Below are 57,671 nucleotides of genomic sequence, written 5' to 3'. Positions count from 1 at the left end.
CGTCGGTGCTGATTCTGTTCATCCTCTTCGTCTCGGTCGCACCAGGCGTGTTCACGAACGAATCGCCCAACCAGGGGTGCCTGCTCGCGAACAGCGACGGCGCGCCCGTCTCGGGGCACCCGTTCGGCTTCACCCGCCAGGGCTGCGACGTGTTCGCCCGCGTGCTCTACGGCGCGCAGGCCTCGGTGATGGTCGGCTTCCTCGCGACGATCATCGTCGTCATCGCCGGCGTCATCATCGGCTCGCTCGCCGGCTACTACGGCGGCTGGCTCGACAGCGTCGTGTCGCGAATCGGCGACATCTTCTTCGCGATTCCGATCGTGCTCGGCTCGATCGTCATCATGTCGACCGTCGACAACCGCACGCCGCTGCTCGTCGCCCTCGTGATCGCGCTGTTCGCCTGGCCACAGATCGCCCGCATCATGCGCGGCGCGGTCATGACCGCGAAACAGGCCGACTACGTGACCGCCTCGATCGCCCTCGGGCTCTCGCGGTTCCGCATCCTGCTGCGCCACGTGCTGCCGAACGCGATCGCCCCGGTCATCGCGGTCGCGACCGTCTCGCTCGGCACGTACATCGTGGCCGAGTCGACGCTGTCGTTCCTCGGCATCGGCCTGCCACCGAGCACGATGTCGTGGGGCAACGACATCTCGCAGGCGCGCACGTCGCTCGCGACGAACCCGCTCGTGCTCGTGTTCCCCGCGGGAGCGCTGTCGATCACGGTGCTCTCGTTCCTCATGCTCGGTGACGTGGTCACCGACGCGCTCGACCCGAAGGAGCGTGCTCGCCGATGACCACCACAACGAACCCCGCCGCCGAGGCGTCGACCGCGACCTCGGCACAGCCGCTGCTCGACATCCGGAATCTCGAAGTGAACTTCGAGACGAAGGAGGGCTCGGTGCCCGCCGTGCGCGGCATCGACCTCACGATTTATCCCGGCCAGTCGGTCGCGATCGTCGGCGAGTCGGGCTCGGGCAAGTCGACGACCGCGCAGGCGATCATTGACCTCCTGCCCGGCTCGGGCCACGTGACGGGTGGCGAGATCCTCTTCGAGGGTCGCGACCTCTCGAAGCTCCCGGCCTCCGAGCTCACGAAGATCCGCGGCGAGCGCATCGGCTACGTGCCGCAAGACCCGATGTCGAACCTCAACCCCGTGTGGTCGATCGGCTTCCAGGTCGAAGAGGCGATCAAGTTCAACAACGTCGCGACCGGCACGCGGGCGATCCGCAAGCGCGCGATCGAGGTGCTCACCGAGGCGGGCCTGCCCGACGCGAGCAGCCGTCTGCGCCAGTACCCGCACGAGTTCTCGGGCGGGATGCGCCAGCGCGCGCTGATCGGTATCGGCATGTCGGCGCGGCCCAAGCTGCTCATCGCCGATGAGCCGACCTCGGCCCTCGACGTGACGGTGCAGCGGCAGATTCTCGACCACCTCGAGACGCTCACGAGCCAGTACGGCACGTCGGTGCTCTTCATCACGCACGACCTTGGCCTCGCCGCCGACCGTGCCGAGCACCTCGTCGTCATGTACCGCGGCAAGGTCGTCGAATCGGGGCCGTCGCGCGAGATTCTCACCGACCCGCAGCATCCGTACACGAAGCGCCTCGTGGGCGCTGCCCCGAGCCTCGCATCCAAGCGACTCGAGGTGCTGCGGCAAGACAACGACCTTCCGACCGAGCTCACGGGCGCGATCGAGCAGCAGATGCTCGAGCACGCCCAGGAGCGCGAGGAGGTCGCCGATGAGACGCCCGCGCACAGCGAAGCGCTGATCAACATCACCGACGCGCGCAAGGTGTACCGCCTGCGCACCCGCGGCTTCCAGAAGAAGGAGGTCGTCGCGGTCAACGACGTGAGCGTGCAGATTGAGCGCGGCACGACGACCGCGATCGTGGGGGAATCGGGCTCGGGCAAGTCGACGCTCGCGAAGCTGTTCCTGCAGCTCGAGCCGGCGACGAGCGGCAGCATCAAGTTCGACGGCGTCGAACTTGCGGGCCTCGGCAAGCGGGAGCTGCTCGCGTTCCGTCGCCGGGTGCAGCCGGTGTTCCAGGACCCGTACGGCACCCTTGACCCGCAGTACTCGGTGGGCAACACGATCGCCGAGCCGATGCAGATTCACGGCGTCGGCACGCCGGCCGAGCGCCGCAAGCGGGTCGAGGAGCTGCTCGACCAGGTGGCGCTGCCGAAGGGCCTGCGTGACCGCTACCCGAGTGAGCTCTCGGGCGGCCAGCGGCAGCGTGTTGCCGTCGCGCGTGCCCTCGCGCTGAAGCCCGAGGTGCTCGTGCTTGACGAGGCCGTTTCGGCGCTCGACGTGCTCGTGCAGGGGCAGATTCTGCAGTTGCTTACGCAGCTGCAGACCGACCTCGGCCTGACGTACATGTTCATCACGCACGACCTCGCGGTGGTGCGACTTGTCGCCGACAACGTCTGCGTGATGCGCAAGGGCGAGATTGTCGAGCGGGGCACGACCGATGCGCTGTTCGACAACCCGCGCGAGGAGTACACGCAGCAGCTGCTCGCGGCGATCCCGGGCGCGAACTTCGAGTTCGGAGCCTAGCCGCCGGCCCGCGCATCCCCCCTCTACCCCCCCCAGTTGAGTGGTCGATTTTTGCTGTTTTGAAGCTTCAAAACAGCAAAAATCGACCACTCAACTGGGGTTTTTTGGCGGCGGTGGGGTTAGGGGTGGCGCTGGAGGAACTCGAGCACCGCGACACGGTCGACGCCCGTGAACGTACCCGAGGGCATCGCGGCGAGCAGCGACGAGTTGAGCCGCGCCGAGGGCCACGCGTGATCGCCCCAGCGCTCGACGAGCTCGGGGTCGGGCTCGCGGCAGCAGGATGGGTCGGGGCAGTCAGAGCGCAGGCGCACGTCGGTGTCGCGGCCGCGGAACCACTTCGCCTCCGAAAACTTCGTGCCGACGCTGATCGAATACCCGCCGCCGGGGCCCGGCTCGACCTGTGACGTGCACCAGTAGCTGCCGGCCGGCTTGTCGGTGTACTGCGAGTACGTGCCGATGCGCTCGTCGGTCGTGAACACCTGGCGCGCGCTCCACCAGCGGCACACGATCTGCCCCTCGACGTTGCCGAGCGCATCCGTCGGAAACTGCACCGCGTCGTTCTCGTACGCCTTCAGCAGCGTGCCCGACGCGTGCGCCTTGAGGAAATGCACCGGAATTTCGAGGTGCTGCGTCGCGAGGTTGCTGAACCGGTGCGCCGCCGTCTCGTACGTCACGCCGTAGTGCCCGCGAAACTCCTCGATCGACAGGTCGCGCCGCTGCTTCGCCGCGCGCAGCAGCGGCACCGCCGACACCTCGGGCAGCAGAATCGCGCCCGCGAAGTAGTTCGTTTCAACGCGCTGCTGCAGCAGGTCGCCATAGTCGACCGGCTCGCGCTTGTCGAGCACGTACGCGGCGAGCGCCTGCAGCACGACCGAGCGCGATTCGTTCACGCCGCTCGCGGGCAGGTACACGCGCATCCGCTCGCTGTCGGTGATGCTCTTCGTCGTGTGCGGCAGGTCGTCGACGGCGTGCAGCGTGAACCCGAGGTGGCCGGCGATGCGCTTTACGGTGTCCATCGACACGGGCCCATCGCGGTAGCCGATCGCCGAGAGAATCGCCTGCGCCTCGTGCTCGAGCTCGGCGAAGTAGTTGCCGCGCTCGCGCTGTTCGGCGCGCAGCTTGAGGTTGGCGCGGCGGGCGACCTCGGGCGTCGCGGCCCGCGACGAGTGCAGCTGCGTGAGCTCGCCGAGCAGCTTCAGCTGCGTGCGCATGACGTCGTCGCTGAGGCTCTTGCGCACGGGAATCTCGGGCAGCCCGAGGCTCGCGTAGAGCGGAGTGCGCTGCGCCCGCAGAAACTCGACCTCGAGCGCATCCCGTTCGCTCAGCTCGCCGCGCTGATACAGCGCCTCGGGCGTCGTGCCGAGCGCCTCGGCGATGCGCTGCAGCTCACCGAGGCGCAGGTCGCGCTGTCCGTTCTCGATGACCGAGACGCGCGAGGGCGCCTTGCCGAGCCGGTCGGCGAATTCCTGCAGCGACATCCCGCGCTCGACGCGGCGGGCACGGATACGCCTGCCAAGGTCGAGCGGGTCGGGCGCGGCTGAGCGCTCGGGTCGGGTCGTGGTGGTCACGTCATCGGGAGCCATGGCGTAATCATGGCCGAGGTTCTGTCGCGCAGCAACGCGAGAAATTCTCGCCAGCGGAAAAACCGCGAAACTTCCGCCTCGGATTCGGGCTCGACCCGGCGCATCCACCCGCAGGCTGGATGCACAGGCCGCAGCACCGAAGCTCGGCACCGAACGAAGGACGACGCGATGACCTCGACCAACGCCGCATCGAACCACCCGCTGCCGGGTGACCAGACCCAGACCGCCGACGACCTGCGCCTCGACTGGGAGTCGAACCCGCGCTGGCACGACGTCGCCCGCGGCTACACGGCCGAGGACGTCGTTCGACTGCGCGGCCCTGTGCGCGAAGAGCACACGTTCGCCCGCCGCGGCGCCGACCGCCTCTGGAACCAGATTCAGCGCAACCACGACGACCCGACGGCGTGGACCTACGCGCTCGGCGCCCTCACCGGCAACCAGGCCGTGCAGCAGGTGCGCGCCGGCCTGCAGGCCGTGTACCTCTCGGGCTGGCAGGTCGCCGCCGACGCGAACCTCTCGGGCGAGACCTACCCCGACCAGTCGCTCTACCCGGCGAACTCGGTGCCGCAGGTGGTGCGCCGCGTGAACAACGCGCTGCAGCGCGCCGCTCAGATCGAGTTCGGCGAGACCGGCACGAACGAGCGCGACTGGTTCGCGCCCGTCGTCGCCGACGCCGAGGCCGGCTTCGGCGGCCCGCTCAACGCGTATGAGCTCATGCACCAGATGATCGCGGCCGGCGCCGCGGGCGTGCACTGGGAAGACCAGCTCGCGAGCGAGAAGAAGTGCGGCCACATGGGCGGCAAGGTGCTCGTGCCGACGAGCCAGCACATCCGCACCCTGAACGCGGCCCGCCTCGCCTCCGACGTCGCCGAGGTGCCGACGATCATCATCGCCCGCACCGACTCGCTCGCCGCCACCCTGCTCACGAGCGACGTCGACGAGCGCGACCGCCCCTTCGTAACGGGCGAGCGCACGGCCGAGGGCTTCTACGAGGTGCAAAACGGCATCGAGCCCGTCATCGCCCGCTGCCTCGAGTACGCGAAGTACGCCGACCTGCTCTGGGTCGAGACCGCCGTGCCCGACCTCGAGCACGCCCGCACAGTTGCCGAGCGCGTGCGCGCCGAGCATCCGAACCAGCTGCTCGCGTACAACTGCTCGCCGAGCTTCAACTGGCGTCGCCACCTCGACGACGACCAGATCGCCCGGTTCCAGCGCGAGCTTTCGGCGATGGGATACGCGTTCCAGTTCATCACGCTCGCCGGGTTCCACGCGCTCAACCACTCGATGTTCGAGCTTGCCCGCGGCTACGAGTCGCGGCAGATGGAGGCGTACGTCGAACTGCAGGAGGCGGAGTTCGCGTCGGAGGCCGACGGCTACACGGCGACGAAGCACCAGCGCGAGGTCGGCACCGGCTACTTCGACCTCATCTCGACCGCGCTCAACCCCGACTCGAAGACGCTCGCGCTCGTGGGCTCGACCGAGTCAGAGCAGTTCCACTAGGCCGGCACCCGGCTCAATGCAGTTCCGCTAGGCCGGCACCCGGCCCCATTGACGACGCCGCCACGCGGCATAAGCGCGAAGGAGCGCATCATGACCACGATCCTCACCACCGACCCGACCACGACGCAGACGACCGGCCGCATCGAGGTGCGCGGCGAACTGCATCCCCGCTTCGACGAGGTGCTCTCGCCCCGCGCGCTCGAGTTCCTCGCCCAGCTGCACGACCGTTTCGGCCACCGCCGATGCGAGCTGCTCTCGGCTCGCGACCGCCGTCGCCGCGAGATCTCCGAGGGCGCGAACCTCGACTTTCTCGACGAGACGCGGCACATTCGCGAGGATGCGCAGTGGCAGGTCGCCGGCACGGCGCCGGGCCTCGAAGACCGACGCGTCGAGATCACGGGCCCGACCGACCGCAAGATGACGATCAACGCGATGAACTCGGGCGCGAAGGTGTGGCTCGCCGACCACGAGGACTCGCTGAGCCCGACCTGGTTCAACGTCATCAACGGGCAGCTCAACCTCGCCGACGCGATTCGCCGCCGCATCGACTTCGTCGCCGAGAACGGCAAGGAGTACCGCCTCGGCGAGGAGGTGCCGACGATCGTGTTCCGCCCGCGCGGCTGGCACCTCACCGAGAACCACCTTCGCTACGTGGATGCGCAGGGTCGCGCCGGCGTCGTGTCGGCGTCGCTCGTCGACTTCGGGCTTTACTTCTTCCACAACGCGAAGCGGCTGCTCGCAACGGGCAGCGGGCCGTACTTCTACCTGCCGAAGCTCGAGAACCACCGCGAGGCGCGTCTGTGGAACGACGTGTTCACGTTCGCGGAGCGATTCGTCGACGTGCCGCACGGCTCGATTCGCGCGACCGTGCTGATCGAGACGATCACGGCGGCGTTCGAGATGGACGAGATTCTCTACGAGCTGCGCGACCACTGCGCGGGCCTCAACGCGGGCCGCTGGGACTACCTGTTCAGCATCATCAAGACGTTCCGCGACCGCTCGAAGCGCTGGGTGCTACCGAACCGCGGCCAGCTCACGATGACGCAGCCGTTTATGCAGGCGTACACCGACCTGCTCGTGCAGACCTGCCACAAGCGCGGGGCCTTCGCGATCGGCGGCATGGCGGCGTTCATCCCGAACAAGGCCGACCCGGCCGCGACCGAGGTCGCGCTCGAGAAGGTCGCCGCCGATAAGCGACGCGAGGCCGGCGCTGGCTTCGACGGGTCGTGGGTTGCGCATCCTGGCCTCGTGTCGACCGCGATGGCCGAGTTCGACGAGGTGCTCGGCGACGCGCCGAACCAGATCTCGCGGCAGCGGCCCGACGTGCACGTGACGGCGGCCGAACTGCTCGACCTGCGGGTGGAGGGCGGCGAGATCACGGTTGAGGAGGGCCTCAAGGTGAACATTCGCGTCGCCATGCTCTACATCGCGAGCTGGCTGCGCGGCAACGGTGCGGCGGCGATCTACGGCCTTATGGAGGATGCGGCGACGGCCGAGATTTCGCGCTCGCAGCTGTGGCAGTGGATTCACCAGGGCGTTGTGACGCAGGACGACGGGATTCCCGTGGTGCGGCACCGTATCGAGGGCTGCATCGAGCGGGTGCTGCGGGAGGATCTCGACCGGTTCGAGGGCGACCGGCTTGACGAGGCGGCGGCGCTGCTCGCCGAGATCGTGCTCACCGACGACTACCCGGCGTTCCTCACGACCTCGGCCTACAAGGTGCTCACCCGCGACACGGTTCGCTAATCTGCGCTATCAACCAACCCCAAAACCCCCAGTTGAGTGGCCAAAAGTTGCTGTTCTGAAGCTTCAAAACAGCAACTTTTGGCCACTCAACTGAGGGATGGAAGGGGGTTAGGCGAGGTGGGCGAGGATCTCGTTGTACGCCGAGTTCGGGCGCATCACCTGCGTCGCCTTCTCGTCGCTCGGGTGGTAGTAGCCGCCGATGTCGACCGGCTTGCCCTGCTCGGCGATGAGCGCCGCGGCGATCTCATCGATCTGCTCGGCAAACGCCTCGGCGACCGGCGCGAACGCCGCCGCGAGCTCGGCGTCGACCGTCTGCTTCGTGAGCTCCTCAGCCCAGAACTTCGCGATGAACAGGTGCGAGCCGCGGTTGTCGTGCTCGCCCGTCTTGCGGCTCGGCGAGAGGTCCTCGTCGAGCAGACGCTCGGTGGCGGCGTCGAGCGCGTCGCCAAGCACGGCGGCGCGGGCGTTCCCGCGGTCGGCCTCGTGGCGCAGCGACTCGGCGAGCGCGAGGAACTCGCCGAGCGAGTCCCAGCGCAGGTGGTTCTCGTTCACGAGCTGGTCGACGTGCTTCGGCGCCGAGCCACCCGCGCCGGTCTCGAACAGGCCGCCACCGTTCATGAGCGGCACGACCGAGAGCATCTTCGCCGAGGTGCCCACCTCGAGAATCGGGAACAGGTCGGTGAGGTAGTCGCGCAGCACGTTGCCCGACACCGAGATGGTGTCGAGGCCCTCGCGGATGCGGTCGACCGACACCTTCGTCGCCTCCTCGGGCGAGAGGATGCGCAGGTCAAGGCCCTCGGTGTCGTGGTCGGCAAGGTAGGTGCGCACCTTCTCGATGAGGTTGCGGTCGTGCGCGCGGGTCTCGTCGAGCCAGAAGATCGCGGGCGTCTGCGAGGCGCGAGCACGCGTCACCGCGAGCTTCACCCAGTCGCGGATCGGCGCATCCTTCGTCTGGCAGGCGCGCCAGATGTCGCCGGTCGCGACGTCGTTCGACAGCAGCACCTCGCCGGCCTGGTTGACGACCTCGATGCGGCCGTCGCCGGGCGCCTGGAAGGTCTTGTCGTGCGAGCCGTACTCTTCGGCCTTCTGCGCCATGAGGCCGACGTTCGACACCGAGCCCATCGTCGCGGGGTCGTAGGCACCGTTCGCCTTGCAGTCGTCGATGACGACCTGGTAGATGCCGGCGTACGACGAGTCGGGCAGCACCGCGAGGGTGTCGGCCTCGTTCCCGTCGGCGCCCCACATCTTGCCGCCGATGCGGATCATCGCGGGCATCGAGGCGTCAACGATGACGTCGCTCGGCACGTGAAGGTTCGTGATGCCCTTGTCGGAGTTCACCATCGCCAGGCTCGGGCCCGACTCGTAGCCCTTCGCGATCGCGTCGAGAATGCCGTCGCGCTGGGGGAGGTTGTCGGCGCCCTTGATGATCGCGGCGAGGCCGTCGTTCGGCGAGAGGCCCGCCTCGGCGAGCACGTCGCCGTAGGTGTCGAAGAGGTCGGGGAAGTAGGCGCGCACGACGCGTCCGAAGATGATCGGGTCGGAGACCTTCATCATCGTCGCCTTGAGGTGCGTCGAGAACAGCACGCCCGCATCCTTCGCCGCGGCGATCTGCTCGCGCAGGAACGCGTCGAGGTCGGCGAGGTGGAGCACGGTCGAGTCGACGACCTCGCCCTCGAGCACCTTCAGGCCCTCCTTGAGCGCGCGGCTCGTGCCGTCGGCGCCAACGAAGCGAATCTCGAGCGTGTCGTCGGCGGGCAGCACGACCGACTTCTCGTTGTGGCGGAAGTCGCCCTCGGTCATCGTCGCGACGCGGGTCTTGCTGTTGGCGCTCCAGGCACCCATCGAGTGCGGGTGCTTGCGCGCGTAGTTCTTCACGGCGGCGGGGGCGCGGCGGTCGGAGTTGCCTTCGCGCAGCACGGGGTTCACGGCCGAGCCCTTGATCTTGTCGTAGCGGGCGCGCACGTCGGCGGCGCTCGCGTCGTCGGACTCCTCGGGGTAGTCGGGGATGTCGAAGCCCTGCGCCTGCAGCTCGGCGATCGCGGCCTTGAGCTGCGGCACCGACGCCGAGATGTTCGGCAGCTTGATGATGTTCGCCTCGGGGGTCGTCGCGAGTTCGCCGAGCTCGGCGAGGGCGTCGCCGACGCGCTGCTCCTCGGTGAGCTTTTCGGGGAAGGCGGCGAGGATGCGCCCGGCGAGCGAGATGTCGCGGGTTTCGACGTCGACGCCAGCGGTCTTCGCGTAGGCCTGCACGATCGGCAGGAACGAGTACGTCGCGAGGAGCGGGGCCTCGTCGGTGTGCGTGTAGATAATCTTCGCCATGCGCGGCACTCCCTTGTAGTTCTCTCTACTTCAAGATTTCGTGCCCAGTCTACGTTGCGCGGGTGACCGCCCGCCGCGTGCCCCGGCGCATCCTGACCTGACTACTCCGACGAGACCTGACGGTATGCCATCAGGTTTCGTCGGCTAGGTCAGGGATTGGATGCGCGCGAGGCCGGTCGCGTGCGGCCACCCGTTCCGCGTGGCTCAGTCGAAGACGACGACGACCTTGTCGGCGGCGCCGGGCGTCTTCGCGAGCTCGAGGGCCTCGAGTGCGTCGGTAAAGGGGAAGGTGTGGCTGATGATCTTCGCGTACTTCTCGGGGCTCGTGATGATCGCGTCGGTGACCTCGAAAATCTCGGTCGGGTAGCCCATCGAGAGTCGAATATCGAGCTCCTGCTGAAGCAGCTCGCCGAGGTCGAACTCGACCGGGCGCTTGTGCACGGCGGGAATCGTCACGACCGCTCGGTGCTTCGCCGAGGCAAGGATGCTCGCTATCACCGGCGGCGCGCCCGCGGCATCGAGATACACGTCGGTGCCCGAATATCGACCCCGCCCGAGTCCGTTCCGCGCCTCGCCGTGGTGGGCGATGAGCGCATCCGTCACCGTCTGCCCGTCGGGGAGTTCGGCGGAGTTGATGACCGCGTCGGCGCCGACCTCGAGGGCCACCTCGAGCCGCTGTGGCTGAATGTCGACGACGACCACGTGTGCCACGCCCTTCGCCTTGAGGCTGAGCACCGCGCCGAGGCCGATCGGGCCGGCGCCAAACACGACCGCCTTGTCGCCCTCGCCCGCGCCCGAACGGTTCACCGCGTGGTGGGCGACGGCCATCGGCTCGTTGAGCGCCGCGACGTGCCAGGGGATCTCCTTCGGGATCACGCGAAGCTGCGTGTTCGGGGCGAAGTCGCGCACGACGACGATCGGCGTGAGCGCGCCCTGGGCGCCGCCCGATCCGAGCAGCCCGTCGGTGAACGCCATCGTGTCGATGACGACGTGGTCGCCGACCGCAATCGCGTCGGCCTCGACCTCGCTGCCGACCTCAATCACCTCGGCGGCCGGCTCGTGGCCGAGCGGCGTCGCGCCCTGGCGCGGTGGGATGCCGCCGACGGCCGAGTACATCGCATCCGAACCGCAGATGCCACAGGCGCGGATGCGCAGCAGCACATCGCGTGGCCCGCACTCGGGTTCGGCGATCTCGGTCCAGGAGTTTTCGTTGGGACCTGCGACGATGACGGATTTCATGGGAAGACCTTTCGGGAGGGGTGCCCGGCGACTGCGGCGGGATGCGCGCAATAATATCGGAACAAGGTTCGGAAATACCGTGACAGGGCATACTGGCACTCGACGCACGGCCATCACGACGAAAGCGAGCGGGCGAATGGGGCGAACGGCAGGACGGCCGCGCCACACGACGCACGCCGCGATTCGCGACACGGCGAGAGCGCTCTTCACCGAGCACGGCTTCGACAACGTCTCGCTCGCACGCATCGCCGCGGCGGCCGGCATCGGGCGCACGACCCTGTTCGCCTACTACCCGGCGAAAACCACCCTCATGAGCGAAGAACTCGAGGCGCACACGAACGCCGCGATCGCGTATCTCGACACCGACCCCGAAGGGTCGGCGCTCGACGTGGTTGCCGAGGCGATTCGCCGAGCGACCGACTACTCGATCGCCGAGCACGACGACTTCGCCCGGCGCCGGGCGATCGTGCGCGACTCGGCCGAACTGCAGGCCGCGGTCGCGCGTCACGCCGAGACGATCACGGCCGCGCTCGCGGCGGCCGCCGGGGAGCGGGTGCCCGAACCGAACCGGATGCTCGCCGGCGACCTAGCGCGCGCCCTGATGGCCGTGGCGTCGCGGGCGATCGATGACTGGTCGGCGCAGCCACCCGAGGTGGCGCTCGACGAGTACGTCGCGTTGCGCATCGCGCCGCTGCGCGCCGCGTTCGCTGCGCTGCTCCCTGCCTGACCAGCCCATCCTGGCGGCCAGCTACGCGAGGTCGAACGACCGCTCGACCGCGCGCCGCCACTCGCCGCGGAGCTGCTCGCGCGCATCCGCACCCATCGCCGGCTCGAAGCGCCGCTCCTCGCGCCAGAGCGCGGCGAGCTCGTCGCAGCCGCCCCAGAACCCCACCGCGAGGCCGGCCGCGAAGGCCGCGCCGAGCGCCGTCGTCTCGACGATCTCGGGCCGCACGACGGGCGTGCCGAGTAGGTCGGCCTGAAACTGCATGAGTGCGTCGTTCACCGACATGCCGCCGTCGACGCGCAGCTCGCGCAGCGGCTCGGGGGGCGTCGGCATTGCACGCCTCGAGCACGTCGCAGCTCTGGTACGCGGCGGCCTCGAGCGCGGCGCGGGCGATGTGCCCGGCCCGCACGTAGCCGGTGAGCCCCACGATGACGCCGCGCGCGTCGGGCCGCCACCACGGCGCGTAGAGCCCCGAGAACGCCGGCACGATGTAGCAGCCGCCGTTGTCGTCGACGGTCGCGGCGAGCGTCTCGATCTCGGTCGACGTGCGAATCATGCCGAGGTTGTCGCGCAGCCACTGCACGAGCGATCCGGTGACCGCGATCGAGCCCTCGAGCGCGTAGTGCGGCGCCTCGTCGCCGAGCCGGTACGCGACGGTCGTGAGCAGCCCGTGTTCGCTGTGCACGATGCGTTCGCCCGTGCCGTACACCAGGAACGAGCCCGTGCCGTACGTGTTCTTCGCCTGCCCCTCGCCGAACGCGGCCTGCCCGAACGTCGCGGCCTGCTGATCGCCGAGCATGCCGGCGACGGGCACGCCGGGCAGGGGAGTGCGCTCGGCGCACTCGCCGTACACCTCGCTCGACGAGCGGATCTCGGGCAGGCACGCCCGCGGGATGCCGAAGGCGCGCAGCAGCCCGTCGTCCCACTCGCACGTGTCGAGCCGCATGAGCAGCGAGCGCGAGGCGTTCGTCACGTCGGTGACGTGCACGCCGCCGCGCGGCCCGCCCGTGAGCTGCCAGGTGAGCCACGTGTCGATCGTGCCAAAGCAGAGCTCGCCCGCCTCGGCCCGCTCGCGGGCGCCCGGCACCTCGTCGAGCAGCCACGCGAGCTTTGTCGCCGAGAAGTACGGGTTCAGCGGCAGCCCGGTCGCCTCGCGGAACCGATCGACGCCGCCGTCGGCCGCGAGCCGGTCGACGATCGGCTGCGAACGCGTGTCTTGCCACACGATCGCCGGATGCACGGGTCGGCCGGTCGCGCGCTCCCAGAGCACGGTGGTCTCGCGCTGATTCGCGATGCCGACCGCGGCGATGTCGCCGGGCGCGAGCTGCGCCTCGGCGAGCGCCGTGCCGAGGCAGGCGCGGGTGTTGCGCCAGATCTCAACGGGGTCGTGTTCCACCCAGCCGGGCCGCGGAAAGTGCTGGGTGTGCTCGCGCTGCGCCGAGGCGACGATTCGCGCATCCGCGTCGAAGATGATCGCGCGCGTCGATGTCGTGCCCTGGTCGAGCGCGATGATGAATTCGGCCACGGTGCCTCCGTTCGTTGTGACTCCATTGTCACGCGCAATCGACCCGGCGTGGATGCACGCCCCGGTAGGCTTGGACGCGTGACTGAGATTGAGATTGGCGGCACGAAGCGCGCCCGGCACGTGTTCGGCCTCGACGACGTGGCGATCATCCCGTCGCGGCGCACCCGCGACCCCGAGGACGTCTCGACGACGTGGAAGATCGACGCGTTCACGTTCGATGTCCCGTTCCTCGCGGCGCCCATGGACTCGGTGATGAGCCCGGCGACGGCGATCGCGTTCGGCCAGCTCGGCGGCCTCGGGGTGCTCGACCTCGAGGGCCTGTGGACCCGCTACGAGAACCCCGAGCCCCTGCTCGCCGAGATCGCCGACCTGCCGCAGCGGCAGGCGACCGCGCGCATCCAGGAGATCTACCAGGAGCCGATCAAGGGCGAGCTCATCAAGGCGCGCCTGCAGGAGATTCGCGACGCCGGTGTCGTCGTCGCGGGTGCCCTGTCGCCGCAGCGCACGCAGGAGTACTACGAAGACGTGCTCGCGGCGGGCGCCGACGTGTTCGTGATTCGCGGCGCGACGGTCTCGGCCGAGCACGTCTCGCAGAACCGCGAGCCGCTCAACCTGAAGAAGTTCATCTACGAGCTCGACACCCCGGTGATCGTCGGGGGAGCGGCGTCGTACTCGTCGGCCCTGCACCTCATGCGCACGGGCGCGGCGGGTGTGCTCGTCGGCTTCGGCGGTGGCGCGGCCTCGACCACCCGCCGCGTGCTCGGCATCCGCGCACCCATGGCGACGGCGATCGCCGACGTCGCTGGCGCGCGCCGCGACTACATGGATGAGTCGGGCGGCCGCTACGTGCACGTGATCGCCGATGGCGGTTTCGGCACGTCGGGCGACATCGTGAAGGCGATTGCGTGCGGCGCCGACGCCGTCATGCTCGGCGCGGCCCTCGCCCGGGCGACCGACGCTCCCGGCCGCGGCTGGCACTGGGGCGCCGAGGCGCGCCACCCGCGCCTGCCGCGCGGCAACCGCGTCGAGATCGGCCAGGTCGGCAGCCTCGAAGAGATCGTGCGCGGCCCGTCGGCCACCGCGGTCGGCGCGGCGAACCTCGTCGGCGCGCTGCGTTTCGCGATGGCGACGACCGGCTACACCGACCTCAAGTCGTTCCAGCGTGCCGACCTCGCGGTGAGCCCGATCCGCGACCACGCCTAACCGCGCAGCCGATGCTGCGCACGATGCTCAAGCCCAAGTGGCTCGCGTTTCTCGCCCTTGTGCTCGTGGTGGTCGTCGCGTTCCTGCTGCTCGGGCGCTGGCAGCTCACGGCGGCCTTCGAGTCGTCGGGCGCGGCGGCCGACGCTGAGGAGTACCTCGAGCCCGTGCCGCTCGGCGACCTGCTCGAGCCTGACGCGTGGCTCACCGAGGAGGCGGCCGCGCGGCCCGTCACCGTTTCGGGGTTCCTCGTGCCGGGCGACTTCGGCGTGGTCGAGGGGCGGCTGCAGGATGGCGTGAGCGGCTTCTGGGTCGTCGGCCACTTCGCGGTCACCAGCGACGGCAACGAGCCGAGCGCCGACGCGACTAACGCGGCCGACCTGCCGGGCATCCCGGTCGCGCTCGGCTGGACCTCCGACGAGGCGAGCGCGCAGCAGGCGATCGACTCGCTCGAGTCGGCCGATACGAACCTCGGCAGCGCGGGGGCGCCCCTGTCGGTGCTCGCGAAACTCGAGGTCGGCCAAGACCCGCTGCCGGCGCGCGATGGCGACCCGCTGCGCATCCTGTCGATGTCGCCCGGGCAGCTCATCAACACGTGGCAGACCGGGGCGTCGGACTACTACGCGGCATGGCTGCTCCACACCGAGGGCCTGCCGGTGCCCGACTCACTCGAGTCGATCGCCGCGGTGCCGATCGACGAGTCGACGCGCGTCGACCTGCTCAACATCTTCTACGCGATCGAATGGCTCGTGTTCTGCGCCATGGCCATCTACATCTGGTGGCGCATGGTGCGCGACGACTACCTCAGCGACCTCGCCGAGCGGTCGGATGCGCGCCTCGCCGAGCGCGTGCGTCGCGAGCTCCTGCTCGAGCTCGCGAACGAGCGGGACGCATCGGGGCACAACCGCTGACCAGGCCGTGGAACGTCGCGAATCGGGCCATTGTCACGATTCGTGTTACGTAATACGATGAGTGCATGGGTAAGCGCGTTATTCAAGGGCGGGAAGTGAGCGACTCGCAGGTGCAGGCCTGGGCTGACGAGGCCGAGGCTGGCTATGACGTTGACCAGCTGCGAAAGCGGTGGGGGAGGCGTCCGCGTGCGGAGCAAGCTTCGCGGGTTGTCACGACGCGCTTTTCCGAAGCCGAGCTGGCCGAGCTCATGGAACGCGCCGATCGCGAAGGGCTGGATCGCTCTGCGGCAATTCGTGTCGCCGTGCGGGAGTGGGCTCAAGCGTGATCGTTGCGCCGTCGGCGCGCAAACACGGTGTTCGAGATGAAGACGCGCTCGCGGCTGCACGATCAGTGCTCGGAGGAGCCCGCTCGACGATGAGAACCCGCAGCGGGAGCTGCGGCTCGGGCTCGACACCGCTGGGCGGCTGCTCGAAATTGTTGTGTTGCTTTGGGATGACGGCGAGGTCGAAATCATCCATGCGATGAAGGCGAGGCCGGAGTATCGCAGGCTCGTGACTCGGCAGTAGCCCAGGCGCGGTGGCGTCGAGGATGCGGTGCGCGCCGAGGCCTAGACTGGCAGGGCCATTTCGACCGTTCAGGAGCATCCGTGGCCCGCATTCCCACCCCGTCCGAGTTTCCGACGATTCGCAAGCGCCTGCGCTTCTACCAGACCACCTCGGTGATCACGGGTGTGCTGTTGCTGCTGCTCGTCTTCGAGATGCTGCTGAAGTACGTCTGGCACCTCGAGATTGAACTCGGCGGGCCGTTCGGGTTCCTCTCGCTCGTGCAAGAAGACACGGTTACGGCGATCAACCTCTCGCGCTGGATCCTCATCGTGCACGGCTGGTTCTACGTCATCTACCTCATCAGCTGCTACCTGCTCTGGCAGAAGATGCGGTGGGAGCTCGGCTGGCTGCTCGCGCTCGCCGGCGGCGGTGTCGTGCCGTTCCTGTCGTTCATCACCGAGGCGCTCATCACGCGCCGCACGAAGCGCCTGCTCGACGAGTACCAGGAGATCTGGGATGAGTCGGAAGACGACGAGGCCCGCGCTGCCGCCGTCGAGGCGTCGCTGACCGACGCCGAGCGCGCCGAGGTCGACGCCCGGGTCGCCGACGAGGTGCGTCGCCGCCAGGCTGAGCAGTAGCCCGCACGCACGCAGAACGGATGCGCGTGGCGGGAGTTCCCGCGCCCTAGAATGGCGGGGTGACAGAAACCGTGACTCAGGCCCGGCCCGTGCTGGTCGTCGACTTCGGTGCGCAGTACGCGCAGCTGATCGCTCGACGCGTGCGCGAGGCAAACGTCTACTCCGAGATCGTTCCCCACACCATCACGGCGGCCGAGGTGCGTGAGCGCAACCCGCTCGCGATCGTGCTCTCGGGCGGCCCCGCGAGCGTGTACGCCGACGACGCCGCGAGCTTCGATGCCGAGGTGTTCGGCCTCGGCGTGCCGACGTTCGGCATTTGCTACGGCTTTCAGACGATGGCGATCGCGCTCGGCGGTGAGGTCGCGAAGACCGGCAAGCGCGAGTACGGCGCGACGTCGGTCGCACTGAGCGACGCGGCGGCCGACTCGACGATCTTCGACGGCCAGCCCGCGCAGCAGACGGTGTGGATGAGCCACGGCGACTCGGTCGTGCGCGCGCCCGAGGGCTTCGACGTGCTCGCGTCGACCGAGGCGACCCCGGTCGCGGCGTTCGCGAACCCCGAGCGTGGGCTCTACGGCGTGCAGTGGCACCCCGAGGTGCTCCACTCCGAGCAGGGCCAGGCGCAGCTCGTCGCGTTCCTGCACCGCGCCGCCGGCATCGCCGACGACTGGTCGAGCGCATCCATCATCGACGAGCAGGTCGCGCGCATCCGCGAGCAGATCGGTGACGACCGCGTCATCTGCGGCCTCTCGGGCGGCGTCGACTCGGCCGTCGCGGCCGCGCTCGTGCAGCGCGCCGTCGGCGAGCAGCTCACGTGCGTGTTCGTCGACCACGGCCTGCTGCGCAAGAACGAGCGCGAGCAGGTTGAGAAGGACTACGTCGAGGCGACCGGTGTACGGCTCGTGACGGTGGATGCGCGCGAGCAGTTCCTCGGGCACCTCGCGGGGGTCACCGACCCCGAGCAGAAGCGCAAGATCATTGGCCGCGAGTTCATTCGCGTGTTCGAGCAGGCCGCGGCCGACCTCGTCGCCGAGGCGCGCGCCGATGGCGAGGCGGGCGAGATCAAGTTCCTCGTGCAGGGCACGCTGTACCCCGACGTCGTCGAGTCGGGTGGCGGCACCGGCACCGCGAACATCAAGTCGCACCACAACGTCGGCGGCCTGCCCGAAGACATGACGTTCGCGCTCGTCGAGCCGCTGCGGGCCCTGTTCAAGGACGAGGTGCGCGCGATCGGCCGCGAGCTCGGGGTGCCCGAGGTCATCGTTGCGCGCCAGCCGTTCCCCGGCCCGGGGCTCGGCATCCGCATCATCGGCGAGGTGACGCAGGAGCGGCTCGACCTGCTCCGCGACGCCGACGCGATCGTGCGCGAGGAGCTCACCGCGGCGGGCCTCGACCCGCAGATCTGGCAGTGCCCCGTCGTGCTGCTCGCCGACGTGCGCTCGGTGGGCGTGCAGGGCGACGGCCGCACCTACGGCCACCCGATCGTGCTGCGCCCCGTCTCGAGCGAAGACGCGATGACCGCCGACTGGACCCGCCTGCCGTACGACGTCACGGCGCGCATCTCGAACCGCATCACGAACGAGGTGGATGGGGTGAACCGCGTCGTGCTCGACGTCACGTCGAAGCCGCCGGGGACCATCGAGTGGGAGTAGCGCTCGTGGGAGTAGCGCTCGCCTGAGCCCGGCGCCCCGAGACCGCGAAGAGGCCCGGCCCCGATTGGGGGCCGGGCCTCTCGGCGTTGCGGCAGACTACGCGTCGTGCTGCTGGCGGCGGCGGATCACGAGGATCGCGGCGCCGGCGAGCAGGAGCACGCCCGCGGCGATCGCGATCGGGCCGAACATGTCGGCACCGGTCGTCGCGAGCGAACCGTCAGCGTCGTTCGAGCCCTGGTTGCCGTTCGCGGCGTCGCCCTTGCCCTGGTCGCCCGAACTGTCGGTCGAGGTGGGGTCGGTCGGCGCGTCCGAGGTCTGGGTCGGCTCGGTCTGGGCCGGGTCGGTCTCGGTCGGCTCGGTCTGGGTGGGCTCGCTGGGCTCGGGGTCGGCTGTGGGCTCCGGGTCGGTGGTCGGGTCGGTCGGCGCCGCGTTCGCAACCCAGGCGTCGTCGAGCAGCCAGTTCGCCATGTCGACGTTGCTCAGGTAGTTGCCGCGCACGAGGTCGTGACCGGTCGCGTATCCGAGCAGCGTGTCAGCCCCGGCGCCCTTCACGAAGTAGGGCACGAGCATCGTCGTGTGGTTGTCCGAGAACCAGTCCTGCGTCGGGGCCGAGCCGGCCTCGGTGGGCTCCATGGGGCCCCAGTCGCCGAGCACGTAGTCGGTCGAACCCTCGACCGGAATCTGGTTGCCGTCGGCGTCGAGCTCGTAGTTCGCGCCCGAGAGGTAGCCGGTCTCGTGGTCGGCCGTGACGATCACGAGGGTCTCGTCCCAGCTCGAGTTCTGCTCAACCCAGTTCACGACCGAGTCGATCGAGTTCGAGAAGTCGATGGTCTCTTCGATGTTGCGTTCGGTCTGGTTTGCGTGACCGGTCCAGTCGATCGCGCCGCCCTCGACCATGAGGAAGAAGCCCTCGTCGTTGTTGTCGAGCACGTTGAGCGCGCCCTCGGTCATCGTCGGCAGGTCGACGACGTCGTTGAGCGTCGCGTCGTCGGTGCGGTTCTGCTGCAGCGTCGAGCCGACCTGCGGGATGCCGAAGACCTGGTCGGGGGTGTCGCCCGTCGTGAGCGCCTCGAAGTCGGCGTTCTCTTCGATGTAGGTGAAGTCCGACTCGCCGTTGCGAAGCTGCTCGAACGACTCCTCCGAGATGTAGCTGAAGTCACCCGTTTCGGTCGGCTGGTGGTCGTCGTTGTAGTACGGGTGGCCGGCGCCCATGACGACGTCCATGTACTCGCTGTTGACCTGCTCGGCGGCGATGCCCTCGTAGTCGTTGCGACTCGTGTTGTGCGACGAGAAAGCCGCGGGTGTCGCGTGCGAGAACGGTACCGAGCTCACGACGCCGGCCGACTTGCCGAGCTCGTGCGCGCGCTCCGAGACGTTCTCGACGACGTTTTCGTTGTAGTCGACGCCGATGCCGGCGTTGTAGGTCTTGTGGCCGGTCGCCATCGCGGTGCCCGCGGCGGCCGAGTCGGTCGGGTTGTCCTTGACCTGCTCGAAGTCACCCCACGCGGCCTGCGTGTCGTACGGGTCCTGCTCGTACCATGCGGTCTCCATCGAGACCTGGTCCCAGGCCTGGAAGCCCTCGGTGGGGGTCGAGTTGCCGCCCCACGGCTTCACCTTGTTGTCGCCACCGCGGTCGACCTGCCAGTACACCTCACCGTTCTCGTAGGCGTTCATGTTGTCGAGGTGGTTGTAGCCCATGCCATCGCCGATGAGCAGGATGACGTTCTTCGGGCCCTCGGGCGCGCTCGTGGCGGCCGAGGCGGGGGTCGCGAATGCGAAGCTACCGAGCGCAACGGTGGCGGCGGCGCCGCAGGCCGAAAGCGTCTTCGTGAAGCGCTGTGACTTCATGGGGTCCTCTCAAGGAGTGTGCGGGTGTTCGTGGCTTGCGCGCTCGAAGCTACGGAGCGGTCGTCTCGGCGAGGTCACGAACGGGTTACCGGCGGATGACGAACTGGCGAAATCGACGTGTGTCGGCGAGGTGGGTGCTGGCGAAGTCGGCTGCCGGTGCGGCGGGCGCCGGTGCGGCGGCATGGATGCGAGCCGGGGTGGATGCGCGGCCGCGATATTCTTGGGGCATGCCCGCTCCGACCGATCGCCCCGCTGCCTGGCCGTTCCTGCTGCTCGATGCGGTGCTCGTGGTCGCCTTCGCGGCGATCGGCCGCGCCTCGCACGCTGAGTCGCTCGCGCCGCTCGAGGTGCTCGCGACCGCGGGCCCATTCCTCGGCGCGCTGCTGCTCGGCTGGCTCATCGTTCGGCTCATCGGCAGCAATCACGCGGCCGTGTGGCCGGCGGGCGTGCTCATCTGGGCCGTGACCGTGTCGAGCGGCCTGGCACTGCGCATCCTGTTCGGCGACACCGCGGCGGTCGCGTTCATCATCGTCGCGACGCTCACGCTCGCGGTGTTCCTGCTCGTGCCGCGCCTCGTGTGGCAGCTCATCCGCCGGTTCCGCGCTCGAACGCCCGCAGCGAACACCCCGCAGTAGCGGCAAAAACTGAGTGCGATTCCCGCGCGATTGTCAAGTGGCGTCCGTACACTTGCTGCAAGCGCACGACCTAGAGGAGAAATGATGTCGAGCTCTGCACTTCAGCGGAACCCGTACTTCAATGGCGAATATCAGCGACGTAACCAGCACGCGGGCGCAGCCCAGAATGCACGGGCGCAATACAACCAGGCGTACGGCAACCCCCAGTCCGGCCAGCAGTTTGGCGGCCAGCAGTTCAACCAGCAAGCCCCCGGCCAGCAGGCGCCGGGTTACCAGCAGGCCTACGGCCAGCAGGGCTACCCGCAGCAGGGCCAGTTCCAGCAGGGTTACCCACAGCAGGGACAGCCTGGCCAGTTTCAGCAGCCGGCGCCGTCGCCCGACCAGCTGAACCAGCAGTACGACCTGCCGTCGCCCTCGAACGACCAGCTTGACCGCATGACGGTCGAAGACTCGATCGCGAAGACCGCCGGCATGTTCGGCATTCTGCTCGTGACCGCGGCCGTGACGTGGTTCGCCACGGCGGCATCGCCCGGTATTGGCTACGCCCTCACCGGCATCGGCGCGATCTCGGCATTCGTGCTCGCGCTCGTCATGACCTTCCGCCGCGAGCCGAGCCCCGTGCTCACCGTGATCTTCACGGTCGCCGAGGGCCTCGTCGTCGGTGGCTTCTCGGCCCTGCTCGAGGCAGTGTTCCCGGGCATTGTGCTGCAGGCGACGCTCGCGACGGTGATCGTCATCGGCGTGACGCTCGCGCTGTTCACCTCGGGCAAGGTGCGCACGTCGCCGAAGGTGACGAAGTTCTTCATGATCGCGATGCTCGCCTACGCGGCGTTCTCGCTCGTGAACCTCGTGCTCATGTGGACCGGCGTTGTGACCGACCCGTGGGGCATGCGTACCGGCATCGAGATCTTCGGCATCCCGCTCGGCGTGCTCCTCGGTATCTTCGCCGTCGTCATGGGCGCCTACATGCTCATCATGGACTTCGAATTCATCGAGAACGGCGTGAAGGCTGGCGCACCCCGCAAGTACGGGTGGATCGCCGCGTACTCGATCATCTCGACCGTCGTGTTCATCTACATCGAGATCCTCCGCCTCATCGCGATCTTGCGCGGCAACGACTAGCGTCGACCGCCCTCCACGCACCCCGCCTCGGGCATTGCCCGGGGCGGGGTGTTCGTTTCCGAAAGTTCACGCATCGGGCGCATGATTGGCGCATGACGAACGGCACGCCCCTCGTGATCGGCCATCGCGGCGCACCCGCGCACCTCCCAGAACACACCGCCTCGAGCTACCGACTCGCAATCGCGCAGGGCAGCGACTTCGTTGAGCCCGACCTCGTGCCGACCGCCGACGGCGTGCTCGTCGTGCGCCACGAACCCGTGCTCGACGGCACGACCGACGTCGCCGCGCATCCGGAGTTCGCCGAGCGGCGCCGGGTGGGCGTTCCCGGCATCGAAGACGGGTGGTATGCCGAAGACTTCACGTGGGCCGAGCTGAGCACGCTGCGCGCGGTCGAGCGCCTGCCGGAGCTGCGGCCGGCGTCGCACGCGCACTCGGGCACCGAACCGCTCTTGCGGTTGCGTGACCTCGTGCGGCTCGTCGACGAGGCGGCGCACGAGCGCGGTCGCGGCTGCGGGCTCGTGCTCGAGCTGAAGTGGGATGCGTGGATGCGCGCCCGCGGGTTCCGCTACGAGGAGCTGCTCGCGCGTGAGCTCGCACCCGTGCTCGATGCCGACTGCCTGCTCGAGGCCCGCATCGAGAGCTTCGAGACCGGCGCCCTCGATCGGCTCGCCGGCACCCCGCTCGTGCGGGAGCTCGACGCGGGGCTCGTGGTGCTCGTCGAGGACGAGCCGTGGCTGCGCCCGGGGTCGGGGGAGGAGGGGCCGGAGCGCTGCACCGACGAGGGCCTCGACGACGCGGCGCATCGCTACGACGGCATCTCGGTGCGAACAACGCTGCTCGACGCCGACCTCGTCGAGCGCGCCCACGCCCGCGGGCTCGAGGTGTTCACGTACACGCTGCGCGGCGAAGAACAGCACCTGCCGGGCGCGTTCGCGGGGCGCGCCGACGACTACTGCCGCGCGCTCGCGGCAACCGGCGTCGACGGGATCTTCGCCGACGACCCGGCCGCGGCCCGCGCCGCGCTCCTGGCCGATGACCCGGCCGCTGCTGTACCCCGCGTATCCGTCTCTTTCGCGAACTGACTCCTTCGCTGACTGACGGTAGTTTGCGGCATTTCGCTTGGGTTTGCCGCGATTTGCCGTCAGTCGGCGGAGATTAGCTGGATGGTGTCGTGGTACCGCCCGCGGGGTGTCGGAGGCGGCACCTAGGATGGACGGGTCATGACGAACCTGCCGCTTTCCCCGATTCCCGCCGACCTCGTCGAGGGGCTCAACCCGCCGCAGCGCGCCGCCGTCGAGTACCGCGGCGACGCGCTGCTCATCATCGCGGGCGCGGGGTCGGGCAAGACCCGCGTGCTCACGCACCGCATCGCGGGGCTCATCGCGACACGCGAGGCGTGGCCGAGCCAGATTCTCGCAATCACGTTCACGAACAAGGCCGCGGCCGAGATGCGCGAGCGCGTCGGGCACCTGCTCGGCGAGACGGTGCAGGGCATGTGGATCTCGACGTTCCACTCGGCGTGCGTGCGCATCCTGCGCCGCGAGGCCGAGAAGTTCGGCTACCCGCAGGGCTTCACGATCTACGACTCGGCCGACTCGAAGGCGCTCGTGAAGCGCATCGTGAAGGCGCTCGAGGCCGAGTCGCTCGGGGTGACGCCGTCGCACGCGCTCAACCGCATCTCGGCGCTGAAGAACGAGCTCATCGACCCCGACGGCTTCGCCCGAAAGGTTGACGCGACCAACCCGCGCGACCAGCTCGTGCTCGAAATCTACCGGCAGTATCAGCGCGAGCTCGAGCGCAACCGTGCCTTCGACTTCGACGACCTGATTACGCAGACGGTCTGGCTGTTCCGTGCGTTCCCCGACATCGCGGCGCTCTACCGGCGCCGGTTCCGGCACGTGCTGGTCGACGAGTATCAGGACACGAACCACGCGCAGTACGCGCTCATCCGCGAGCTCACGCGCGTGACCGAGGCGCAGCACGTGCCGATCGACACCCGCATCGAGCTTGCGGCCGACGGCTCGATTCCGGCGGCGTCGCTCACCGTCGTCGGCGACAGCGACCAGTCGATCTACGCGTTCCGCGGCGCCGACATTCGCAACATCACCGAGTTCGAGCACGATTTCCCCGGCGCCGAGACGATTCTGCTCGAGCAGAACTACCGCTCGACCCAGAACATCCTCGATGCCGCGAACGCCGTCATCGGCAACAACTTCGACCGGCGCGAGAAGAACCTCTGGACCGCCGCCGGCTCGGGCGAGAAGATCGTCGGGTTCGCTGGCTTCTCGGCGCACGACGAGGCGCAGTTCGTCGCCGATGAGATTCACAAGCTGCACGACTCGGGCACGAGCTTCAACGACGTGGCCGTGTTCTATCGCACGAACGCGCAGACCCGTGCGCTCGAAGAGATTCTCATTCGCTCGGCCGTGCCGTACCGCCTCATCGGCGGCACAAAGTTCTACGAACGCGCCGAGGTGAAAGACGTGCTCGCGTACCTCATGAGCGTCGCGAACCCGAACGACGAGCTCGCGCTGCGCCGCATCATCAACGCGCCGAAGCGGGGCATCGGCCCCGCGACCGTCACGGCCATCTCGAACTTCGCGGCCGACCACGACATCACGTTCCGCGAGGCGCTGCGGCGTGCCGACGACCTCGGCGTCGGGCCGAAGCTGCGCGGCAAGATCGCCGAGCTCGCGCTGATTCTCGACGAGGCCGAGGCGTCGATCGACCCGCAGCGGCCCACCGGCCCTGTCATCGTCTCGAAGATGCTTGAGACGATCATCGAGGCCACCGGCTACGTCGAGGCACTGCGCGCGACCGGCAACCCGCAAGACGACGCGCGCGCCGAGAACGTCGAAGAGTTCATCAACGTCGCGAAGGAGTTCGACAAGCAGCACGCCGACGGCACGCTCGTCGATTTCCTCACCGAGGTCGCGCTCGTCGCGGCGGCCGACGACATCGATGACGAGTCGGGCGCCGTATCGCTCATGACGCTGCACACCGCGAAGGGGCTCGAGTACGAGGCCGTGTTCCTCACCGGCGTCGAAGAAGAACTGTTGCCGCACCGCATGAGCGCCGACGAGCCGGGCGGGCTCGCCGAAGAGCGGCGACTGTTTTACGTCGGCATCACGCGAGCCCGCAAGGTGCTGCACATCTCGCTCGCCGTCTCGCGCACGCAGTATGGCGAGGCATCGATCGCGATGCCGAGCCGCTTCCTCGACGAGGTGCCCGCCGAACTCATCGCCTGGCGGCAGACCCCGGCCGACGTCTCGACCAGGCCGACGATGCGGGCGACGGGGTCGGCCGGATACGGCCGCGGCGGTTTCGGCGGCTCGGGCGGCTTTGGCGAGGTGCGTCGCAGCAACGTGCTCGAGGGCGCGCGCGGGCTGAAGGAGCCGTTCAACCCGCGCCGCGAAAAGCGGCAGTTTGACAACACCGTCACCGGTGCAGTGAAAGACAACTCGGCGCTCGAGCTCGCGCACGGCGATCGCGTGAAGCACACCGACTTTGGCGAGGGCACCGTGCGGGCCGTGCTCGGCACCGGCACGAAGCGCGTCGCCGAAGTCGACTTCGACGGCGTCGGGCGCAAGAAGCTGCTCATCAAGGTCGCGCCCCTCGAAAAGCTGTAGCCCGCGGCGGGTGCCGGGTCGCGTATCCGGTCGCGCGCGTTCGTCGGCGTGCTGGTGTGGCGGTGGGCGGTGCTGAGTGGCGCTGCTGGCGACGTTTGGCGCTGCTGACGACTGGCGCCGCGAGCGACGAACGGCGCCGACAGCGACAACTGGCGCCGTGGTGACGGCGCCAGTTGTCGCTGGCAGCGCCGGTTGCGGTGTCGCGGGATGCGGCGCCACGCAGCAGCGCGGCGTCAGTAGCGAATCGCGTCGATGATCTGGATACGCATGGCGCGCAGCGCGGGCAGGGCACCGGCGAGCGCGCCGACGGCCGTCGAGGCCGCGAGCCCGATGAACACCGCCGACAGCGGGAACGGTCGCGGCTCGTAGACGCCGATCGTGCGCAGCCAGTCGTGTAGCCACGGGCTCTGAATTACCGCGACGGTGAGCACGACACCGACGACGCCAGCGACGAACGTTGCGAGCACCGACTCGAGCAGCACGCCGAAGAAGATGCGCGCCGACGTCGCCCCGTAGCTGCGACGGATGCCGATCTCGCGCACCCGGTGCTGCATCGTCACGAGGTTGATGTTCACGAGGCCGAGGGCGCCGAGCGCGAACATGCCGACGGCGGCGCCAATCACGAACCACTGCACGACGTCGAACGAGCCGCTCGTCATCGCGGCCCAGTCGTTGCGATACGCCATGAGTCCCGACGTACTGAGCTGCTCGTTGAGCTGTGCGGCGAACTGGTCGGCCATGTCGGCCGGCACCCACATCGACAGCTGCGTCGAGCTGCCGTCGAGGTGCACGCCCGGCACGCCCTGCAGACTCGCGTAGGGAATCCAGGCCGAGGGCGAGTCGTACTCGCTCTGGTTCGGCGCGACGCCGACGAGCGTGTACGCCTGCTGGGTTCCGTCGCCGACGAACTGGATGCGCGCGTTCGTCGCGAGGTCGGGGCTGCCGATCGCCTCCCACAGCTTCTCGTTCACGACGATCGCGGGCGCGAGCAGGTCGGCGTCGCGCTCGTCGATGAAGCGGCCCTGCGCGACGATCGAGCGGTAGATCTCGCCGTAGGCCGGTTCGACCGCCATGAGTGCGACCGGCACCTGGGCGACGGGCGTCCACACGGTGGCGTTCGCGCTCGCCGAGAGCGCGTGCTGCTCGACGCCGAAGTCGTTCGGGAGTCGTTCGAGCCGCTCGAGCACCTCGGGCGACGTCTGGCCCTCGACGATGACCGTCGCGGTGCGCCCTCCCTGGCGCTCGCTCGTCTCGGTTTGCACGTCGGTGAGGAGCTGCCCGAACCCGAGCGCGCCCGTGAGTCCGACGACGGCGACCGTGATGCCGACGAGCGCGAGCAGAATCCGCAGGCGGTTCACGCGCAACTCGTGCCACGCGTCGACGAGCATTGCGGCGGCGTTGGTCACGGCGCGGCCGCGGTCGCGCGCCTCGCGCTCGGTGCCGGTCATCGGCGCACCGCCTCGGCCATGAGCATCCGCTCGGCGTCGGCGAGCGTGCGCTCGTGCAACAGCCCGTCTTGCAGCACGAAGATGCGCTCGGCGAGGGCCGCCACCTGCAGGTCGTGGGTGATCGTGATGAGTGCCGCGCCGGTCGACTCGCTCAGGCTCGCGAGCACGCCCATGATGTCGTGGCCGGTGCCGACGTCGAGCGCGCCGGTGGGCTCGTCGGCGAGCACCACGGCGGGCTCGCGCACGATCGCGCGGGCGATCGCGACGCGCTGCTGTTCGCCGCCCGAGAGTTGGCGGGGGAGCTGGTCGGCGCGGTCGGCGAGGCCGACCTTCGAGAGCGCGGCGAGCGCGAGCTGCCGGCGCCGCCAGAACTGCGCGGGCGCGCCGTAGAGCAGCGGCATCATGACGTTCTCGAGGGCGGTGCGGTTCTCGAGCAGGTTGAACTGCTGAAACACGAACCCGACAGCGCGACCCCGCAGGCGCGCGAGCCGGTTCGCGGACAGCCGCGCCGCATCCTGCCCGCGGAACACGACGCTGCCGCTCGTCGGCTGGTCGATGAGCCCGAGCAGGTTGAGCAGCGTCGTCTTGCCTGCGCCAGAGCGGCCGAGCACGGCGACGCGTTCGCCGGGCAGCACGCGCAGGTCGACGCCGCGCAGGATGCGCAGGGTCTCGCCGCTCGGCAGGGGCACCTCGCGCGTGACGTCGCGCACCTCTAACACTGCGGCAGCGTCGGGCGCCGGGGGAGTGCCGCCGGCCGCGGCGGTCGCCCGCATCAGTAGCCGCCGTAGATGTCGTCTTCGTACATCGGCACTTCGCTCGGCACGTACTCGAGCAGCAGCTGACCCTGGTCGAGGCCCGAGGTGACCTCGATGACCATGCCGTCGGTGATGCCGAGCTCGACCATGACCTCCTGCGGCTCGCCGCCGGGCGCATCCACGACGTAGACGATGCCGGTCGCGTAGTCGCCGCGCACGGCGGTGGTCGGCACGAGTAGCGCGTCGTCGACGCTATCGGCGACGACCGCGACCTCGGCGCCGAGCCCCGCGAAGACCGCCTCGCCGTCGGGCACGGCGCAGCGCACCTGACCCGTGACGGTTCCGCCCTCCGAACCGCTCATCGCGTACGGGTCGGTGTAGGGGTCGACGGGTGTCTGCGGCTGCTCGGCGTCGTCGTCGGGCGCACCGATCTCGAGCGACGAGCACTCGAACGGTGCCGGACCGCCCGTGATCGTGACCGTCGCGGTCGCCGGCTTTTCGAGCATCCGGTACTGGAGGTCGGCCGCGAGGTCGGCGACGACGGTGAATGTGCCGGGGCCGACCTCGCCGATCGTCTCGCCGATCGCGACCTGCATCTTCGGCAGGGGCGTGAACTCGGTGACGGTGCCCGAGGCCTGCGAATAGATCACGTGGTACTGGTAGACCGGCTCGGGGTCGGTCAGCTGCTGCTCGCCGGTTTCGGGGTCGGGCTCGCCGACGGGCTGTGGGTCGGTCTGGCCGACCTCCTCGCGCACCTCGAAGAGGGCCTGGCCGTATTCGACCCGGTCGCCGACCTGCACGTAGGTGACCGTGACGGTGCCCTGCTCGGTCGCGCGCTGCGGCACGCCGGCGTCGGCGGTGACCGACCCGGTGACGACGAACTCGTTCGTGACGGGGCCGCGGGTGGCCTCGACCGTGGGCGACTCGAGCTGCCCGGTCGGGGTCCCCTCTTCGGTCGACTCCTGCGAGAAGAACGCGACCTTCGCGAGCGAGGCGGCGACCACGACGCCGATGACGAGCCAGATGCTGCCGAACACGGCCTTGCGCACGCGGCCGCGTTGGCGCGGCGGCTTGGGCGCCTTCTGACGCTTCGAGGCGGCGGATGCGCCGGGCTCGGCCGCGTCGCTCGGGGCACTCTCGTCGAAGAGTTCGGATTGCTCGAGACCGGGGTCGTCGTCGGGGTGCTGCGGCATCGAGTTCCTCTCGGGGAAGGCGGGCTCACTGATCACACCAACGTTCTTGCACGATGTCCACTCTGGAAAACCCGACGCTTTTCGGGTAGTTAGGGCCGGGCAGTTAAGGGGCCGGGTAGCGAGTTGGGCCGGTCAGCTAGTGGGCGTCGTCCATCCCCGTGACGTGCACCGCATAGCCGTCGCAGCCCGCCGTATCCCAGCTGTAGACGTAGCTTTCGTCGTCGAAGTCGTTCTCGCCCCAGAGCGCCTCTTGGAACCCCGGCGTCGGGTCGTCCCAGGTGCCCGGAATCACGTATCCCTCGGGCCAGATAGCGTCTCCGAGCTCGCTATACGACTCGTCGCCGTAGGTCCATCGCCACTCGAACCCGGCCTCGGCCATGCAGTGCGCGAGGTAGTACTGCTGCAGATCCCAGACATCGACGAGCCCGTTCTCGTCGGCGAGCTCTTGCCCCGCAAGCGACGGGATACTCGGCAGCTCCGGGAGGGAGTCGAGCGGCTCGGAGAGGAACTCGTCGGGGTCTTGCGGCAAGTCGGAGAACGCGACCGCATCGCTGTAGATCCACACACCGGTGACCGGGTCGACCGTGGCGCCGGCGGGCAGGCCCTCGGGCGTCTCGATCGGGGTTTCGGCAGGCGTCGAGGGCGTTCCGGGCCCGGCCGTGGAGAACGTCTCGGTCGACGTGGCGATTGGGTCGCCGCCCGAACCAGTCGCGGCGGCGCAGCCGAGTAGCGTGACCGCCACCGTGGCGACGAGGGCGAGCGGGGGAGCGACGCGACGGGCGTTCATGGGGCAACCTTTCGGCAAGCGTCATACGACTTCGGTCTTGATTGGACCGATCATCGCATCGGCCTACGACACCCGCGTTGCCGACCCCGCGTATCCACTGTTTGCAACCTGCAAACAACTGAAATATCCGACGAGAGGGTCGGTTATGCTAGCCCACGGATGTGCGCCGCGGCGCTTCGTTTGGCGAGTCTGACACTCGGCCCCGTCCCCGCGGTCGCTCCGAAACCAATTTCGTGCTCGCGAGAGCAATTCAAACGCGGCATCGCCGCGGATGGGAAGAAACGTGGATCTTTTCGAGTATCAGGCGCGCGACCTGTTCGAAGCACACGGGGTACCGGTGCTCAAGGGCATCGTCGCAGACACCCCCGAAGACGTGAAGGCGGCTGCCGAGCAGCTCGGCGGCGTGACCGTCGTGAAGGCCCAGGTGAAGACCGGTGGCCGCGGCAAGGCCGGCGGCGTGAAGGTCGCGAAGACGGCCGACGACGCGTTTGAGGCGGCGAAGTCGATTCTCGGTCTCGACATCAAGGGCCACGTCGTCGAGCGCGTCATGGTCGCCGAGGGCGCCGACATCAAGGAGGAGTACTACTTCTCGGTGCTGCTCGACCGCGCGAACCGCAACTACCTCGCCATGTGCTCGGTTGAGGGCGGCATGGAGATCGAGCAGCTCGCTGTCGAGCGCCCCGAGGCGCTTGCCCGCGTCGCCGTCGACCCCATCGTCGGTATCGACGAGGCGAAGGCTCGCGAGATCGCCGAGGCCGCTGGCTTCTCGGCCGAGCTCGTCGAGAAGGTCGTTCCCGTCTTCCAGAAGCTCTACGACGTCTACGTCGGCGAAGACGCCACGCTCGTCGAGGTGAACCCGCTCGTGCTCACGGGCGAGGGCAACGTCATCGCCCTCGACGGCAAGGTGACGCTCGACGACAACGCCGAGTTCCGCCACGAGGCGCACGAGGCGCTCCGCGTCGCCGCGGGTGGGCTCGACCCGCTCGAGGAGAAGGCGAAGGAGAACGACCTCAACTACGTCAAGCTCGACGGCCAGGTCGGCATCATCGGCAACGGCGCGGGCCTCGTCATGTCGACGCTCGACGTCGTCGCCGGCGCCGGCGAGCGCCACGGCGGCGTGAAGCCCGCGAACTTCCTCGACATCGGTGGCGGCGCCTCGGCTGAGGTCATGGCGGCCGGCCTCGACGTCATCCTCGGCGACGAGCAGGTGCGCAGCGTGTTCGTGAACGTCTTCGGCGGCATCACCGCCTGCGACGCGGTCGCGAACGGCATCGTTGGCGCGCTCAAGCAGCTCGGCGACTCGGCCTCGAAGCCGCTCGTCGTGCGCCTCGACGGCAACAACGTCGACGAGGGTCGCGCGATCCTCGCCGACTTCAACCACCCCCTCGTCACCGTCGTGGCGACCATGGACGAGGCCGCCGACAAGGCCGCTGAACTCGCGAACGCCTAGGGCTCGGAAGGACAAGCACAAACATGGCAATTTTCCTCGACGACAAGTCGGTCATCATCGTTCAGGGCATCACGGGTTCGGAGGGCTCGAAGCACGCGACCCGCATGCTCGAGGCCGGCGCGAACGTGGTGGGCGGCACCAACCCCCGCAAGGCGGGCCAGACCATTGAGCTCGCGGGCAAGGAACTCCCGATCTTCGCGACCGTGAAGGAGGCCATCGAGGCCACCGGCGCGAACGTGTCGGTCATCTTCGTGCCGCCGGCCTTCGCGAAGGACGCGATCATCGAGGCAGCGGAGGCCGAGATCGGCCTCGCCGTCGCGATCACCGAGGGCATCCCGGTCAAGGACGCGGCCGAGGCCTACACCCGCGTGACCGAGCTCGGCAAGACGCGCCTCATCGGCCCGAACTGCCCCGGCATCATCACGCCCGAGGTGTCGCTCGCGGGCATCACCCCCGCGAACATCACCGGCAAGGGCCCGATCGGCCTCGTGTCGAAGTCGGGCACGCTCACGTACCAGATGATGTACGAGCTGCGTGAGATCGGCATCTCGACCGCGATCGGTATCGGTGGCGACCCCGTCATCGGCACGACGCACATCGACGCGCTCGAGGCGTTCCAGAACGACCCCGAGACGAAGGCGATCGTCATGATCGGCGAGATCGGTGGCGACGCGGAGGAGCGCGCGGCCGACTTCATCAAGGCGAACGTCACGAAGCCCGTTGTCGGCTACATCGCCGGCTTCACCGCGCCCGAGGGCAAGACCATGGGTCACGCCGGCGCGATCGTGTCGGGCTCGGCGGGTACCGCGCAGGCGAAGAAGGAGGCCCTCGAGGCCGCCGGCGTTCGCGTGGGCACCACCCCCACCGAGACCGCGAACATCATGAAGGAGATCTTCGCGAGCCTCTAAACCCGCGTATCCCTTCCGGGGCCCGACGCCGCGTGCGCCGGGCCCCGCCCCGTTTCCGGCCCCGCGCATCCGCCTCGCTTAGCTGCCTTCGCACCCTCAGTTGAGGGGTCGATTGTTGCTGTTCTGAGCGCTCAGAACAGCAACAATCGACCACTCAACTGGGGTGGTGTGGGGGTGGGAGCGCGGGAACGAGAGGCGCCTCGACTACGCTCGGATCGCTATGTCACGCCTCGCCACGATGCTCGCCGCGCTCGCCGACACCGCCCTCGCGGTCGTCGTCGGTATCGTCGCCCCAATCGCGGTCGGCACCGCCGGCTGGCTCATCTCGGGCGGGTTCCAAACCACGCAGTGGGAGGTGCCGCTCGCCGCCGCGATGGCAATCTGGACGCTCGGCCTCACGAGTTCCGTCGGCTTCACGATCACCCCCGCGGCGTACCCGGCCCTGCAGCTCGCCGAGCCCTTCGCGTTCGTCGTCTCGCTCGCACCCCTCGCCGTGAGCGCCTACGTCATCTGGTTCGCATGGCGCACCGGACGCCGCATCGTCGACGCCGACGAGGATGCGCCGTGGCTCGCGCTCGCGGTGAGCGCGGTCGCGTTCATCGTCGCGAACCAGCTCGCCCTCACCCTCGGCGGCACACACCTCGCGCGCCTGGAACCCGGCGGGGTCGCCGCGGGCGGCACGCTCCTGTGGGTCGTCGGCCTGCTCGCCGGCGCGAAGGCCTGGGAGTACGTGCCCTGGACTCGACTGCTCGGCGACCGCACCGACACGATCATGCTCGCCGCCGGCCGCGCCGTGCGCCTCGGCCTCGGCCTCGTCGTCGGCATGTTCGCCCTCGCGAGCGCGCTCGTGCTCGTCGGCCTCGCCCTGAACATGGGCAGCATCGTCGGGCTCACTCAGCTGCTGCAGCTCGACGCGTGGGGCAACATCGCGGTCGGCCTCACCGAGCTCCTCTACGTGCCGACGCTACTCGTGTGGGCGATCTCGTGGCTGCTCGGCGCGGGCGTGCAGCTCGGCGCGGGTGCTGTCGCGACGCCCGGCGCGACCGACGCCGGCCCGCTCCCGATTCTGCCGCTGCTCGGCATCATCCCCGAGCCGCAGGGCGCGATGCTGTGGGCGCTCCTCGCGCTGCCGGTGCTGCTCGCCGCCCTGTGCACGGTGTGGCTGCGCTCGACGACGCGCGACGCGGAGGCGGGGGTCTGGTGGCAGCGCCTGATCGTGCCGGCCGCGGGGTCGGCCGTCGCGGCGCTCGTGCTCGCCTGGCTCGCGCTGCTCTCGCGCGGCGCGGTCGGGCCCGGCCGCCTCACGGAGTTCGGTCCCGTGCCGTGGCTCGTGCTGCTCTGGGCGCTCGGCCTCTTCCTCGTCGGTTCGGCCGCCGGCGCCTTCGTGCCGGTCACCGCCCGCGCAGGCGCGGAGGACGACGACGAGTCGTTCCGCGACTTCGCGACCGAAGACCTCGACGACGTGCGCGCGGCGCGGCCGCTGCGCGCGGTCGAAGACGACGATTACGGCCTGCCCGAGTACGACCTGGATGCGCCGGCTCGCGACCCGTGGTGGCGTCGCGTCGCCGACTGGGGCGAGGACCGCTACTACGACCTCACCGCCCGCCGACACTCGCGCGCCGCGGAGCGCCTGGCGAAGGGCAGCGACGCAGCGGAGTCGGGCGACGATGACGCGGACGCGCTCACGTGGGAATCGCGCGAGGCTGGCGGCCGTCGCGATTCGGGCTCGGATGCGCGCGACGACGAGCAGCGCGGGGCCGACATGCACGGTGCCGACATCTCCCGTGCCGAGCATCACGCCGCAGATGTGCGCGGGTACGAGGCCGACGCGGACGAGACGCCCGGCGGCGAGCTGCCCGACGACGCCGCGTTTGAAGAAGCCGAGGACGAGGACGCCCCGCTGCGCGTCGTGCGCCGACCCGCGGCACCACCGGCCGCCACGGCCGATGACGCCGAGCCCGACGAGGCCGACACGATCGACCTCACCGATATTGCCGACGCGGCGGATGCGCGCGACGACGAGCGCAGTCTGCTCGACGAAAACGGCGATGACGACCGCGACGGGCGCGCATCCGCCCGCGCGAAGCGCAAGAAGCCCGCACCGCGCCGCGACCTCGGCAACCTCGCCGACGCGCTGCACCGCCCCGACGAACCCGACATCTACGGCGACCTCGACCTCGACCTCGACGGCGACGCTCGCCCCCTGACCTGACTCTCACTCTGGCCGCTGACCTGCCAGCCCAGCCCAGACCTGACGGGCCCGACGAGACCTGACAAAACGGACGAGACCTGATGGTGCACCATCAGGTCTCGTCCGTTTGATCAGGTCTCGCCCCGAGGAGAACGTCTCAGGGGCGAGAACCGCACTAGCTTCGCGGGCTGTTCGGCTGGTCGCCGAAGTTCACCTCGGGCTGCGTGGTTCCGTTGGTTTGCTCGGCGCCGCCTGCCTGCTGCGCGCCCTGGTCGCCGTACTGGAACTGCTGGCCGAACTGCGTATCCGCCGCGCCCTGCTGGCCAGCGCCGTTCTGGCCCGCGCTCGGCTGGGTCCACTCCTGCGGCTGCTGCGCCTGCGCCCAGTCCTGCTGCGACTGCTGCGGTGCCTGCGACCACTCCTGGCCCTGCGTCTGCGCGGGCGCCTGCTGCGACCACTGCTGACCACCCTGGGCCTGCCCACCCTGCACCGAGGCGTGCTCGCCGACAAACCCGGCCGCCTGACCCTGTTGGGCCTGGCCGTATCCGCCCTGCGCCTGCTCGGGCTTCTTGCCGGCGTTCTTGCCGACCGTGAGGCCGAGCGCGACGAGCACCAGGCCGATGATCGGCAGCACGACGCCGCCCCACACCTGCACCCAGAGGCGGGCGTTCGCGCGACCGCGGCCGCTCGAGCTCTCGGTGATCCAGAACACGTCCATGAAGTTCACGCCGGGGTAGTCGCGCACCGCCTGCCACGTGTTGAAGATGTTCAGCCCGAGCAGAATCAGGCCGATAACGAGCAGACCGAGCCCGATGCGGAGGAACGGGTTGGTTTGTTTGCGGAACATTCGAAGGTCTCCCTGGAACTCGGGGCCGGCCCACGCCGACCTCAACGCCATCAAATCTGCCAGGCGCGGGCCGGGCGCGGATCGACCGGCGGATGTAGCCGACCGGCTACTCCTGCAGCATCCGGCGTACGCCAACCTCGCCAGCTCGACGACGCGTAGAATTACCGGGTGCTTAAGGTCGTCGTGCTCATCTCCGGTGCCGGATCCAATCTTCGGGCGCTGCTCGAGGGCATCGACGACGCTCGCGACACGGCCAGCCCGGTCGGTGCCGAGGTCGTCGCGATCGGCGCCGACACCGAGCGCGCGAACCTCGACCTCGCGCACGACCGGGGCATCCCGTCGTTCGTCGTGAAGCCGGGCGACTTCGGCTCCAGGGAAGAGTGGGGGGATGCGCTGCTCGAGCGGGTGCGCAGCTTCGCGCCCGACGTGACGCTGCTGTCGGGCTTCATGCGCCTCGTGCCGCCGCGGTTCGTCGACGCGCTCGCCCCGAACCTGCTCAATACGCATCCGGCCTACCTGCCCGAGTTCCCGGGCGCCCACGCGGTGCGCGACGCGCTCGCGGCGGGCGCGACCGAGACCGGCGCGACCATCATGATCGTTGACAACGGCGTCGACACTGGCCCCATCATCGACCAGCGCCGCATCCCCATCGCCCTCGGCGACACCGAGGCGACGCTGCATGACCGCATCAAGGTCGTCGAGCGGCAGCTGCTGCTCGACACGATTCGGAACCTCGCCGCCGGCACCCTCACCCTCAAGGAGACCACCAACTCATGAGCGCCCCGAAGATCACCGAGCCCCGTCGCGAGCGCGACCGCGTCGCAGTTCGCCGCGCCCTCGTCTCGGTCTCTGACAAGACCGACCTTGAGCGCCTCGCGCGCGCCCTCGGGGATGCGGGGGTCGAGATTGTCTCGACCGGGTCGACCGCGCAGCGCATCCGCGACCTCGGCGTGGCCGTGACCGACGCCGCCGACGTCACCGGGTTCCCCGAGATGCTCGACGGCCGTGTCAAGACGCTCCACCCGGCGATTCACGGCGGGCTGCTCGCCGACCTCCGCCTCGAGTCGCACGAGCGCCAGCTTGGCGAGTTCGGCATCGCGCCGTTCGACCTTGTAGTCGTGAACCTGTACCCGTTCGCCGAGACCGTCGCGTCGGGCGCGCAGGGCGACGATGTCGTCGAGCAGATCGACATCGGCGGCCCGGCCATGGTGCGCGCGTCGGCGAAGAACCACGCGAACGTCGCGATCGTAGTCTCGCCCGCGAGCTACGACGAGGTCATCGCGGCGGTCGAGGCCGGCGGCACGACGCTCGAGCAGCGCCGTCGCCTCGCCGCGGCCGCGTTCGCGCACACCGCCGAGTACGACGCGAACGTGTCGGCCTGGTTCGCGGCCGAGCTCGCCGAGGCAGCCTCGAACGACGAGGCCGCCGCCACCGACTTCCCCGAGCGCCTCGAGGTCGTCGCGGCCGAGCGCACCCCGCTGCGCTACGGCGAGAACTCGCACCAGCCCGCCGCGCTCTACCGCCTGCCCGAGGGCCGCGGCATCGCCCAGGCGACGCAGCGCCACGGCAAGGAGATGTCGTACAACAACTACGTCGACGCCGACGCCGCCGTGCGCGCCGCCTACGACTTCGCCGAGCCCGCCGTCGCGATCATCAAGCACGCGAACCCGTGCGGCATCGCGATCGCGCCCGCGGGGCTCGACGACGCGGCCGCCATCGCCGCGGCCCACCGCCGCGCCCACGAGACCGACCCCGTCTCGGCCTACGGCGGCGTCGTCGCCGCGAACCGCGAGGTGTCGGCCGAGATGGCGCAGACCCTGAGCGACATCTTCACCGAGGTCGTCGTCGCCCCCGGCTTCGCCGACGAGGCACTCGAGATCCTCACGCGCAAGAAGAACCTGCGCCTGCTCGAGCTCCCGGCCGGATACGCGCGCGAGGACATCGAGCTGCGCCAGATCTCGGGCGGCCTGCTCGCGCAGACCCCCGACCGCTACGAGGCGACCGGCATCAGCGCGAGCTGGGAGCTCGTCGCCGGCGACGCCGCCGACGAGGCGACCCTGCGCGACCTCGAGTTTGCGTGGAAGGCCGTGCGCGCCGTGAAGTCGAACGCGATCCTCCTCGCGCACGACGGCGCCGCCGTCGGCGTCGGCATGGGCCAGGTCAACCGCGTCGACTCGTGCCACCTCGCCGTGAACCGGGCGGGGGAGCGCGCGGCCGGTTCGGTCGCCGCATCCGATGCGTTCTTCCCGTTCGCCGACGGACTCGAGACGCTCATCGCGGCCGGCGTTCGCGCCGTCGCGCAGCCGGGCGGCTCGATTCGCGACGACGAGGTGAAGGCCGCCGCCGAGCGCGCCGGCATCACGATGTACTTCACCGGCGAGCGCCACTTCTTCCACTAGGCCGCCCGCCCCGCCGGCGTGCCCACGCGTATCCGGCGCTTGTTCTCACCCCTCAACCAGAAGGCCTGTTTTGTCACAGACGTCCTCAACGCAGTCGCGCACCGCGACGGTGCTGCTCGCGGCCCTTGCCGCCTCGGCGGTGACGCTCGCGGCGACCCTGTTCAAGACGAACGAGCGCGACCTCACGTTCACGCTCCCGGTGTGGGACACGTTCTCGAACGCGTTCGGCATCGCGATCGTGCCGGTGCTGCTCTACTTCGTCGTGCTCGCGGCCGCCGGCATGTTCGGCTGGCTCGGCACGTGGTGGAAGGCGCTCATCGCGGGCGCGGTCGGCGTGCTCATCGGCGGCGCGCTCGGCTACCTGCTGCAGATCGTCTCGAACGGCGTCGCGCTTGACGGCGCCGCGTGGGCCGCGATCTTCGGCGAGTTCCTCGGCCTGAACTTCCCGCTCGTCGTGAGCGGCCTCGTGTCGGCCGCGTTCGTCGCGCCGGCGGCCCTGCACACGCTCGAGGGCACGACGGTGGTTGCCGCGGGCCAGCCCGCGCGCGCCGAGGCGGCCCCGCAGTCGGCTCCGTCGACGTGGGACGAGGGCTCGGCGTTCCTGCGCATCCCGTCAGACGAGCTGCTTGAGCAGCTCGGCGACGACGCCGACGACGCGAACGAGCAGTGGGAACAGCTTGTCGCGGTGTTTGAGGAGCACGGCTGGGGCACCGAGGCGGTCGGTGGCGGCGAGGGGGATGCCCGCTCGACGCTGCTCGGCGACGCGGCGCTCGTGCTTGGCGAGCAGGTCATTATGGCGAAGCCGAAGGATGCGTCGGGTGTGGCCGGCCTGCAGTCGGTGCGCGACACGCTCGAGAACGCCGGCGCGGTGTTCGATGAGCTCGAGGCGCCCGCAGTCTTCCACCCGGCCGACGTCGTTGAGGCGCCGGGCGTGCTCTACGTCGGCGTCGGCGGCACGACGAACGCGTCGGCCGTGCGCGGCCTGCGCCGCCTGCTCGGCGACCGCGGCTACCGCATCGTCGGCGTGCCCATGGCCGGCCCGGTGCCGCTGAGCGAGGCCCTCAGCGTGCTGCCCGACGGCACGAAGCTCATCTGGCGCGAGGCGATCGCGAACCCCGAGGTGCTCGGGCCCGTGCTCGTTGTACCCGAGCCGCGCGGCGCCGCCGTCGTCGCGCTCTCGCCCGACGTCATCGCCGTCGCGTCGGCCGCGCCCGACACGGCGCAGCTCGTGAAGTCGCTCGGCTACGAGGTCGAGCAGGTCGACATCAGCGCGTTTGCTGAGATCGGCGGCACCCTGCCGCGGCTCTCGCTGCGCTCCCGCGACTAGGCGGATGCGCCCGGCCGCGCGGTGCGCGGTCGGGCCGGAAACGCAGGAAGCCCCGTCTCACGACGGGGCTTCTTACGTGTGCGGGCTACTTCAGCTTGCGGATGCCGATGACCTCGCCGTACTGCGTCTCGCCGACGATGTCGAAGCCCATCGCGGTGAAGAACTTGCCGGGGCCGAGCTCGCCGTCTTCCCAGATCGCGACGACCTCGTCGAAGCCGCGGTTGACCGCCTCGTCGACCACCGCATCCACCGCGAAGCGCCCGACGCCTTTGCGCTGGTGGCCCGCGTCAACGTTCATGCGGAGGATCGTCGCGCGGTACAGCTCGTCGCCCGCGTCTTCGTTAAAGGTCGCCATGATGAACGCGACGACGTGGCCGTCGGACTCGACGACGCGCGGCCACATCGTGTCTTGGTTCACGTAGGCCTCGGCGATTGAGTGTGACACGGGGGCGACGAACGCCTCCTGCCCGGGCTTGAGCGTGAGGGCATTGGCGGCGACGACGTTGTCGGCGGTCAGGGGGGCGATGCGCAGCTCAGTCATGACGGAAGACTACCGCCCATGCTTGGAAAGCCCCGGGGTGTTTACCAGGATGCCGCCAAGCTCGCGCCTGCGCGCAACCTACACTTGGTGCAGATCTGTTCTTCGCGCGTTGGCGACGGCCGCGCGCACGACTGGAGGTCGGTATGACTCAGGAGTCCGCGGGCAAGCTGCGTGAGATCGGCGTGCTGGTACGCGCCGACGGGGTCGGGGAGTTCCGCGACGGCGGCAAGGTGACGCGGATGCGCGCCTCGGGCCCCGACGAACTCCGCGGCATGCTCATGGAACGGGCGCTGCAGGTCGCCGCCGACGAGGGCGTCGACGTGCACGTCACGACGATCGACGTCGACGGCGTCTACGACCTGCTCTGCACGTCCGACGGCCAGGTCGACGAGGTCGGCGACATGCGGCCGCTCGCCGACGGCGACACCGAGCTCACCCCCGAGGAGGCGCCGGCGACTCGCCAGGCCGACGGCGGCTACGCCGCCCTGTTCGGCATCGACGTCGACGAGCCCTCGACCGAGGTCGACGCGCCGAGCGTGCCCGTGCACGAGACCGAGCGGCTGCCGCGCGAGGCGATGATGGCGAAGCTCGACTACGACGACGTGTTGCGCGGCGAAGAGGTCGCGCAGGACGAAGACGAGGAGCTCTCGACGAGCGGCCTCTTCGACGCCGAGTCTGACCCGGCCGACGCTGACGCGGCTGACGCGGATGCGGTGGTCGACGCGGCCGAAGACGACGACGCCGACGACGACTACCACGACGAGGCGCTCGACCACGACTTCGACGATGTCGAGGATGAGGTGGCGGACGAGGCCGCAGAAGAGGAAGTCGAGGATGAGGATGTGGCCGACGAGCCTGGCGCTGACGAGCCCGTGGCCGACGCCGCCGCCGCCGACGAGCCTGCCGAGCCCGGCGCATCCGAGCCCGCCGACAACGCCGACGCCAATGCCGACGCCAATGCCGAAGCGATCGCGCAGACCGCACAGGCCTCGTCGCTGCCGTGGAAGAACCACGACCTCGGCGCCGGCGACGAGGGCACCGACACGGGGGAGTGGCAGCCGAACTTCCTGCGCGGACGCGGCGGCGAGCAGGCCCCCGAGCGCGGCCGCCGCAGCCCCGCCGCGGAGCGCGCCGCGCAGGCCGCCGCGAGCTCGGCCTCGGAGCACGGCTCGGCGCCGACCGGCGGCATCGCGGTGCCGCCGAAGCCCGCGCACCGCCCGAACACTGAGGGCGTGCCGACGCTCGACGACTTCTTCGCCGAGAAGCTCACGGCCCGCAAGCGCCCCGCGGAAGAGGGGTGGCGCGCGAACCTGCGCCGCGCGACGGGCGGGCTCATCAAGCTCGGCCCGGGCCAGCGCGAGCAGCAGCGTCGCGACGAGCTCGCGGCAATTCAGCGCACGTTCCGCGGCCCGCGCACGATCGTCGTCATGAACCCGAAGGGCGGCGCCCACAAGACCACGACGACGCTCATGATCGCGGCGACGTTCGGCACGCTGCGCGGCGGCTACACGCTCGCGTGGGACAACAACGAGACCCGCGGCACCCTCGGGTGGCGCTCAAAGCCGGGCGTGACGAAGAACACCGCCGTCGACCTGCTGCGCGAGCTGCCGCGCTTCGAGATCTCGGGCGGCATGACGATCGCCGACGTCGACCGATTCGTGCGCAACCAGGGCGACGCGAAGTTCGATGTGCTCGCGAGCGACGACGACGCGGCGAGCGCCGCGATCATCGACGACGACGCCTTCAGCCGACTCCACACGGTGCTGTCGCGGTTCTACCGCATCATGGTCATCGACACGGGCAACAACATGCGCGCCTCGAACTGGGAGGCTGCGCTCGACGTCGCCGACCAGCTCGTGATCGTGTCGACCGCGCGCGAAGACACCGCCGCATCCGCCGCGTGGCTAGCCGACGGCCTGCGCGAGCGCGGCTACGGGCAGCAGCTCGCGAACGCCGTAACGATTCTCTCGTCGCCGTCGGAGAAGGAAGACCCCGAGCTCACGCAGAAGCTCACGTCGCACTTCCAGCAGCTCACGCGCGCCGTCGTCTCGGTGCCGTACGACCAGGAGTTCGTGGGCGGCGGCGAGCTCGACATCCCGAGCCTGCACCCCGCGACGCTCGCCGCGTGGCGCCGCGCCGCCGCGGTCATCGCCGAGGGGCTGTAGCCCGGGCGCGCGCATCCGCCCCAACCTGCCGAGCGCGCCCAAACCTGACGAGCCCGACAAGACCTGATGGCATGCCGTCAGCTCGTCGGGCTGATCAGGTCTGGTCGGGATGAACGGGGCGTGGGATGAACAGGGCGCGGTGCAAGGGCAGCGGCGAGCGTGCGCAAGCAAGCAGCGCGTGGCCGCGCCGCGCCGCGACGATAGGCTTGAGGGTATGTTGCGTGTGATTGCCGAGGAGCAGTCGGCCACCCCGGCCGAGATGGATGCGATTGTCGCGGGCCTCGACGAGCGGGCGGGCGTTGTGCTCGCGTCGGGCGTCGAGTATCCGGGCCGGTACACGCGCTGGGACATCGGTTTCATCGACCCGCCGCTCGCGCTCGAGGGCCGCGGCTTTGAGCTGCGGATGCGCGCGCTCAACTCCCGCGGGCTCGTGCCGCTGCGCGCGTTCGCCGACGCGCTCGAGGCGACCCCGGGCATCCGCCTCGAGCGGGTGAGCGACACCGAGGCGACGATCTCGGTCACCCCGCAGCGCGACGAGCTGCTGCCCGAGGAACAGCGCACGCGCCGCCGCTCGAGCTTCACGGTGCTGCGCACGCTGCTCGAGCAACTGCCGCAGGATTCGGGCCGCCACTTCGGCCTCTATGGCGCCTTCGGCTACGACCTCGTGCGCCAGATCGAGGCGCTCGCCGAGCCCGCGGGCGGCGACCAGCGCGACCTCGCGGTGTACCTGCCCGACAGCATCCTCGCCGTCGACCGGCAGCGCGGCGACGCGCGCCGCTACAACTTCGACTTCGCCTACGAGGGCGAGTCGACCGAGGGCGTCGAGCGCACGCCGACGTCGTCGCCGTTCGTGCCGCCGGCCGCCGACGCGACCGACGGCCGCGATCACGCGCCGGGCGAGTACGCCGCGCTCGTGCGCGAGGCGAAGCACTCGTTCGCGCGCGGCGACCTGTTCGAGGTCGTGCCGGGGCAGGCGTTCCGCCGGCCCGTGCGCACGTCGCCCGCGCAGGTGTTCCGCAACCTCGTGCGCGACAACCCGGCCCCCTACGGCGCGCTCATGAACCTCGGCGGCAACGAGTTTCTCGTCACCGCGAGCCCCGAAATGTTCGTGCGGGTGCAGGGCAGTCGCGTCGAGACCGCGCCGATCTCGGGCACGATTGCCCGCGGCGCCGACGCGATCGAAGACGCCGACAACATCCGCACCCTGCTCAACTCGGCGAAGGACGCCTCGGAGCTCACGATGTGCACCGACGTCGACCGCAACGACAAGTCGCGCATCTGCGAGCCCGACTCGATTCGCATCATCGGCCGCCGCCAGGTGGAGCTCTACTCGAAGGTGATCCACACGGTCGACCACGTCGAGGGCACGCTGCGCGAGGGCTTCGACGGGCTCGACGCGATCGCGACCCACATGTGGGCGGTCACGGTGACGGGCGCGCCGAAGATCTGGGCGATGCGGTTCATCGACGAGCACGAGCGCTCGCCGCGCACCTGGTACGCGGGCGCGCTCGGCGTGCTCTACGCCGACGGCACCGTGAACACGGGGCTCACGATTCGCGCCGCGATGATCCGCGAGGGCATCGCCGAGGTGCGCGCGGGCGGCACGCTGCTCATCGACTCGACGCCAGAAGACGAAGAGCGCGAGACCGAGATGAAGGCGCAGGCGCTGCTCGAGGCGATCGCGAAGCCTGCGGAGGCGCCGACCGAGGCCCAGCCCGAGGCCGAGGCCGAGCCCGGCTCGGGTGCCGGCCACCGCATCCTCATGTTCGACCACGAGGACTCGTTCGTGCAGATGCTCGCGGGCTACCTGCGGGCCACCGGCGCCGACGTGCAGACCGTGCGCGTTCCGCGCGGCGGGCTGCGCGACGAGCAGATCGCGCAGGCGCTCGACGAGGCCGCGCCGACGCTCGTCGTCATGTCACCCGGCCCCGGCAATCCGCGCGACTTCGAGGATGCGCGGATTCTCGCCGAGGTCGACCGCCGCGGGCTCGCGGTGTTCGGCGTGTGCCTCGGCCAGCAGGCGATCGGCGAGTACTTCGGCGGCAGCCTGGGGCAGCTCGGGTATCCGCTGCACGGCAAGGAGCGCGAGTCGGTGCGGGTCGCCGACGGATTCCTGGATGCGCTGCCCGAGCGGGTCACGATCGGCCGCTATCACTCGCTCTACGTCGACCCGGCGACGATGCCCGACGAGCTCGTCGTCGTCGCGTCGGACGACGACGGGATCCCGATGGCGCTGCAGCACCGCACGAAGCCGTGGTTCTCGGTGCAGTTCCACCCCGAGTCGCTCATGTCGCTGCGCGACGCGGCGGGCCACCGAATCATCGACTCGGTGCTCGAGCGCGTGCCCGTGCCGCAGCACTAGAACGCGCGGTAGTCGACCTTTTCGAGGCGGGCGCCGCGACGGGGGCGCCGCGGCCCGGCCGCGAGCAGCAGCCGCACGGCGCGGAACCGCTGCCCGCGCCACGGCTCGAGCGCCGCGAGCATCTCGGCGTCGCTGAAGTCGCGCCCCTCGAGGGCGTGGCCGACGTGCTTACGCAGGTGGTAGTCGCCGACCGACACGGCGTCGGCGTCGCCGAGCGCGCGCTGGGCAACCTCGGCGCTCGTCCACACGCCGACGCCGGGCAGCGACTCGAGCCGCTCGCGGGCCTCGGCGGCGGGCAGCCGGGCGAGCCGGTCGAGGGCGGATGCGCGCTCCGCGAGCCGCACGACCGTTCGGCTTCGCGCCGGGTCGACGCCCGCGCGGTGCCACTCCCAGCTCGGGACGCGCCGCCACTCCTCGGCGGCGGGGCTCACGCGCATGCGTCGGGCGACGGCCTCGGGCAACGGCCCGGGCGCGGCCTCGCCGTGCCGGTACACGAGCTCACGATACGACGCCTTCGCCTGGTCGACGATGACGCGCTGCTCGAGCACGACCGGCACGAGCTCGGCGAACACGGCGCCCGACCGCGGCGTACGCATGCCGGCGCGGCGCCGATGTGCTGCCGCGATCTCGGGCAGGAGCGGCGCGAACGCGCGGTCGTCGTCGGCGTCGCCGCACAGCGCCGGGGCCTGGGCGACCGCCGCGGCCGCGCCGGGGCCCCACGCGGTCGCCCGCAGCTCGCCGCCGGGCAACGACCGAACCCGCAACGTCGCCGGGCCGCCGTCGAAGCGGCGCGCGAGCAGGGCATCCGCCCCCTTCGTCAGCCAGAGGAACGTCGGGTCGCCGGCGCCGTGCTGCAGGCTCGACAGCGTGAGCCCGAGGTCGGTCGGGTGCGGCGGCCGCCACGTCAGCTCGGCGTCGGATACGTGCATGGAGCGATCTTCCCGCGGGCCTGCGACATCGGTGCGTAGGATCGCGGGGACGGCGTGAGATTACCGCGCGCCGATTCGACCGTCGACGCGCACGAGCGGAACAGGGGACCATCGATGACCAGCCAGAGCACGACCGACGCACGCACCGGCACCGCGAAACCGTTCATCGCGCTCGCGACCGGTGCGATCGTGGCGCTCGCGCTGAGCGGCTGCACGCTGATTCAGGAGCTCAGCGACGACGACCAGCAGGTCGAACAGGAGCAGGTCGACGACGGCGACGAGGGCTCGGGCGACGAGGGCGACTCGGGCGACGAAGGCGACGACGCGGCGCCCGCCCCGTCCGGTGCCGTGCCCGAGCCGGGCCCTGGCGGCGATTCCGACGACGACTCGGCCGACGACGCCGGCGCGAGCGAGGAGTACACGCTCGACGTGCGCGGCGAGGGTTGCTCCGGCACCGTCGAGCTCGCGGGCACGCCCGAGTGGACGTACGTGGGGGAGGGCAACCAGCAGCTCGACTTCACGCCGTCGAGCGACGCACAGCCGAAGTGGGCGGCACACGTCGTCGCGCTCTGCTCAACCCGCGAGGCGCTCGAGCAGTCGCAGGGGAACCTCGAGTGGTCGCTCGAGGCCGCGGTCGGCGACAACTGCGTCGACAGTCGCGAGGTCGAGGTCGAGGGCTACGACGCGATGACGTGCCTCGTCGAGACGAGCGACGGGAACTTCCAGCTCCTCCTCGCGGCGATGGACGACGACGTGCTCGTCTCGGTGAATTCGGCGATCATGCGCGACCTCACCGACGACCGCTCGGAAGAGCACAGCCGCGAGCAGGCCGCCGAGGCGCTCGCGCAGACCGAGGTGCTGTTCGAGCACGTCGAGCTCGACGTCAACTAGGTGGTCGGGGCGCTGAGCCCGCGCTGGTGCGCGAGCCCGCGTATCCGCCCCCTACTCGGCCTTACTCGAAGACGATCGTGCGGTGCCCGTCGAGCAGGATGCGGTGCTCGGCAAACCACTTGACGGCCTGCGTGAGCGTGCGCGACTCCTCGTCTTGGCCCATCGCCTGCAGTTGCGCCACCGTGTGCGCGTGGTCGACGCGGCGCACGTTCTGCTCGATGATCGGCCCCTCGTCGAGGTCGGTCGTCACGAAGTGCGCCGTCGCGCCCACGAGCTTCACGCCGCGGCCGTGCGCCTGGCGGTACGGGTTCGCGCCCTTGAAGCCGGGCAGGAACGAGTGGTGGATGTTGATGAGGCGACCCTCGAGGGCCGCGCAGAGCTCGGGCGAGATGATCTGCATGTAGCGGGCGAGCACGACGAGCTCGATGTCTTCGGCCTCGACCACCTCGAGCACGCGGCGCTCGAACTCGGCCTTCTCTTGCGGGTTGCGCACGGGGCGGAACTCGAACGGCACGTCGTAGAAGCCCGCGAGCTTGCCGAGCACCTCGTGGTTCGCCATGACGCGCGGCACCCGAATCGGCAGGTAGCCGGCGCGCTGGCGGAACAGCAGGTCGTTCACGGCGTGCTCGGCCTTCGACCCGAGAATCAGCGTGCGCAGCGGGCGGCCCGCGACGTCGAGCTCGACGTCGGCGCCGAGCGCGTCGCGCACCTCGGCGATTTCGGCCTCGAAGTCCTCGCGGCTGCGGTCGGTCGCGACCTCACAGCGCAGGAAGAACCGGCCCGTGTCGAGCGACGAGAACTGCTGCAGCTCGGTGATGTTGCCGCCGCCGCGCTTGATCGCTCCCGTGAGCTGGTGCACGATTCCCGGCTGGTCGTCGCACACGAGGGTGAGCACGAGGCGGGTCGACGGGGCGGATGCGGCTGGGTTCGAAGACGAGTCGGTCACCGCACCAGCGTAGCCTCAGAGGGTGCCAGATTCCTCGACGCGCGCCCCGGAGCGCCCGTTTCCGCTCATCCCGCTGATCATGCTCGCTGCGGCGACATTCCTGTCGGTGTCGGTCGAGATGCTGCCGACGGGGCTCATGCCATTCATGTCGGAGGATCTCGGGGCGAGCGAGTCGCAGATCGGCCTGCTCATGACGATCTTCGCGTTCACCGTCGTGCTGCTCTCGACGCCGATCGTCTACCTGCTGCAGCGCGTGCCGAAGCGGCTCATGCTCGTCGGCGTGCTTACGGCGTTCGCGATCGGCACGATCGGCACGGCGCTCGCGCCGACGTACTCGCTCGTCGTGATCTCGCGCATCTTTACGGGTGCCGCGCACGGCGTGTTCTGGGCGACCGTGACCTCGTACACGGGGTCGCTCGTGACCTCGAGTCAGCTCACGAAGGCGGTGTCGATCACTGGTGGTGGCGGCGGGCTCGCGTTCGTGCTCGGCGTGCCCCTCGGAACCCTGCTCGGCCAGATCTTCGGCTGGCGCACATCCTTTGTCGTCGTGGCGGTGATCTGCCTGATGGTGGCTGCCACGCTCTGGTTCGTGCTGCCGAAGCAGGTCGAGGAGGCGCCCGAGACCTCGGCGATCGAGGTCGTCCCGGCGCCCGGCGCGATCGGCGACACCGAGCGCACCGGTTTCGACGGCCCGCGCGTGCCGCGACCGAAGCGCTCGATGTACCTCGTGACCCTGCTCATCCTCATCGTCGCGATCACGATGGCCGGCAACTACTCGTTCTACTCGTACATCTCGCCGTTCCTGCTCGGCATCGTCGAGCTGCCGGCCGAGTGGCTCGCCGCCGCGCTCTTCGCGTTCGGCATCATGGCGGCCGCCGCGACGTTCGGTACCGGCATGCTGTTCTCGAACCGGTCAACGCTCGGGTTCGCGGTCGCCTACAGCTGCATGCTGCTCGGCGCCGGGGCGCTCGCGTTCGTGCCGCAGGTGCTGCCGCTCGTGGTGGTCGGACTCGGGCTCTGGGGTGTCGGGATGGGGTTCCTCCCGACCCTGCTGCAGTCGCGGCTGCTCGTGGTTGCGCCGCGCAAGCACCGCGACCTCTCTAGCGCGCTGTACACGTCGGGGTTCAACCTCGGCATCGGCGGCGGTGCGTTCATCGGCGGGCTGCTGCTCGACGACTACGGGATCTGGTCGGTCGCGCCGAGCTTCCTCACGCTCGTCGGCTGCGCGTTCGTCGGCATTATGGTGATGGACTTCCGGCAGCGGCGCGCCGTCAAGTAGCCTGGGCTGAAAGACACGGGGTGCCCCGCCAGGGGCTGAGATCACACCCGAGAACCTGAACGAGTTCGTACTCGCGGAGGAATGTCGCGATGGCGCCGTTGGCGTCGGCCCGCACGGGCGTCGCACGCTTCCGCGGCGCGGGCGGAGAGCCGAGGCTACCGATGATTCCGAACGTCCTGTCGATCGCGGGCACCGACCCCACCGGCGGTGCCGGTATTCAGGCCGACCTCAAGGCGTTTGCCGCGCAGGGGGCCTACGGCATGAGCGTCATCACCGCCGTCGTCGCGCAGAACACGGTGGGGGTGCGGCGGTTCGTCGCGCTCGACGCGTCGTTCGTCGGCGAGCAGCTCGCCGCCGTGTTCGACGACGTGCGGGTGGATGCGGTGAAGATCGGCATGGTCGCGAACGCCGACATCGTCGCGGCGATCGCGCGGGCGCTCGACGCGGCGCCGGGGGTGCCGGTCGTGCTCGACCCCGTCATGGTCGCGAAGAGCGGCGACCACTTGCTCGAAGACGACACCGTCGCGGCGATTCGTGAGCTGCTCGTGCCGCGGGCGACCGTGATCACGCCGAACCTGCCGGAGGCGGTTGTGCTTGCTGGTGGCGCCGGGGCGGGTGGGGCGGGTGGCGCGTTGTCGGAGCCTCGGAGCCTTGCCGAGATGCACGAGCTGCTGCCGGTGCTGCGATCGCTCGGGAGCGAATGGGTGCTGCTGAAGGGCGGGCACCTCGGTGGCGAGTCGAGCAGCGACCTGCTCGTGCAGGGCGACGACGAGCCGCTCGAGTTCTCGGCGCCGCGCGTCGACACGGTGAACACGCACGGGACCGGATGCACGCTGTCGGCCGCGATCGCCGCGCGACTGCCGCGAGCGGATGTGCCCACGAGCATCCGTGCCGCGAAAGAGTACCTGACGGGGGCGCTGCGCCACGCCGACGACCTCGACGTCGGCGCCGGCCACGGTCCGGTGCACCACTTCCACGAGCTCTGGCCCGCTGACGCCCTCGCGCGGGCGTGACCCCGCGTATCCGCCCTTCGCGTCGCGGCGGCCACTCCTCTCCTTCCGCCGCCGCTGGCTCTTCTCTGTCCGCCGCCGCCTGATCTTTCCTCCGCCGCCCATCCGCTGCCTGACGGCAATTTGCGGCTTTTACGCCGGATTTGTCGCGATTTACCGTCAGTCGGCGAGAAAGCCTGCCGGCGCCTCTCCTCCCCTCTGCCCCGCCCATCCGCAGCTCGGCCCATCCGCTGACTGACGGCAATTTGCGGCTTTTACGCCGGATTTGTCGCGATTTACCGTCAGTCGGCGAAGGTGGGTTGGGTCGTGAGCGCGGGCGTCCGTGCGAGCTTGGGCATCCGTGTGAGCGTGGATCCTTGCCATCTCTCCGCGAACTGACGGCAATTTGCGCCTCTTCGCCCTGATTTGTCGCAATTTGCCGTCAGCTAGCGAGAGTGCCTGCCTCCGCCCATCAGCCCCTCGGCCTATCCGCCCATCCGCTGACTGACGGCAATTTGCGGCTTTTCGCCGCGGTTCGTTGTGAATTGCCGTCAGGCGGCGGAGGCGGTAGGCGGCGGATGCGGGGGCGGATACGGGGCGGAGAGGCGGGCGGATGCGCGGGCGGGTAGGCGGGCGGATACGCGGGCTACGGCGCGGCTAGGGGCGCGGGAGGCCGAGGTGGTCGCGTAGGGTCGCGCCCTCGTACGCGCGCCGCATCCGACCGCGCCGCTGCAGTTCAGGCACCACCGTCTCGACGAAGTCGTCGAGACTCCCCGGCAGCGCTGGTGGCATGAGGTTGAAGCCGTCGGCGCCACCCGCATCCACCCACCGCTCGATCTCGTCGGCGACTTGCTCGGGCGTGCCCACGAACGTCGCGTGGCCGCCACCGGCCGCGAGCGACGACAGCAGCTCGCGCACCGTCGGCTGCCGCTGCGCGATGATGCGCAGCACGGTCGCATAGCGTCCCTTCGGTCCCGTGAACTCCTCGAGCGGCGGCAGCTGCGGAACGGGGGCGTCGAGGTCCCAGCCCGAGGTGTCCTGCCCGACGAAGAACGCGAGCTGCTCGAGCGCATCCGCCACCGGCACGAGCGAATCGAGGGCCTCGCGCCGCTCCCGCACCTCGCGCTCGGTCGAGCCGACGTAGGTGACGAGCCCGGGCATCACCGCGATGCCGTCGGGGTCGCGGCCTGCGCTCGCGGCGCGCGCCCGCACGTCGGTGCGGTAGTCGCGCGCCTGCTCGAGGTCCCACGCCACGGCGTAGATGCCCTCGGCGTAGCGCGCCGCGAGGTCGCGCCCCGGGCCCGACGCACCCGCCTGAAACAGCACGGGCCGGCCCTGCGGCGACTCCGGAACGTTGAGCGGGCCCGCCACCTGAAAGTGTGGGCCGAGATGCCCAACCGGACGCAGTCGCGACTCGTCGACGTACTCGCCCCGCGTATCCCGCACGATCGCGTCGCGCGGCCACGAATCCCACAGGCCGTTCAGCACGCGAATGAACTCGTCGGCGCGCGCGTACCGCTCGGCGTGGCCGGGCAGTGCGGTGAGGGAGTGGTTGCGCGCCTCGTCGTCGGTCATCGAGGTGACGACGTTGACGCCGGCGCGGCCGCCCGAAATGTGGTCGAGGCTCGCGAGGAGGCGGGCGGCGTGGAACGGATCCCAGAACGTGCTCGACATCGTCGCGACGAGTCCGATGCGCTCGGTCGCGCGGGCGATCGCCGTGAGCGTCGTGATCGGTTCGAGTACCCAGCGCGGGCCGCGGGCGACGCCGCCGAGGCCGATCGACTGCCCGTCGGCGAGGAAGAACGCGTCGAAGCAGCCGCGCTCGGCGGTGCGGGCGAGCCCCTCCCAGTACGTGACGTCGCCGAGGCGGTCGGCGGCGGTGGGGTCGGCGCGCCACGCGGCGGTGTGGTGACCGGCCGCGAACGCGAAGAGGTTGAAGTGGATGCGCGCCGGCATCAGTTCTTGACCAGCCCGCCGTCGACCACGAGGTTCTGCCCCGTCACGGCCCGCGCCCACGGCGAGGCGAAGAACACGGCCGCGTCGGCGAACTGTTCGGGCGTCGTGACCGAGCGCAGGGGCGTGCCCTCGGCGATCGCGTCGAACACGGCGGCGGGGGTCGCGGCGCTCGCGTCGGTCGTGCGCAGCAGGCCGCCGCTCACCATGTTCACGGTGACGCCGCGCGGGCCGAGGTCGTCGGCGAAGGTGCGCGTGAGCGAGAGGAGCGCCGCCTTCGCGGCCGTGTAGTCGTGGTAGGGGACGACCGGGTACTGGAACAGGTTCGTGCCGACGTTGATGACGCGGCCCGACCCGGCGCGGTCGAAGTGGGGGAGCGCCGCCTGGATGACGTTGAGCGCGCCACCCACCGCGCCCGTGAACTGGCCGTTGAACGCGGCGAAGTCGATCTCGTCGGCCTTCGCGCGGGCGTCGCCGTCGAACGAGAAGTCGACGAGTGCGTTGTTCACGACGGTCGTGAGCGGTGCGCCGAACGCGTCGTCGGCGGCCGCGACGAGCGCTGCGACTTCGTCGGGGTCGCGCACGTCGGCGCGCACGGCGACGGAGCGGCCCGGATGCGCGGCGGCCAGCGCCTCGGCCGCGTCGCGGCTGAGGTGGTAGTTGATCACGACTCGGGCGCCCTCGCGCAGGAACGCCTTCGTGAGCGCGCGCCCGAGTCCGCGGGCGCCGCCCGTGATCAGGACGACCTGGTCGGCGAGGGGGATGGCGGGTGCGGTGGTCGGTTCGGTGATGGGTTCAGTGGTGGTCATGCGGGGTGCTCCTTTGTTGTGGGTTGGGTTGGTGGTCGTGGTCGTGGTCGTAGTCGTGGGGTCTCGCTGCCTGACGGCAATTTGCGGGTTTTCGGCCGGTTTTGTTGCGAATTGCCGTCAGTTGGCGGAAGTAAGTTGCGGCGTGGTGCGGGAAGGTCGTGCGGTGCGGGAGGCGCATCCGTGGGTCTTTCCCTTCGCTGTCTGACGGCAATTTGCGGGATTTCGCGCCGATCTGTTGCAAATTGCCGTCAGTTCGCGGAGATGAGTGTGGGGTGGTGCGGGTGCGCCGGTGCGGTGCGGTGCGGTGCGGCCAGCCAAGGTGGTGCGGGAGGCGCATCCGTGGGTCTTGCCCTTTTGCTGTCTGACGGCAAATTGCAGGGTTTTCGCCCAGAACGTTGCGAATTGCCGTCAGTTGGCGGGGGTTGGGGCGGTGGCAGCAGCCGTGGCGGAGGCCGCAGCAGCGGCGGCGGGGGATGCGCGCCACGCGGCGGTGAGCCCGCGGGCGGCGAGCTCGGGGTCGGCAGCCGCGCAGATCGCCGACACGACCGCGACCCCGGCCGCACCCGCGTCGCGCAACTGCGGCACGTCGTCGAACCGGATTCCACCGATCGCAACCGCCGGCACAACGGCCTCGGCGGCGAGGCGGGTGAACCCGTCGATGCCGAGCGCGGGCGGATGGTCGGGCTTCGTCGACGTCGGACGAACCACCCCAATGCCCAGGTAGTCGACCGTCCCCGCGGGCAGCGCCGCGACCGTGGCAAGGTGGTCGTCGGTGTTCGCGGTGAGTCCGATGATCGCGTCGTCGCCGAGCTGTTCGCGCGCGGCGAGGACGCCGGCATCGCCCTGCCCGAGGTGCACGCCGTCGACGCGCACGCCGAGCCGCCGGGCCGCGAGGGCGACGTCGACGCGGTCGTTGATGAGCAGCGTCGCGCGGCCGGCGATCACCTCGGCGAGGTACGTGACCTCCCGCAGCTGCGCATCCGCCGATCGCACCTTCTCGCGATACTGCACGACTCGCACGCCGCCCTCGATGGCGGCCTCGACCGTCGCGGCAACGCCGCGGGCGCAGGTGAGCTCGCGGTCGGTGACGAGGTAGATGCCGCGCACGGCGTCGGCGCGATCCCGCGCGGCCCACGGGGCCTGGATACGCCGGCTCACGCCACACCGCCCGCGGGCTCTGCGACGCGGTCGGGGTCGTTGGCTGGCCGGTCGTCGGCGGCGCGGCTCGAGTCCACGCCGCTGGCCGTACCGCTCGCGTCCATGGCATCGGCCGCGTCGCCAACCACCGCATCCTTGCCCGCGTCGCCTGCATACTCGGCGCGAATCCGCGCCGAAGACGCAACCTCCGCGGGCGAAATCGTCGCGAGCGCGTCGAGGAGCGCGACGGCGAATGATCCGGGACCCGCCGCATCCGCCGCCGCTCGCTCGGCCGCAGCCGCGTAGACCGCGTGGGCCGCGACGACGGCGTCGAGCACCGAGGCGTCACCGCGGCTACCGAGGAACGCGGCGACGATCGCGCCGAGCGCGCAGCCGCCGCCGGTGACCTTCGTGAGCAGCTCATCCCCGCCCTCGACCCAGACGACGCGGCGGCCGTCGGTGATGCAGTCTTCCGCACCCGATACCGCCATGACCGTGTCGAAGCGGCGCGCGAGGGCGACCGCGGCGCCGAGCGCGCTCGCGGCGGAGTCGGTCGACTCGACGCCCCGGCCGCCGGCGCCAGTGCCCGCGAGGGCGAGAATCTCCGAGGGGTTACCGCGCACGGCCGACGGGCCCTCGGCCACCAACTCGTGCGCGAGTCCGGTGCGAATCGGCAGCGACCCGATCGCGACCGGGTCGAGCACCCACGGCGTGCCCGCGTCGTTCGCTGCCGCGACCGATTCGCGCATCGCCTCGCGCTGCTCGGGCGCCGGCGTGCCGAGGTTGACGAGCAGCCCGTTCGCGACGCGCGTGAACAGGCCCGCCTCGCCGACGATGTCGACCATCGCGGGCGCGGCGCCGAGCGCGAGCAGTGCGTTCGCCGTGAAATTCATGACGACGCCGTTCGTGATGCAATGCACGAGCGGGGCGGATGCGCGGAGCGAGGCGAGTCCGCGGGCGACAGTCGCCGCGGTGGGCGCGGCTTCTGGGTTCGCGGAGTCGGGCTGCTGTTGGCCGGAGTGCGTGGGGCCGGGATGCTGGTGGTCGGGATGCGCGGCGTGAGATTGCGGGTCGGCGAGTTGGCTCATCGGTGTTCCCTTCGTCGGCGAAGGGCACCGCGGCGCCGCCCCGAGCGCGCGCGAAGTCGGGCTTCGAGCGGCACTCGGCGAGGATTCGGACGATCCCTTCGCCAGTACTAACTGGATCAGGTTCGACGGGTGTGATCTCAGCCGATCGCTCGGCACCCCGTGTCACTGCGGCCACCCTAACGCACCCGGTTCCACGGATGCGCGCCGCGTGACGCCCCGCGACGGTGCCGGGCTGCGTCGGTGCCGTCGTCCCGGTCCGCCCGCCCGGCCATCCGCCCCGCCTGCGCCGACTGACGGCAATTCGCAACGATTCGGCTCGAATTCCTGCAAGTTCCCGTCAGTTAGCGATGTGGTGGCGGCAGCGTTCGTAGCCACCCCACCTCCGCCGACTGACGGCAATTTGCGACGATTCGGGCCGAGAACCTGCAAGTTCCCGTCAGTCAGCGATAAGTGGGATGCGAGGGCGGAGGAAGCGAAGGCGGGCAGTGAACGCCAGGCCGGGCAGGATGCGCGAAGCCGGGTTAGGCGTTTTCGTGGGCTTCGGCGCGGGCACGATCCCGGGTGACACGCACCTGCAGGATGGTCGAGCTCGCGACGGCGGGGATCCCGATGAGGATCGCGCTCAGCACAACGCTTTCGCCGAACCACGTGGGATTCGGGTCCGCGGGCAGGAAGAATCCGTTGGCGGCGAGCAGCACAAGCGCGTAGACGAGCATTGCCGGCAGCCAGATCGCGACGACGCGCGGGAACCACCGCAGCCCGGCCCAGTAGATCACCGTGAACAGCACTGCGGCGACAAACCCCACGACGAGGAATGCGGGCGAGAACGCGAAGTAGAGCAGCGGACTCCCCATCTCGATCGCGAACCAGACCATGCCGGCGACGACCGAAATCGCCCAGAAAATGCTGCCGATGCGAAGAGGAGTCACCCGCCGAGCGTATCCGTGCCCGCGCGGCACCACTACCCCTCCCCGCCGGTGCTGACCCCGACCCCCACGCCCGCGCATCCGCCACCACCTCCGCTGATTGACGGCAGTTCGCGCTAAATCGCGCCGAAAAGCCGCAATTTGCCGTCAGTCGGCGAAGGAGGGGCAGCGATGGATGCGCAAACTCGCGTTGGTCGCGCCGTGGCTATCCGCCTGGCCCCAGCCGCCCGTCTGGACCTGCCCATCCACCTCGCTCGCCCGCCTCATCCGCCTCCGCACCTTCGCTAACTGACGGCAATTCGCGCGAAATCACGGCGAAAAGCCGCAATTTGCCGTCAGTTCGCGTAGAGAAGGGAGCCGAAGGATGCGCGACCTCGCCCATCCACTCACCTACCTCCGCTGACTGACGGCAATTCGCGCGAAATCGCGCCGAGAACCCGCAAATTGCCGTCAGTTCGCGAGAGGTGCCGATCACGCACAACCGCCAACCGACATCCAGCGACGCACGCAGGATCCACCGGCGCGCATCCGTTTAGACTGGCGGAGTCGCGACTGGCGTCGGATGGGTCACCATCGGGGAGCGGCAACCGGAGCACGAGCCGCACGCCTGGGCTCGCCGACACGAACGACCGATTCGAATCCGCGAATCCTGAAGGAGTCCCAGTGTCCGATTACCAAAACCTCCCGCTGTCGCAGGTCGACCCCGAGATCGGCCAGGTGCTGGCCGATGAACTCGAGCGTCAGCGCAACACCCTCGAAATGATCGCGAGCGAGAACTTCGTGCCCCGCTCGGTGCTCGAGGCGGTCGGCAGCGTGCTCACGAACAAGTACGCCGAGGGCTACCCCGGCCGCCGCTACTACGGCGGCTGCGAGGTCGTCGACGTCGCCGAGAACCTCGCCCGAGACCGCGCGAAGGAGCTGTTCGGCGCTGAGTACGCGAACGTGCAGCCCCACTCGGGCGCGAGCGCGAACGCGGCCGTGCTGCACGCCCTCGCGAAGCCGGGCGACACGATCCTTGGCCTCTCGCTCGACCACGGTGGCCACCTCACGCACGGCATGAAGATCAACTTCTCGGGCCGCCTCTACAACGTCGCCGCGTACGGCGTCGACTTCGAGACGGGCCGCATCGACATGGCGCAGGTGCGCGAGCTCGCCGTCGAGCACAAGCCGAAGGTGATCATCGCCGGCTGGTCGGCCTACCCGCGTCAGCTCGACTTCGCCGAGTTCCGCGCGATCGCCGACGAGGTCGGCGCGTACCTCTGGGTCGACATGGCGCACTTCGCGGGCCTCGTCGCGGCGGGCCTGCACCCGAACCCGGTGCCCCACGCGCACGTCGTGTCGTCGACCGTGCACAAGACCATCGGCGGCCCCCGCTCGGGCTTCATCCTCACGAACGACGCCGACATCAACAAGAAGATCAACTCGGCAGTGTTCCCCGGCCAGCAGGGCGGCCCGCTCATGCACGTCGTCGCGGGTAAGGCCGTTGCCTTCAAGGTCGCGCAGACCGACGAGTTCAAGGACCGTCAGGCGCGCACCGTGCGCGGCGCCCAGATTCTCGCCGAGCGCCTCACCGAGCAGGATGTGCGTGACGCGGGCATTGCGCTCACGACCGGCGGCACCGACGTGCACCTCGTGCTCGTCGACCTGCGCAACGCCCCGATCGACGGCCAGCAGGCCGAAGACCTGCTGCACGAGGTCGGCATCACGGTGAACCGCAACTCGGTGCCCGACGACCCGCGCCCGCCGATGGTCACCTCGGGTCTGCGCATCGGTACGCCGGCGCTCGCGACCCGCGGCTTCGGCGACGACGAGTTCCGCGAGGTTGCCGACGTGATCGCGCAGGCGCTCAAGCCCGAGCCCGAGATCGAGGCGCTGCGTGCCCGCACGAAGGCGCTCGCCGACAAGTTCCCGCTCTACCCGGGCCTGGTGTACGCGTGACCGCGGTGCGCCTCGACGGCAAGCAGGCGGCAGCGCAGATCAAGGCCGAGCTCGCCGAGCGGGTCGCGAAGCTGCGCGAGCGCGGCATCGTGCCGGGCCTCGGCACAGTGCTCGTCGGCGACGACCCGGGGTCGAAGCTCTACGTCGCGGGCAAGCACCGCGACTGCGCCGAGGTCGGCATCGAGTCGATTCAGGTCGAGCTGCCCGCCACCGCGACGCAGGAGGAGGTCGGCGCGGCGCTCGACGCGCTCAACGCCGACCAGGCCTGCACGGGGTACATCCTGCAGCTGCCGCTGCCGAAGCACCTTGACCAGGATGCGCTGATCGAGCGCATCGACCCCGCCAAGGATGCCGACGGACTCCACCCGACGAATCTCGGCCGCCTCGTGCTCAACGTGCGCGAAGAGATCACGACGCCGCTGCCCTGCACCCCGCGCGGGTGCGTCGAGCTGCTGCAGCGAAACGGATACTCGCTCGACGGCAAGCACGTCGTGGTCGTTGGCCGCGGGGTGACGGTTGGGCGCCCGATCGGTGCGCTGCTCACGCGGCGCGATCTCAACGCGACGGTGACGCTTACGCACACCGGCACGCGCGATATCGAGGCGATCGCCCGCACCGCCGACGTGATCATCGCGGCGACCGGCGCGGCGCACCTCGTGAAGCCCGAGTGGGTGCAGCCGGGTGCGGCCGTGCTCGACGTGGGTGTTTCGCGGGTGACCGACCCCGAGACCGGCAAGTCGCGCGTGCTCGGCGACGTCGACCCGGCGGTCGCCGAGGTGGCGGGCTACCTGTCGCCGAACCCCGGCGGCGTCGGCCCGATGACCCGCGCGCTCCTGCTCGCGAACGTCGTCGAGACCGCCGAGCGCCAGGCCTAGCCCGCCCCGCGTATCCGCCCGCTCATCCGCGCGCGTATCCCCGCAAAACCCCGCAGTTGAGTGGTCTGAAGTTGCTGTTCTGAGCGCTCAGAACAGCAACTTCAGACCACTCAACTGCAAAGCAAAAGGCCGCGGATACGCGGGGTTACGCGTCGCGGCGGGGCCCGGCG

45 protein-coding genes, 1 pseudogene and 3 riboswitches (2 of these 49 cut by a window edge) are annotated in these 57,671 nt (G+C 69.9%); of the genes and pseudogenes, 27 read left to right on the top strand and 19 right to left on the bottom strand.

Features of this window, described 5'->3' with window-relative positions:
- Both G328_RS0108940 and G328_RS0108935 read left to right on the top strand, forming a co-directional pair.
- Nucleotides 1-794, top strand: partial view of an ABC transporter permease gene (locus G328_RS0108940; RefSeq protein WP_019619006.1) — the 3' portion only. The gene continues 157 nt to the left of window position 1, outside the view; 794 of the gene's 951 nt are visible here — the last part of the coding sequence; its start codon lies beyond the left edge, outside the window; its stop codon occupies nt 792-794.
- The gene (locus G328_RS0108935) at nt 791-2,551 is read left to right on the top strand and encodes a dipeptide ABC transporter ATP-binding protein (protein ID WP_019619005.1); all 1,761 of its coding nucleotides are present in this window, start codon (nt 791-793) and stop codon (nt 2,549-2,551) included. Before G328_RS0108940 ends, G328_RS0108935 begins: the two co-directional genes overlap by 4 nt.
- 119 nt (nt 2,552-2,670) lie before the next feature.
- On the opposite strand, the gene G328_RS0108930 is transcribed toward G328_RS0108935, so the two are convergent.
- Complete coding sequence (locus tag G328_RS0108930; RefSeq protein WP_019619004.1) at nt 2,671-4,134, bottom strand: XRE family transcriptional regulator; 1,464 nt, start codon at nt 4,132-4,134, stop codon at nt 2,671-2,673.
- Between the two features lie 168 nt (nt 4,135-4,302).
- Between G328_RS0108930 and aceA the strand changes: the two genes are divergently transcribed.
- Both aceA and aceB read left to right on the top strand, forming a co-directional pair.
- Nucleotides 4,303-5,634 (top strand): isocitrate lyase, encoded by a 1,332-nt coding sequence (gene aceA, locus G328_RS0108925; RefSeq protein ID WP_019619003.1) that lies wholly within the window; start codon nt 4,303-4,305, stop codon nt 5,632-5,634.
- A gap of 90 nt (nt 5,635-5,724) precedes the next feature.
- Nucleotides 5,725-7,380 (top strand): malate synthase A, encoded by a 1,656-nt coding sequence (gene aceB, locus G328_RS0108920; protein ID WP_019619002.1) that lies wholly within the window; start codon nt 5,725-5,727, stop codon nt 7,378-7,380.
- 108 nt (nt 7,381-7,488) lie between these two features.
- Here the strand turns inward: aceB and G328_RS0108915 are convergent, their stop codons facing one another.
- Both G328_RS0108915 and G328_RS0108910 read right to left on the bottom strand, forming a co-directional pair.
- Nucleotides 7,489-9,699: an NADP-dependent isocitrate dehydrogenase gene (locus G328_RS0108915; protein ID WP_019619001.1), complete on the bottom strand. Its 2,211-nt coding sequence runs from the start codon at nt 9,697-9,699 to the stop codon at nt 7,489-7,491.
- Nucleotides 9,700-9,903: 204 nt separating this feature from the next.
- Nucleotides 9,904-10,938 (bottom strand): zinc-dependent alcohol dehydrogenase, encoded by a 1,035-nt coding sequence (locus tag G328_RS0108910; RefSeq protein ID WP_019619000.1) that lies wholly within the window; start codon nt 10,936-10,938, stop codon nt 9,904-9,906.
- Between the two features lie 136 nt (nt 10,939-11,074).
- Between G328_RS0108910 and G328_RS15925 the strand changes: the two genes are divergently transcribed.
- On the top strand, nt 11,075-11,665 hold the full coding sequence (locus tag G328_RS15925) for a TetR family transcriptional regulator (protein WP_019618999.1): 591 nt from the start codon (nt 11,075-11,077) through the stop codon (nt 11,663-11,665).
- 21 nt (nt 11,666-11,686) lie between these two features.
- Here the strand turns inward: G328_RS15925 and glpK are convergent.
- Nucleotides 11,687-13,187, bottom strand: a pseudogene (gene glpK, locus G328_RS14955) (glycerol kinase GlpK).
- A 78-nt stretch (nt 13,188-13,265) separates the two neighbouring features.
- Between glpK and G328_RS0108885 the strand changes: the two are divergent.
- The 5 genes from G328_RS0108885 to guaA all read left to right on the top strand — a co-directional run bounded on the left by G328_RS0108885 (nt 13,266) and on the right by guaA (nt 18,134).
- Entirely contained in the window at nt 13,266-14,390 is a 1,125-nt protein-coding gene (locus G328_RS0108885; RefSeq protein WP_026339777.1) for a GuaB3 family IMP dehydrogenase-related protein, read from the top strand.
- 23 nt (nt 14,391-14,413) lie between these two features.
- Entirely contained in the window at nt 14,414-15,298 is an 885-nt protein-coding gene (locus G328_RS0108880) for an SURF1 family cytochrome oxidase biogenesis protein (RefSeq protein WP_187325753.1), read from the top strand.
- Between the two features lie 65 nt (nt 15,299-15,363).
- The gene (locus tag G328_RS0108875) at nt 15,364-15,624 is read left to right on the top strand and encodes a ribbon-helix-helix protein, CopG family (RefSeq protein WP_019618993.1); all 261 of its coding nucleotides are present in this window, start codon (nt 15,364-15,366) and stop codon (nt 15,622-15,624) included.
- Between the two features lie 321 nt (nt 15,625-15,945).
- Complete coding sequence (locus G328_RS14950; protein ID WP_019618992.1) at nt 15,946-16,482, top strand: DUF3817 domain-containing protein; 537 nt, start codon at nt 15,946-15,948, stop codon at nt 16,480-16,482.
- Nucleotides 16,483-16,541: 59 nt separating this feature from the next.
- Nucleotides 16,542-18,134 carry a glutamine-hydrolyzing GMP synthase gene (gene guaA, locus G328_RS0108855; RefSeq protein WP_019618991.1) on the top strand — a complete coding sequence of 531 codons (1,593 nt, stop codon included), beginning with the start codon at nt 16,542-16,544 and terminating at the stop codon, nt 18,132-18,134.
- 96 nt (nt 18,135-18,230) lie between these two features.
- Here guaA and G328_RS14945 read toward each other — a convergent pair whose 3' ends face one another.
- Nucleotides 18,231-19,982 carry an alkaline phosphatase gene (locus G328_RS14945; RefSeq protein ID WP_019618990.1) on the bottom strand — a complete coding sequence of 584 codons (1,752 nt, stop codon included), beginning with the start codon at nt 19,980-19,982 and terminating at the stop codon, nt 18,231-18,233.
- A gap of 227 nt (nt 19,983-20,209) precedes the next feature.
- Here G328_RS14945 and G328_RS0108845 point away from each other — a divergent pair, with 227 nt between their 5' ends.
- The 4 genes from G328_RS0108845 to G328_RS0108830 all read left to right on the top strand — a co-directional run bounded on the left by G328_RS0108845 (nt 20,210) and on the right by G328_RS0108830 (nt 25,368).
- The gene (locus tag G328_RS0108845) at nt 20,210-20,617 is read left to right on the top strand and encodes a DUF3054 domain-containing protein (RefSeq protein WP_019618989.1); all 408 of its coding nucleotides are present in this window, start codon (nt 20,210-20,212) and stop codon (nt 20,615-20,617) included.
- 84 nt (nt 20,618-20,701) lie between these two features.
- Complete coding sequence (locus G328_RS14940) at nt 20,702-21,739, top strand: Bax inhibitor-1/YccA family protein (protein ID WP_019618988.1); 1,038 nt, start codon at nt 20,702-20,704, stop codon at nt 21,737-21,739.
- 92 nt (nt 21,740-21,831) lie between these two features.
- Nucleotides 21,832-22,821, top strand: coding sequence for a glycerophosphodiester phosphodiesterase family protein (locus G328_RS0108835; RefSeq protein ID WP_019618987.1), 990 nt, complete (start codon nt 21,832-21,834; stop codon nt 22,819-22,821).
- A gap of 138 nt (nt 22,822-22,959) precedes the next feature.
- On the top strand, nt 22,960-25,368 hold the full coding sequence (locus G328_RS0108830) for an ATP-dependent helicase (RefSeq protein WP_019618986.1): 2,409 nt from the start codon (nt 22,960-22,962) through the stop codon (nt 25,366-25,368).
- A 233-nt stretch (nt 25,369-25,601) separates the two neighbouring features.
- Here G328_RS0108830 and G328_RS0108825 read toward each other — a convergent pair whose 3' ends face one another.
- The 4 genes from G328_RS0108825 to G328_RS0108810 all read right to left on the bottom strand — a co-directional run bounded on the left by G328_RS0108825 (nt 25,602) and on the right by G328_RS0108810 (nt 29,551).
- Nucleotides 25,602-26,816 carry an ABC transporter permease gene (locus tag G328_RS0108825; protein WP_019618985.1) on the bottom strand — a complete coding sequence of 405 codons (1,215 nt, stop codon included), beginning with the start codon at nt 26,814-26,816 and terminating at the stop codon, nt 25,602-25,604.
- Complete coding sequence (locus G328_RS0108820) at nt 26,813-27,589, bottom strand: ABC transporter ATP-binding protein (protein WP_019618984.1); 777 nt, start codon at nt 27,587-27,589, stop codon at nt 26,813-26,815. The genes G328_RS0108825 and G328_RS0108820 overlap by 4 nt, the downstream gene beginning before the upstream one ends.
- Nucleotides 27,589-28,764, bottom strand: coding sequence for an efflux RND transporter periplasmic adaptor subunit (locus G328_RS14935; RefSeq protein WP_019618983.1), 1,176 nt, complete (start codon nt 28,762-28,764; stop codon nt 27,589-27,591). The genes G328_RS0108820 and G328_RS14935 overlap by 1 nt, the downstream gene beginning before the upstream one ends.
- Nucleotides 28,765-28,900: 136 nt before the next feature.
- On the bottom strand, nt 28,901-29,551 hold the full coding sequence (locus G328_RS0108810) for a hypothetical protein (protein ID WP_019618982.1): 651 nt from the start codon (nt 29,549-29,551) through the stop codon (nt 28,901-28,903).
- Nucleotides 29,552-29,834: 283 nt separating this feature from the next.
- Here G328_RS0108810 and sucC point away from each other — a divergent pair, with 283 nt between their 5' ends.
- The 3 genes from sucC (at nt 29,835) to G328_RS0108795 (ending at nt 34,121) form a co-directional block, all read left to right on the top strand.
- Nucleotides 29,835-31,001 carry an ADP-forming succinate--CoA ligase subunit beta gene (sucC, locus tag G328_RS0108805; RefSeq protein WP_019618981.1) on the top strand — a complete coding sequence of 389 codons (1,167 nt, stop codon included), beginning with the start codon at nt 29,835-29,837 and terminating at the stop codon, nt 30,999-31,001.
- Between the two features lie 23 nt (nt 31,002-31,024).
- Entirely contained in the window at nt 31,025-31,909 is an 885-nt protein-coding gene (gene sucD / locus G328_RS0108800) for a succinate--CoA ligase subunit alpha (protein ID WP_019618980.1), read from the top strand.
- A 220-nt stretch (nt 31,910-32,129) separates the two neighbouring features.
- Entirely contained in the window at nt 32,130-34,121 is a 1,992-nt protein-coding gene (locus G328_RS0108795; RefSeq protein WP_019618979.1) for a cell division protein PerM, read from the top strand.
- 154 nt (nt 34,122-34,275) lie between these two features.
- On the opposite strand, the gene G328_RS0108790 is transcribed toward G328_RS0108795, so the two are convergent.
- The gene (locus G328_RS0108790) at nt 34,276-34,947 is read right to left on the bottom strand and encodes a hypothetical protein (protein WP_019618978.1); all 672 of its coding nucleotides are present in this window, start codon (nt 34,945-34,947) and stop codon (nt 34,276-34,278) included.
- A gap of 168 nt (nt 34,948-35,115) precedes the next feature.
- Here G328_RS0108790 and purN point away from each other — a divergent pair, with 168 nt between their 5' ends.
- The 3 genes from purN to G328_RS0108775 all read left to right on the top strand — a co-directional run bounded on the left by purN (nt 35,116) and on the right by G328_RS0108775 (nt 38,673).
- Nucleotides 35,116-35,724, top strand: a complete 609-nt coding sequence (gene purN, locus G328_RS0108785) for a phosphoribosylglycinamide formyltransferase (RefSeq protein ID WP_019618977.1) — start codon at nt 35,116-35,118, stop codon at nt 35,722-35,724.
- Complete coding sequence (gene purH / locus G328_RS0108780) at nt 35,721-37,346, top strand: bifunctional phosphoribosylaminoimidazolecarboxamide formyltransferase/IMP cyclohydrolase (RefSeq protein ID WP_019618976.1); 1,626 nt, start codon at nt 35,721-35,723, stop codon at nt 37,344-37,346. The genes purN and purH overlap by 4 nt, the downstream gene beginning before the upstream one ends.
- 70 nt (nt 37,347-37,416) lie before the next feature.
- Nucleotides 37,417-38,673, top strand: a complete 1,257-nt coding sequence (locus tag G328_RS0108775) for a hypothetical protein (RefSeq protein ID WP_019618975.1) — start codon at nt 37,417-37,419, stop codon at nt 38,671-38,673.
- Between the two features lie 85 nt (nt 38,674-38,758).
- Here G328_RS0108775 and G328_RS0108770 read toward each other — a convergent pair whose 3' ends face one another.
- Nucleotides 38,759-39,214: a GNAT family N-acetyltransferase gene (locus G328_RS0108770; protein ID WP_019618974.1), complete on the bottom strand. Its 456-nt coding sequence runs from the start codon at nt 39,212-39,214 to the stop codon at nt 38,759-38,761.
- A gap of 143 nt (nt 39,215-39,357) precedes the next feature.
- Here G328_RS0108770 and G328_RS15920 point away from each other — a divergent pair, with 143 nt between their 5' ends.
- Nucleotides 39,358-41,379, top strand: coding sequence for a MinD/ParA family ATP-binding protein (locus G328_RS15920; protein ID WP_051082884.1), 2,022 nt, complete (start codon nt 39,358-39,360; stop codon nt 41,377-41,379).
- 214 nt (nt 41,380-41,593) lie between these two features.
- Nucleotides 41,594-43,741, top strand: a complete 2,148-nt coding sequence (locus G328_RS0108760) for an anthranilate synthase component I (protein WP_019618973.1) — start codon at nt 41,594-41,596, stop codon at nt 43,739-43,741.
- On the opposite strand, the gene G328_RS0108755 is transcribed toward G328_RS0108760, so the two are convergent.
- Nucleotides 43,738-44,670 carry a DNA-3-methyladenine glycosylase family protein gene (locus G328_RS0108755; protein WP_026339770.1) on the bottom strand — a complete coding sequence of 311 codons (933 nt, stop codon included), beginning with the start codon at nt 44,668-44,670 and terminating at the stop codon, nt 43,738-43,740. The genes G328_RS0108760 and G328_RS0108755 overlap by 4 nt on opposite strands.
- A 114-nt stretch (nt 44,671-44,784) precedes the next feature.
- On the opposite strand from G328_RS0108755, the gene G328_RS14925 reads away from it, so the two are divergent.
- Nucleotides 44,785-45,561: a hypothetical protein gene (locus G328_RS14925; RefSeq protein ID WP_019618970.1), complete on the top strand. Its 777-nt coding sequence runs from the start codon at nt 44,785-44,787 to the stop codon at nt 45,559-45,561.
- A 61-nt stretch (nt 45,562-45,622) separates the two neighbouring features.
- Here the strand turns inward: G328_RS14925 and G328_RS0108745 are convergent, their stop codons facing one another.
- Nucleotides 45,623-46,507 carry a formyltetrahydrofolate deformylase gene (locus G328_RS0108745; protein ID WP_019618969.1) on the bottom strand — a complete coding sequence of 295 codons (885 nt, stop codon included), beginning with the start codon at nt 46,505-46,507 and terminating at the stop codon, nt 45,623-45,625.
- A 22-nt stretch (nt 46,508-46,529) separates the two neighbouring features.
- Here G328_RS0108745 and G328_RS14920 point away from each other — a divergent pair, with 22 nt between their 5' ends.
- Nucleotides 46,530-47,786 carry an MFS transporter gene (locus G328_RS14920; protein ID WP_019618968.1) on the top strand — a complete coding sequence of 419 codons (1,257 nt, stop codon included), beginning with the start codon at nt 46,530-46,532 and terminating at the stop codon, nt 47,784-47,786.
- A 6-nt stretch (nt 47,787-47,792) separates the two neighbouring features.
- A riboswitch (TPP riboswitch) is annotated at nt 47,793-47,885 on the top strand.
- A 62-nt stretch (nt 47,886-47,947) separates the two neighbouring features.
- Nucleotides 47,948-48,799 carry a bifunctional hydroxymethylpyrimidine kinase/phosphomethylpyrimidine kinase gene (gene thiD / locus G328_RS0108735; protein WP_026339769.1) on the top strand — a complete coding sequence of 284 codons (852 nt, stop codon included), beginning with the start codon at nt 47,948-47,950 and terminating at the stop codon, nt 48,797-48,799.
- 633 nt (nt 48,800-49,432) lie between these two features.
- On the opposite strand, the gene G328_RS0108730 is transcribed toward thiD, so the two are convergent.
- The 5 genes from G328_RS0108730 to G328_RS0108710 all read right to left on the bottom strand — a co-directional run bounded on the left by G328_RS0108730 (nt 49,433) and on the right by G328_RS0108710 (nt 54,691).
- Nucleotides 49,433-50,731, bottom strand: a complete 1,299-nt coding sequence (locus G328_RS0108730; protein ID WP_019618966.1) for an LLM class flavin-dependent oxidoreductase — start codon at nt 50,729-50,731, stop codon at nt 49,433-49,435.
- Nucleotides 50,731-51,537 carry a 3-oxoacyl-ACP reductase gene (locus tag G328_RS0108725; protein ID WP_019618965.1) on the bottom strand — a complete coding sequence of 269 codons (807 nt, stop codon included), beginning with the start codon at nt 51,535-51,537 and terminating at the stop codon, nt 50,731-50,733. Before G328_RS0108725 ends, G328_RS0108730 begins: the two co-directional genes overlap by 1 nt.
- Before the next feature lie 408 nt (nt 51,538-51,945).
- Entirely contained in the window at nt 51,946-52,695 is a 750-nt protein-coding gene (thiE, locus tag G328_RS0108720; protein WP_235619865.1) for a thiamine phosphate synthase, read from the bottom strand.
- Nucleotides 52,692-53,762, bottom strand: coding sequence for a hydroxyethylthiazole kinase (gene thiM / locus G328_RS14915; RefSeq protein WP_019618963.1), 1,071 nt, complete (start codon nt 53,760-53,762; stop codon nt 52,692-52,694). Before thiM ends, thiE begins: the two co-directional genes overlap by 4 nt.
- A 75-nt stretch (nt 53,763-53,837) precedes the next feature.
- A riboswitch (TPP riboswitch) is annotated at nt 53,838-53,932 on the bottom strand.
- A 351-nt stretch (nt 53,933-54,283) separates the two neighbouring features.
- Nucleotides 54,284-54,691, bottom strand: a complete 408-nt coding sequence (locus tag G328_RS0108710; RefSeq protein ID WP_019618962.1) for a hypothetical protein — start codon at nt 54,689-54,691, stop codon at nt 54,284-54,286.
- A 535-nt stretch (nt 54,692-55,226) separates the two neighbouring features.
- Nucleotides 55,227-55,308: riboswitch (ZMP/ZTP riboswitch) on the top strand.
- Between the two features lie 43 nt (nt 55,309-55,351).
- On the opposite strand from G328_RS0108710, the gene glyA reads away from it, so the two are divergent.
- Nucleotides 55,352-56,626: a serine hydroxymethyltransferase gene (glyA, locus tag G328_RS0108700; protein ID WP_019618960.1), complete on the top strand. Its 1,275-nt coding sequence runs from the start codon at nt 55,352-55,354 to the stop codon at nt 56,624-56,626.
- A complete protein-coding gene (locus tag G328_RS0108695; protein WP_019618959.1) occupies nt 56,623-57,501 on the top strand; it encodes a bifunctional methylenetetrahydrofolate dehydrogenase/methenyltetrahydrofolate cyclohydrolase in 879 nt (292 codons plus the stop codon). Before glyA ends, G328_RS0108695 begins: the two co-directional genes overlap by 4 nt.
- 145 nt (nt 57,502-57,646) lie before the next feature.
- On the opposite strand, the gene G328_RS14910 is transcribed toward G328_RS0108695, so the two are convergent.
- Nucleotides 57,647-57,671, bottom strand: partial view of a galactokinase gene (locus G328_RS14910; RefSeq protein ID WP_019618958.1) — the final stretch only. Its footprint extends 1,175 nt past the window's final position; only the last 25 of its 1,200 coding nucleotides appear in the window; its start codon lies beyond the right edge, outside the window; its stop codon occupies nt 57,647-57,649.

The sequence above is a fragment of the [Zimmermannella] faecalis ATCC 13722 genome, assembly GCF_000381765.1.
Taxonomy (GTDB): Bacteria; Actinomycetota; Actinomycetes; order Actinomycetales; family Microbacteriaceae; genus Gulosibacter; species Gulosibacter faecalis.
This window is presented reverse-complemented; position numbering and strand designations above follow the sequence as displayed.

What these genes read in the sequence shown, in the direction of transcription:
- G328_RS0108935 (WP_019619005.1), top strand. Translation starts at nt 791, where the DNA reads ATGACCACCACAACGAACCCCGCCGCCGAGGCGTCGACCGCGACCTCG.
- G328_RS0108930 (WP_019619004.1), bottom strand. Translation starts at nt 4,134, where the DNA reads ATGGCTCCCGATGACGTGACCACCACGACCCGACCCGAGCGCTCAGCC.
- aceA (WP_019619003.1), top strand. Translation starts at nt 4,303, where the DNA reads ATGACCTCGACCAACGCCGCATCGAACCACCCGCTGCCGGGTGACCAG.
- aceB (WP_019619002.1), top strand. Translation starts at nt 5,725, where the DNA reads ATGACCACGATCCTCACCACCGACCCGACCACGACGCAGACGACCGGC.
- G328_RS0108915 (WP_019619001.1), bottom strand. Translation starts at nt 9,699, where the DNA reads ATGGCGAAGATTATCTACACGCACACCGACGAGGCCCCGCTCCTCGCG.
- G328_RS0108910 (WP_019619000.1), bottom strand. Translation starts at nt 10,938, where the DNA reads ATGAAATCCGTCATCGTCGCAGGTCCCAACGAAAACTCCTGGACCGAG.
- G328_RS15925 (WP_019618999.1), top strand. Translation starts at nt 11,075, where the DNA reads ATGGGGCGAACGGCAGGACGGCCGCGCCACACGACGCACGCCGCGATT.
- G328_RS0108880 (WP_187325753.1), top strand. Translation starts at nt 14,414, where the DNA reads ATGCTCAAGCCCAAGTGGCTCGCGTTTCTCGCCCTTGTGCTCGTGGTG.
- G328_RS0108875 (WP_019618993.1), top strand. Translation starts at nt 15,364, where the DNA reads ATGGGTAAGCGCGTTATTCAAGGGCGGGAAGTGAGCGACTCGCAGGTG.
- G328_RS14945 (WP_019618990.1), bottom strand. Translation starts at nt 19,982, where the DNA reads ATGAAGTCACAGCGCTTCACGAAGACGCTTTCGGCCTGCGGCGCCGCC.
- G328_RS0108845 (WP_019618989.1), top strand. Translation starts at nt 20,210, where the DNA reads ATGCCCGCTCCGACCGATCGCCCCGCTGCCTGGCCGTTCCTGCTGCTC.
- G328_RS14940 (WP_019618988.1), top strand. Translation starts at nt 20,702, where the DNA reads ATGTCGAGCTCTGCACTTCAGCGGAACCCGTACTTCAATGGCGAATAT.
- G328_RS0108835 (WP_019618987.1), top strand. Translation starts at nt 21,832, where the DNA reads ATGACGAACGGCACGCCCCTCGTGATCGGCCATCGCGGCGCACCCGCG.
- G328_RS0108830 (WP_019618986.1), top strand. Translation starts at nt 22,960, where the DNA reads ATGACGAACCTGCCGCTTTCCCCGATTCCCGCCGACCTCGTCGAGGGG.
- G328_RS0108825 (WP_019618985.1), bottom strand. Translation starts at nt 26,816, where the DNA reads ATGACCGGCACCGAGCGCGAGGCGCGCGACCGCGGCCGCGCCGTGACC.
- G328_RS0108820 (WP_019618984.1), bottom strand. Translation starts at nt 27,589, where the DNA reads ATGCGGGCGACCGCCGCGGCCGGCGGCACTCCCCCGGCGCCCGACGCT.
- G328_RS14935 (WP_019618983.1), bottom strand. Translation starts at nt 28,764, where the DNA reads ATGCCGCAGCACCCCGACGACGACCCCGGTCTCGAGCAATCCGAACTC.
- G328_RS0108810 (WP_019618982.1), bottom strand. Translation starts at nt 29,551, where the DNA reads ATGAACGCCCGTCGCGTCGCTCCCCCGCTCGCCCTCGTCGCCACGGTG.
- sucD (WP_019618980.1), top strand. Translation starts at nt 31,025, where the DNA reads ATGGCAATTTTCCTCGACGACAAGTCGGTCATCATCGTTCAGGGCATC.
- G328_RS0108795 (WP_019618979.1), top strand. Translation starts at nt 32,130, where the DNA reads ATGTCACGCCTCGCCACGATGCTCGCCGCGCTCGCCGACACCGCCCTC.
- G328_RS0108790 (WP_019618978.1), bottom strand. Translation starts at nt 34,947, where the DNA reads ATGTTCCGCAAACAAACCAACCCGTTCCTCCGCATCGGGCTCGGTCTG.
- purH (WP_019618976.1), top strand. Translation starts at nt 35,721, where the DNA reads ATGAGCGCCCCGAAGATCACCGAGCCCCGTCGCGAGCGCGACCGCGTC.
- G328_RS0108770 (WP_019618974.1), bottom strand. Translation starts at nt 39,214, where the DNA reads ATGACTGAGCTGCGCATCGCCCCCCTGACCGCCGACAACGTCGTCGCC.
- G328_RS15920 (WP_051082884.1), top strand. Translation starts at nt 39,358, where the DNA reads ATGACTCAGGAGTCCGCGGGCAAGCTGCGTGAGATCGGCGTGCTGGTA.
- G328_RS0108760 (WP_019618973.1), top strand. Translation starts at nt 41,594, where the DNA reads ATGTTGCGTGTGATTGCCGAGGAGCAGTCGGCCACCCCGGCCGAGATG.
- G328_RS0108755 (WP_026339770.1), bottom strand. Translation starts at nt 44,670, where the DNA reads ATGCACGTATCCGACGCCGAGCTGACGTGGCGGCCGCCGCACCCGACC.
- G328_RS14925 (WP_019618970.1), top strand. Translation starts at nt 44,785, where the DNA reads ATGACCAGCCAGAGCACGACCGACGCACGCACCGGCACCGCGAAACCG.
- thiD (WP_026339769.1), top strand. Translation starts at nt 47,948, where the DNA reads ATGATTCCGAACGTCCTGTCGATCGCGGGCACCGACCCCACCGGCGGT.
- G328_RS0108730 (WP_019618966.1), bottom strand. Translation starts at nt 50,731, where the DNA reads ATGCCGGCGCGCATCCACTTCAACCTCTTCGCGTTCGCGGCCGGTCAC.
- G328_RS0108725 (WP_019618965.1), bottom strand. Translation starts at nt 51,537, where the DNA reads ATGACCACCACTGAACCCATCACCGAACCGACCACCGCACCCGCCATC.
- thiM (WP_019618963.1), bottom strand. Translation starts at nt 53,762, where the DNA reads ATGAGCCAACTCGCCGACCCGCAATCTCACGCCGCGCATCCCGACCAC.